This window comes from Capsulimonas sp. (assembly GCF_039929585.1).
Lineage (GTDB): Bacteria > Armatimonadota > Armatimonadia > Armatimonadales > Capsulimonadaceae > Capsulimonas.
Window position 1 is genome coordinate 1 of the sequence record NZ_JBDSQY010000248.1, and the last position, 55,613, is coordinate 55,613.

Sequence of the window (55,613 nt, forward strand, 5' to 3'; positions counted from 1 at the left end):
GACCGCCAAGAACGTCAGCCAAGCTGGTTCCGAAGGTCTCCTCACGCTGGTTGGCGCGGTAGTTCTTGTATTCCTTGTAGTCATCTTCCACGTCGCCGCCGTAGTTCGAGTCGCCTCGGGACCGGCCGCCGCCACCGCCGCCTTCACGGCGACGTCGCTCACGGCTCGGATCGGGACCACGATCGGCTCCGCTGCGCGGGGCGTCGTTGCGGCCGCCTTCGGTCGCGCGGCCTTCGCCGCCACGCTCGAAGCGATCACGGCCTTCGCGGCCACGGCCGCCGCCCATGTCGGGCTCGGGAACGTACGGTTCGCGCGGCGTCGCCGATTCCACCATGCGGCGGATCGACAGCGTCATTTTGCGCTCTTCCGGACGCATCTCGATAACCTTGGCCTCGATTTCGTCGCCAGGATTGACGACGTCGCTCGGCTTGGAGACGCGGCGATCGGACAGTTCGCTGTTCGGGATAATGGCTTCAACACCATCTTCCAGGCTGACGAAGGCGCCGAACGGCACCAGGCGGGAAACGGTCGCTTTGATCGTGTCGCCCACATTGTACTTGCCGGCGACTTCCGACCACGGATCGGGAAGGATCTGGCGCAGACCAAGGCTGATGCGGTTCTGATCCAGCCGAAGCTTGAGGATCATAACGTCCAGTTCCTGGCCGTTCTTCACCACTTCGCTCGGATGCTTGATCCGGGACCAGGACATCTCCGAAACGTGCAGCAGGCCGTCGATACCGCCCAGGTCGATGAAGGCGCCGTAGTCGGTGACGCGGCGAACGATACCCTTACGGACATCGCCTTCCTTCAAGGAGTTCAGCGTATCGGTCTTGCGCTGCTCGCGCTCTTCCTCGGTCGCCAGTCGATGGGACAGGACAACCTTGCGGCGGTCGCGATCCACTTCGATGACCTTGAGCGGAATGCTCTGGCCGACGAACTTGTCCAGGTTCTGGTGCTTAAAATCACCGGAGCCGACATGGGAGGCGGGGACGAAGCCCCGGATGCCCAGATCGACCACGAGACCGCCCTTGACGCGCTCGCTGACCATGGCGTGTAGGATCGTGCCATCGTTCATCGCCTCGATGACTTTGTCCCAGGCCTTTTCGAAATCGGCGCGCTTCTTCGAGAGCAGCAGATTGCCGTCCTCGTTGTCACGTCCGATCACGACAACCTTGATCGAGTCGCCGACTTTGACGACATCCTCAATATTATCGTAGGGCTCGCGGGACAGCTCATTCGGGCGCACGATGCCTTCGCTCTTGCTCCCGACATCCACGAGAACGCCATCCTTGTCGATATGGACAACCGTGCCCACAACGACGTCGCCTTCGGAGAGCTCTTTGAACATGCTCTCGAAGTCGGATTGGTTCACGCTTCCAGCGTCGCCGCCAAAAGGAGTGGACGGGGCGCTTGCGGGGGCCGTGGGTGCGGCTTTCGCCGCTGGGACGGACGGCGGGGTCCCTCCGACTCCAGCCGCAGGCGCGGTGGTCTGCGCGGTGGCCTCGGGATTCGCGTCCGTCGCCACTGGGGTGGCCTGTTCGCTCGTCACAACATCTTCAGATACGGCCGACATAGTTTCGTAGTGCTCCTCAGCAGTGGGATCTTCAGATCCCAGAATTCGATAATTCAAGTACAGTTTTTGTTCTAGGAGAGTTTAATGTTCAATATTCCGGATCGGCGTTCTCCCAAACGTCTAACCCTGGCACACCGGGCAGAAGACGGTTCCCCGTCCCGCTACCCGAAGGCGCTCCAGTATCGCTCCGCAATGGTCGCACGGCTGTCCGCCTCGATCATAGACTTGCGGCGTATAACGGCCCGCGTTGCCATCGGCGTCCACGTAATTGTCGCTCAGCGTGCCTCCGTCTCCGGTGGCCGCCTCCAGCACCGCACGTATTTGTGCGCGCAAGCGCTCGACATCCCCATCGCTCAGCGAACCTGCTACACGCGTCGGCCGAATTCCGGAACGAAACAGCGACTCATCCGCGTATATATTACCAACACCCGCCACCACGCTCTGGTCGAGCAGCGCAGCTTTGATCGTCGTGCGCGCTTTTCTACGAAGCGCATCCGCGAAGGCAGGCACAGTAAAACTTTCCGACAACGGCTCCACGCCCATGGCCGCAAGGCCGGGATGCGATGCGAGTTCCTCCGAATTCATGAACCGGATCTCACCCCAGGTCCACATATCGTGAAAACGCATCTCGTCGGAACCGTCGATCTCCAGAGCCACCGCCAGATACTTATCGACCGGCGTATTCACCGGGACAACAACAATCTGGCCGCGCATCTTGAGATGCAACAGTAAATAGTACCCAGAATCTAACGAAAAAATCAAGTATTTGCCGCGACGACCGATGGATTCAATCTTGGAGCCATGGATTCGGGCGAGAAACTCGTCCGGATCGTCCACACTCCCCTTCACCATCTTCGAAACCAGGACACGGCCGCCCGTGATGGTTCGTCCCGTCAAACGGCGCTCCAGCCCTCGCCTCAGCGTCTCAACTTCCGGCAGTTCCGGCACTCAACTTGCCTTTCCAACATTCAGGGTCGCCCTGTTAGTTCACCCACGACCTTCACGTTTCCTCCTCCATTTGCGTCAAACGCAAATTAAAAGAGAATTACGCTTCGAAGGACGTCCCCGCCCTCCATCGCATGGAAGGCTTCGTTCACCTGATCCAGCGTGGTTGTCGCGGTCACCATTTCGTCCAGCTTCAATTGCCCTTGCAGATACAGCTGGGCGAGTAATGGAAAATCATTGGACGGCAATGCATCGCCGCAGTGGCAGACCTTGATCGTCGCCTTGTTCCAGTAAACGCCGGTGTCCATGTTTCCAAAATTTAAATTGACGTGCTGCTCGTCCTCGGGGAGGCCAATATGCACGGCCGTTCCCGCATACGCCAGCGACGCAATCGCCTGCTCGATTGTCTTCGGGATGCCCACGGCTTCATAGGCGAAATCCACACCGACGCCGTCCGCGATCTCGCGCACCCGCGCCACCGGATCACCCTCGGACGCATTCACCACATCTGTCGCGCCGAAATCCTTCGCCCACTCCAATTTGCGCTCGGACAGATCGACTGCGATAATTCTTTTTGCATGCGCCAGCTTCGCGCCCTGGATCACAGAGATTCCCACGCCGCCGCATCCAAAGACCGCGACATTTGCTCCCGCGAAGACCGGCGCGGTATTCAGCGCCGCCCCTACTCCCGTAATAACTCCGCAAGCGATCAGACACGCCTTGTCGAGCGGCATTTCCGCCGGCATCTTGATCGCCGCTTTTGCATGAACAATCGTATGGGTGGAAAAGGTTCCGCAACGCAGCACCTGCGCAAGCAGCGCGCCGTCCCGCTTGCGGCGAATGCGCTGCTTGGGACGCAGCGCGACCCAGCAGCGGCGCGGATCGCCCCGCAGACACGCCGGACATTGCTCGCACGGCGCACGGTACGCAATCACCACCGGATCGCCGGGCTTCAGATTCGTCACGCCCTCGCCGACCGCTTCAATGATCCCCGCGCCTTCATGTCCGAGCAAAATCGGAAACGCCATCCCCATGCCATTCATATTCTTGACATGCAGGTCCGTGTGGCAAACGCCCGATGCGACCATCTTGACCAGCACTTCGCCCGGTCCGGGATCTTCCAGCGTGATGTCTTCCAGCTCCACATCGCGTCCCGCCTCGTTCAGCACTGCGGCGCGTCCTTCATAGGGCATCGTGTTCGTCTCCCGCCAAAAAGTATGTTCGTGTCATTATAGTCTTGAATAGGTGATCCGTCAACCGCCCCTCATAGCACCCGTGTCCTCTTCGCCAGGGCCTTACGCGTTTGCAGTGCGGGGATGTTATTGCGGATCAAGCTTTGCTCCAGCAAGTGAAAGAACGCCTCGCGGTCCGGGCCGCGCACCACCGCGCGCTCGTGCGCTTCGCTGAGCGCGACCGGGTACCCCTGCCCTTTCGCCGATTGGTCGAAACAAAGCACATGCACGCGGTCGAGCATTTCGGGGTTTTCGGCGACCCAGGCGGGGATTTCGACACGCGCGATCTCACCACCGGTGTTGAGATAAAAGAACGAAATCTTTTGCGCTTCGGGATATTGCTTGAGCGTGGGCGAAGCGCTGCCGAATACGGGCGAGCGATCACCGGGCTGACTGAGCAGAACCGAGAAGAGCTGGGCGTCAGTCACGCCGACCAGTTCCCGGCATAGGGCTTCCAGGCCGTGGGCGCAGCCGTCGCCGCAGAGGGTCAGGCGAAGGGCGCCGACCAAGTCACGATGAGCGGGGCGGCTGACATAACCAGCGACGGGAGTTTTGCATGTCTGCGCGGCTTCGAGCATCTGGCAGAACTCGGCGATCACCCGTTCCTGCTCTTTATCCGATTCGCCCTGGGAGACATAAACAATGAGAGGGTCGTCGACGAGGGCGATTGCATGACGCTCGTGGTTCTCGGCAATCAGCGCAGCGAGGGCCGCGCTTTCAGCCAGCAGACGGCGATTGGCGATCATCTTTTCCGACAGAGGGATCGTTTCACCGCGATCGTCCTTGGGATAGATGTCCTCATCCTTGTAAAACAATGTCGCCTGCGACGACAGCCGGGGACGATCTCGTCCGCCATAATGCAGCACGATCTCGCCGACATTGATTAGATAACACTGGGCGATGGCGTGCCGGTCGAGCGGGATCTGAGAGCCATCAGTCGCGATGGCGGTGTAAGTCGTGGGAGCGATGTAGGGAAGCGGATGCGCGGCGGCGGGCGATTCGTGGCCGCAGGCGGCCACGAGCCAGGAGGCTTTTTCGCTGGGCGTTTCGATCTTCGTCTTTGCAGCGGACCATTCTTCGCCGTCCAGGCGCGCCTGGCGCAACGCGGTCGCCATTTGCGTCGCGACTTTCTGATAGCGCCGCTGCGCCTCGCCGCCGACCGCGCTGATATCCGCAAGCACTTGATGGAGGTCGAGCATAAGCAATTATAGCACAGCCGGCTAGCGCGCCGAATAGAACGCCGCCCAATCGGCGAGATACACCGCGCCCCACAATCGCTCCAGCGCCGTTTCGCCGTCGAGGGAGATTTGATGGCACGGGCCGCTCATCTCGCGCGCCGCGACTTCGGCCTGACGCGTCAGCGTCGGCGTTTCTTCCCCTTCGTGCAGTACGATCCCGGTAAAGTCAGCGCCGCCCGCAATGTGCGCGGCCGGTCCGGCGTTCAGATAGCCGAGAGGGCTGGGCAGCTCATCGTAAAGCGCGAACCGTTCGGCGACCGTGCGAAAACGCGAGCGCCAGGCGCGAGCCGCCGCCGCCCCGATTTCACCGTTGCCGAAGACAACAGGAGTTGTGTCCTCCAGCGCGGCCGACAGCTGGCGCGCGGGGTTGGAATCGGCGGATTGCTCCGGAGCAAAGGCGCGGCGCTGGCGTCGCAGCAATCCCAGCGTTTGGTTGGCCTGCGTCTCACCATCCATTAGCCGCAGGTCCACCGGCATGAAGACGCTGCTGAACCCGCCCCACAGCGCGAAGAACAGCGCGGCAAGCTCAATAGTGGGCGCGAGCGCTTCCTCGGGCAGGCGGACCTGCGGAAACTCCTGAGCATCCGCCATCTCGATCAAACGCCCGCCGCCGGCGATCACCGCAATCGATGCGCCGCGCTCAGCCGCGTCCGAAAGAACCTGCACCGGCTCCTCCGCATCACCGCTGGCCGACAGGACAACCACCAGTGTATCTCGCCCAGCGTACGCCGGAAGCGTCGGCTCCGAACACACAAGCACAGGCGCGGCCAGCACATCACGCACGGAGGCCGCAAAGAGCTCGGCCGCCAGCGCGGCTTCTCCCACCCCGGCGATTACGACGGAGCGAATGCCGGAACGTCCCACGAACGCCGAGCCGCGCTGCGATTTCTGAAAAACATCGGATGCGACATCCGGAATGCGCTGAAGGTCATCAAAGAGAGAATTTCCGGCCATTATTTCCTCACGGCAATCCATTGACCACGAGATTGCCGGCGATTGAACGCCCAAAGGGCGCCCGGCCTAGAAGTGCACGATGTCCACCTACGTGGACTCCAGAAAACAAACGCTTGCGATCACGTTCTCTGGAGTGCCCGGAGGGTGGGCGCCCTTTGGGCATCGTGCACTTCTAGGCGCGGTTTTAACCGCCGGCAATCTTATTTCGCTACTGCCCGAAGCGCCGGCTTCACGATTGCATCAATCGCCACGGCCTGCTCCAGCAGCCCACGCAGATCTTTCAAATGCAGCATCGTCGCCGCGTCGGAAAGCGCGTGTTCGGGATCGGGATGCGCCTCAATGAACAGGCCGTCCACGCCCGCCGCCACCGCCGCGCGCAGCAGATGCGGGATGAACTCGCGCTGGCCGCCGCTGATCGTCCCCAGGCCGCCAGGCTGCTGTACGGAGTGCGTCGCGTCAAAGATCACCGGGTATCCCAGCCCGCGCATTATGGGCAGAGACTTCATATCCACCACCAGAGTATTGTAGCCGAAGCTCGCCCCACGCTCGGTCAGCAGAAGGTTGGAGTCACCCGCCCCAACGACTTTGTCCACAATGTTCTTCATATCCCAGGGCGCCAAAAACTGGCCCTTTTTGACATTGACGACCCGTCCCGTCGCGGCGGCGGCCAGCAGCAGATCGGTCTGGCGGCACAAGAAGGCCGGGATTTGCAGGACATCGACGACTTCCGCCACCGGCGCGGCCTGCCACGATTCATGGATATCCGTCAGCACCGGAACGCCGAACTCGGCCTTGATCGCCGCCAGCACTTCCAGGCCCGCTTCCAAACCCTTACCACGAAACGACGCGCCCGACGAACGGTTCGCCTTGTCGAAGCTCGCCTTGAAGATATAAGACAGGCCAAGATCGCGGCAGACCGCGCTCGCCTCCGCCGCCACCTCGCGGCAGAGATCGAGACTTTCAATGATGCACGGTCCGACGATCACGGCAAGCGGGTTCCCATCGCCGATCCGATAATTCTGGAGATTGACTTCGTTCATACACTTCCTTCAGCAGCGCGGCAAAAAATATGGCAGAAGATGCATTATGCATCCCCTGCCATATTCCATAGCGAAGCGCGAAGCTCCTTCTTTGCCGGTAAGCGAAAGCTGAAATTAGTACTGATATGTCTCGTAAATTAAATTAGTCGTGCTAAGGAGATCGACATACACCTTATTGTTAAACACAGACGACGATACTGGCACATTGTTAAAAGTGTAGCCACTACCAGGAACCTCCGTATACCCTGTCCAAGGAACGTTGTTGCTTCCACCAATTACAATTGCCCCAGTAGAGCTGTAGTAAATATGCCCATCTGTACCGACTAGGAACAGTTGGATCGCACCATTGTAAACGGTAGCAGAGACAGCAGCATGTGTAACCGCAGCTGGAGGAACTGCTCCATATCCTGACCATGTTGTTCCGTTAAAGACTGTAAGATAGGGCTGACCATTTGTTCCTACAAGGAAAAGATACAGAGCATTGGCGGTAGTAACAGTTGTGACATTTGTATTTGTAAGGCCATTATCAGGAACTGCGCTGTAAGTCGTCCAACTCACGCCATTGAATTTTGTGAGATAAACATGTCCATCAGTCCCAATAAGAAATAGATACAGCTGATTGCCATACACTACTGAAGACGTTGAAATCAAATAAGGTGTCAATCCGTTATTCGGAACAGAGACGTAAATGGACCATGACACGCCGTTATAAGTCGTATACGAAATGTGTCCAGCTGTATCTGTAATGAATAGATACAGCTTGTTGCTATAAACAACCGGATTTATAGCAGCGTAGGTAACTGCATTATTGGGTACAGAAAGTCCAACACTTCGAACAGTCCCATTATATGTCGAATATCGAATATTGCTATTTGAGTTCACAGCAAAGGTATATTGGACGTTGTTGTATACCACCTGACTGCTAATCAACGGCGTAATCGCTGTATCATAGTTAACGTAACTACCTGTCCATGTGGCATGAGCTTTTAACCCGGTCATTGCCAGAACGCTGATTGTGCATGCAGCGAGAGCGACGGACTTTGCGAAAAACGATGTTTTTCTCAGTTTAGACATTGTGACCACCCTTAAATATAGTTCGATTTAAGAGTGTAGCATATAATGAGGCGCATTTAATGTTAAGAAGGTATTAAATTTTACTTTTTTTCTGTATTCAGATCCAATATTTTATTGTACTAATAATATGTTAACACCAGCATTTATTGATGTAGCAAACGGTAAACCACATAGATTGACAACAATAGCGGGCGGAGCAGAGCTCCGCCCGCTATTATTTCGATACCGCCGTCTATTTTCCCTTCACGTTCACACCAGCGGATGGCGCCAGGTGGTAAGACTTCAGAGTAAAGGAAAGATGCTCGGTGCCAACTCCAGGAAGCTGACGCGTTAGGTTTTCCTTAACGAAAGATCCTAATTGCGGAGCCCACCATGCCGTTCCATCAATAGTAATTCCCTGCGTCACATAGTGAGCCGAAACAGAACACTTGAATGTTGAGAACTTGCCGGCTCCAGTATTAACATCTTCCTTACCGACGACCGCCATCGCAAAATGCTCATGATTAAGGATAACTTCCGTCCATTCATCCGGCACGGCAGGCGGGACAGGCGGGTCGCCTGGGCCAGCCGGCGTACCTTTAATAAATACGCCACGCGCGCCGTAGCTATTGTCCGAAGCAAACCCGGTGGAGTCGTCAAAATTCACGGGAAGAATTTGCTGCGAGCCGCTGAATGATCCCTCAAATTTATTGAATGGATCCGCATACTCCTCATTCCCATCAATGTCGCGGGTATCACTTTTTTGAAAGATCCCGTTACCGCCGTTAACGATGTGCGAGACGTTGGTTTCGTTCTCACCGAAGCCGCCATAATAGCTCAGGGACATGCTTTCGGTCAAACTTATGCCGACACCTCCGTCATAAACGCCAATGGAGCGCGTGTAGTTGCCGTCCTTTAAGCGGATTGTGCTGCCGGCAGTTTGGACAATGTCCGCTGTCACGGAGTAATTCCAAGAATCCCCGGGCATAAAGTTACGCAGTGCGTTTGTAGCGGGCGTCGCCGTCCCGCCGTTGTCGCCGCCTCCGCCTCCGCCGCCGCACCCGGCGAGGCCGGTAATGGCGGCTGCTGCCGCAATGAGAGAGAGAGTTCTGGTCATGGTATCACTAGCGCGCAATGATTTCCTCCTGGCGAAACGATGCTCGATTATTATTCGTTGGAATGGCGTGGTCGCCGTGACTTGGGAAACTTCATACCGGATTGGCGACCGACATGAAGTCGGCTCGAAAAGCTGGATAATTGTGTCGACAATGGAAGGTCTGCAACAAGCAAGCACAATCCAAGTCTAAATGCCTACTTATTATAACATAGGTTTTATGAAGGCAAGCGAAGTAAGCGGGCAAACATTCGTAATATTTACAGGCTATCTTTGGAAAGTGCGTTTTCGACGCATTCTAGAACTTTCGCAGGGGATATTTGAGTCATGCATCGCATGAAATCCTCACCTTTGAGCGGGCAGGAGGACTTGTAGCAGGGCGAGCAGGGAACAGTGTCATCGTAGAGAAGAACATTACGCCCGAACAGTGGCGCATTGTCTTTTGGGCGCGTGCTTCCATAGATGCCGATCATCGGAGTATCAAGCGCCGAGGCAATATGCAAAATGCTTGTGTCGCCCGTGACAACCACGGCGGCGCGATCCACCAAAGCAGCAGTTTGCCTTACATTCGGCAAAGCGCCCGCCGCCACAAGAGGATGAGCGACTTTGGCGCTGTCCGCGACACTCTGCGCGAGCGCCCGCTCGCCGGGACTGCCAGTGACAACGATGTTGAACCGATCCGCCATTGCATCCGCGACTTTGGCAAAATGAGCCGCCGGCCAACACTTGCTGTCCTGGCTAGTACCAGGATGCAAGAGTAAAACGGGCTTGCTGGGATCGTAGCCATCGCTTGCGCTCAAGAAGTCGTCGGCAGACTTATGGTCTTCGGGCGTAATTCCGACAACCATTTGCTTCTCGAAAGGAGCGGAAATGCCGAGAGCCGCAGCCGCCAGCAAATAGTGCTCGGTGTTATGCAGCCACGGGTCACCGGTCCGAGGAATGGTTTTCGTGTAAACTCGTCCAATCAATCCCTCCCGTCGGCGCGGAAAAAGGCCGATACGGATCGGGGCCGCATTAAACCACAGCGACCACCACTTCTCCGCAGTCAAGTTGATGGAGATGTCGTACTTTGCGGCGTTCAAACGGCGCCGGAGCTGCGTGGAAACCTTCAAATATGGGATAATCTGACCATAACGGTAGTATCGGCGCCACGACGCGGAATCGAAGGCAATCACTTCATCGATAAACGGCGTGCCTTGTAACAATTCGGCGTACTGGCGCTCCACAAGCCAGGTGATATGGCAGCCGGGATACTCACGGCGCAGCGCGCGCAGGATCGGCGTGGCCATGAGGATATCCCCCAAAGCCCACATCTTCGTAATCAGAATTCGCTTCATGTCCGCCCGACGCCCTCGACCGGAACAGATGAAAGGAGCTTTTCGGAAGCGCTCAGCACTTCTTGTACTGTTAGCAGCTTCATGCACAGCATATGATTTTCACCCTCGTTGCCGCAGAACTTCTGGTCGCATGGACCACACGGAACGGGATGGCTCAAGACAATGCCCCTGCTGTTCTGAGGCGCATACCATTGGGGCCCGGTGGAGCCGAAGAGCGCAATGTTCGGCGTTCCCACGGCGGCGGCCACATGCATCGGGCCGGTATCGCCGCTTACGAGAAGGCTGGCGCGGGCAATCAGCGCCGCGACTTCACGAAACGTCATCACACCCGCCGCTGGGATGGGCGGATGCTTCATTTGCGCGGCGATCGCCGCGATCCCTTCTGCTTCGCGCTTACTGCCGATCATCACGATGGGAAGCCCATGACGCTCCGCAAGAGTATCGCATAGGGCGATGTGCCGCTCGGCGGGCCAGCACTTCGAGGGCCAGGTCGTCATGGGAACATCCACAACAAAAGGCTGCCCTTCTTTAACCCCATGCCGCTCTAAAAACGCAGTGACCGCCCCTGCGTCTTCCGCCGTGAATCCCATCGTCATTTGCTTGTCGTCGGAAGGCGGGAGGCCAAGCGCTTTCAAGGTCAGAAAGTACTGATCGATTCGATGGTCGGGCAGTTCGGGAAAGGCGTAGGCGTACGTGTACAGCTTCGTCCGCTTGCTCGTTGGCTTGTCTTTATTGTAGCGGCGAAACGTGTCGAAGACGCCGATGGTGATCGGCGCGTTCAACCCTTTCAGCATCAGCGGCCACTCCTCTGGTTGAAGTGAGATGAAGATGTCACAATTCAGCTTACGGAAGGCGCGCAAGCCGTGAAAGGCGCGCCAGAGCCACTTTACATAATTCGCCTTTCGCAATGGACGCTTCCAGTAATGGCCGTCCCAGCGAATAAATTCATCGATATAAGGGCTTGCGTCGATCGCCTGGACTTCGGAATGTTCGGCAATCCAAGAGATAAAGGCGTTAGGATATGCACGGCGCAACGCCGCCAGCAGCGGTGTACCCATCAGGATATCGCCAAACGCTCCAGCGCGCATGATCACGATTCGATGAGACGCCTGCTCACGCGTGACGGAACAGCGCTGTGTGAGAGTGTTGACGGGAGTGAGCGGCGGAAGAAATTGCGGAGCCTGATGGATCATAACGCACGGCCCTTTAAGACATGACAGCAGCCGTAAGAGACGATGAATGTGGAGACTATCTTTGACACGGTTCTATTTTCGGAGAGACATTCGGTCTCGAACTGAACAATACAGCGCATGACCAATCGCCATATGGACATCTTCCACAAGCTGCATGCTGTTGGAATGGACAATAATATTACGCCGCGCCCGCTGTGCGAGCTGACCGCCTCCATATCCGCTCAGACCGACCGTATCCGCGCCGATCTCATTCGCGGCGTCCACGGCGGCTAGGATATTGGGGGAATTGCCACTGCCGCTGATCGCGACCAGCAGATCGCCTGGCCGCAGCCAGCAGCGGGCCTGACCGGCGAATACATTCGCGTAACTCGTATCATTGCTCCAGGCTGTGAGCAGAGGCGTCGAATCTGTCAATGCCAAGCATTCCCATGGCCGCCCGCCGAGCAGGTAGCCGTTCTTCTGAAAATCGGCCACCAAATGGCTCGCCGTGGCGGCGGAGCCGCCATTGCCGCACAGCACGAGCCGAGCAGACCGGCTGTAGTTTTCCCAAAACAGATCGCCGACCAGCGCGACGTCCGCCTCGTTCACCTCGCCAAGCAGTGTCTGCAGCTGCGCAAAATATTGCTTGTAAGAAATCGAGCTGTCCTCCACATCTTGCATTGGCGTTACGACGCTAGCGCCTTTTGGTACGCGCCGGAGCCGCGCGCCTTGTCGAATTCGCGCTGGTAAAGCTCTTCGATCTTATCGGTCATGACGCTCAAAGAAAACTTTTCCACGACCCGCGCATATCCCGCCTGACCCATCGACTTGCGCAGGAAGGCGTCGCCCGCAAGGCGACCGATCGCCTCGGCAAGGGCCGGAGCGTCGGAGGGAGGCGCCAGAAGTCCGGTCTCTCCATCCACAATCATCTCGGGCGTGCCGCCGGCGATCGTGCCGACGACTGGTTTGGAGAGCGCCATTCCCTGCTGCACCACAGCCGAACATGGCTCGTTCCAGGTCGACGGCACCGTCACAACATCCATCGCCGAAATGGCGTTGTTCACATCGTCACGAAAACCGGCGAAAATAAACTTGTCGGCGACACCCATCTCGGCCGCGAGATCCTTGATCTTTTGTTCATCCGGACCGCTGCCGATGATGACATAGCGGAGAGGATACTTATCGCCTAAAATCTTCGCGGCTTCCAACAGGACCGTGTGGCCCTTCTCCGGCGCGATCCGGCCAACGATCCCAACGGCGACATGATTATCCGGGATTCCCAGCTCTTTGCGTACGGTTTTAGCGTCCACAGTCGTCTTGGCGAAGGCTTCCACATTGGTGCCATGGTGGATCGTCTCCACACGGTCCGGCGCCACGCCGCATTTGATCAGCGTATTGCGTACGGAATTGGACACGGTGACCATCCGCGTGAATAAGACTTTGCTGTAGAGCATCGTTCCGAAACGGCTCTTAAAAGGGTACGGCATGTGGCGGGAGAGTATCCGAACCGGAACGCCTTCTTTCAATGCGGCGAAGCCGGGGACGACCATATCCAGGCTCCAATGCACGTGGACAATGTCGATCTTATGGTCGCGGATGATCTGGCGAAGGCGGCCGTAATCGCGCCAATCCAGCTGACGCTCGACGGTGGCGGACGCCGTTTTGAGGCCCATCTGCTTCGCACGCTCCTCGACCCATTTGCCGGGCCGGCACGCGATGGTGACATCGTAGCCGCGCTGGCGTAATTGGTCCGAAAGATTCAAAATATGAAGCTCGGTCCCGCCCCAGCTGGCAAAGCTCGACGCCACTTGTAACACAGAAAGACTCATATCGACTTGTTTTCCCCACCCGTCTTTTCCGCGCCGTACGCCTCGCAGACCTTCGAGATGATATTGGTAGTAGAGCGTCCCGCGATCAGGGACAGGATGCGAACCTCGCCGCCGTAGCCGCAAACGACCGGGGTCTCGGGCAGATCCTCCAAACGATAATCCCCGCCCTTGACATAGAGAGCAGGCTTCACAAGTTCAATCACCGGCACGGGCGTGCGCGAGCCAAACGGGACGACATAGTCCACGACGGCCAGCGCCGCCAGCATTTCCATCCGTTCGTCTTCCGAGACAATTGGACGAAGATCACCTTTGAAGCCGCGCACGGAGGCGTCGGTGTTCACGGCGACGATCAGCGCATCGCCCAGCGCGCGGGCTTCCGCCAGATAGCGCGCATGGCCGACATGCAGGATATCGAATACTCCGTTGGTGAAGACGATCTTCTCACCCGCCGCCTGCCTCGCCGCGACGATGGGCGCCAGCTGCTCAGCAGTCAAACATTTTTCACGATACCATGGGAAGACGCCGTCCACGATTTCTCCTCACGCTCCACGCGAGCCGTTCCGTCACGGCGGCGATCACGTTTTCGACGCTCAAATTCTGCATGCACATCACGTCGCCACGCGCACAGGTCCGGTCACGGCACGGAACGCAGCTCAGCGTGCGGTCGATCAGCACGGTCGCGTCCTCGCCGACCGGCCCAGTGCGATCCGGGTCCGCCGCGCCGCTCAGCACCACCATTGGGGCGCCGACCGCCGAACCGATATGCATCGGTCCCGTGTCACAGGTCAAAAATGTATTGGCGCGCTCCAGGAGCGCGCCCAGTTCTTTTACCGTCAGTTTACCGGCCAGATCGACGATACGCGCATCGGCGCCCGCCACGGCGGCGGCGAGGCTGACTTCATCCAGTCCATCCATCACCGTCAAAAAGCTGCGCGGCGCTCCGGTCACCATCACCAGGCAATTAGGCATAGCGGCGAAGTGCGCGGCAAGCGCCTGAAAACGATCGAGCGGCCAGCGGTTGATCGGACGAGACGCGGCCGGATTGATCACCAGCAGCTGTGCATCCTCCCGCCATCCCAGCGCGCGCAGCTTCACGGATAAGCTCTCACGCGCAGCATCTGGTACGACGAAGTCCATATGACGGTCCGGGACTTCGGCAATGCCCAGAGCGCGCAGTTCTTTTGTAAAATCGTCGATCGCATGGGCCACACGGCCCGTGCTTGGGTCCACGCCCATCTGCTTGCTGAAGGTCACACGAGTCTTGGCCCCCGTCGCCCATGCCATCAAAAACGACTTGGCGCTCGGGTGCAAATTGACTACGAGGTCGTACTTCTCGCGCGACAATCGCCATAAAAACGGCGCAAAATGATCCAGGCGGGAGTCCACGCCGCGTTTGTCGAAAACCAGTACGCGCCGGACCAAGGGATTGCCCGTCAGTGATTCCGACATACCGCCGCCCACCACGAAATCGATCTCGATGCCGGGAAAGGCATCGGCGAGCGCGCGGATGCAGGGGGTCGCGAGCAGGATATCCCCCATCCCGCCAAATCGGATAATGAGCGCTCTTCGAAATTGCATGGGGCTACCCATTATACCAAATGTAACGCTTACTTCGCAAGCGACGACGCTTCCAGCAGACTGCGCGCGGCGGCCACGACGGGCTCCACGGCGATCCCATCCATCTTGCCGTTGGTGGATTCGATGACGCTGCGGCGCTCGCCATAGTTGCCCCATTTGCGCGGGTTGGTCGGGCCGAACAGCGCCACGGTCGGCACGCCAAGCGCCACCGCTGAATGCATCACCGCCGTGTCGTTACCGATAAAGAGGCCTAATTGCTCGATCAGCGCAAGCGATCCGCGCAGATCGCATTTCCCAACAAAGGAAACCGTACGGCGCCGCGTCTCCTCCGTACAACCCGCAAGCATGGCGTCGGCCGACGCCTGCTCGTCCGGACCGCCGACCAGCACAACGCGCGCATTCGGATCCGACGACGCCAGAGTGTTGGCGACCGACGCGAAGTTCGCCGGGCTCCAGCGCTTGCCGGGAAGACTGGCGCCGGGCTGAACGCCGATCAAGCGCAGGCCAGCCCATCCCCACCCCAGCGCATCCGCCAGGCGCTTTTCGGCTTCGGCGCGCTCGTCGGGATTGATCCACAGCTCCAGTTCGGAGTTGATCTCCGTTTCCGGCGCCACGGAGCGCAGTACATCGAAGTAGCAGGCGATCTCGCTCTTCTCGCGGTCGTATGGCACACGCTGGCTGAGCAGAGGGCCGCGGCCCTCGCAGTCGAACCCCGCGCGGCCGCGGGAGCCGGCGAACCAGGTCAGCAGCGCCGAATGAAACGATCGGTTCAAAATCAAGCACAGGTCAAAATGGCCCCGATGGACACGTTTGACAAAACGCCAGAAGGCGCGCTGTCCGTGATCCCGCTTATTTGGATCGAACTCGATAATCTCGTCGAGATACGGGTTGTTCTTCAAAAGCATGCGGGCGTTGCGGCCGGTGAGCAATACGATGCGGGCGTCCGGCCAGCGGCGGCGCGCGGCGCGAAAAACGGGGATCGCCAGCAGCGTGTCGCCAATGAAACGAAACTTCGTGACGATCAAGATATGCTTCGGCGGCCCGTCCAGGATCGGTTTGGCCGGAGGATTGCTCGTTCGGGATGCAAGACCGGCGTGAGGACGCGCCGCGAGCGGCAGCGAACGCATGGGATTGTCTCGGCGCAGCAGCGAGCGAACGGCCAGCGCGGCCTCGTCCGGAGTAATCGCGCGCATGCAGTCAAAGCGCCCTTCGCATGTAGGATGATTGCCGCAGGGAGCGCAGTGCAGCGCCTTATAAATCGATTGGGACGCTTCGTCATACGGCCCGGTAATCTTCGGATCGGTGGAGCCAAACAAAGCGACGACCGGCGCGCCGACAGCGGTGGCGAGGTGCATCGGCCCCGAGTCGGCGCTGAGCAGCACGCGACTGCGGCGCAGAAGCGCGGCGAGCTGAGGGATCGTCGTACGTGAGATCAAATTGACCGGTTTCGCCGACCGGACCTGGCCCAGCACATCAGCCGTCAGCGCCTCGTCTTCCGGCCCGGCGCCGATCAGCACCAATTGATGGTCCGCCAGCTGATCCAGGACGGCGGCGAAGTTCTCCGCCATCCATCGCTTTTGCGGACGGGTCGCGCCGACATTCACCGCCACCAGATCACGGCTCAGATCGATGCCCATATCCGAGAGCAGCTGATCCGTTTCGATCACGGCCTGCGGATCAACCGTCACCGTGAGCCCGCGGCGAGTGGGCCGCGCTTCGTTGGGAACATGGACGGTGTCGAGCATGGCGTCCGCCATATGAACGGCGTTGGTGTGACGGAGATCGGTCAGAAACCGGTTCATGCCACGATTGGCCTGACCAACACGCACTGGCGTCCCGGCGAGAAACGCCGTGACCGCATAAGCGGGCAGCGGCGGCAGGATCACGACATCGGTATATTTGCCCCGTCGCAGGGTCTGGAAAAGCTGCTTGCATCGCCCCCAGCTATCGCGCGCCGTGCGGGGAATGATGCGGTCGATATCGGGGTTGCCCGCCAAGACGCCGGCCGCCGCCCCAGAACCGACGATCGTGTCGATCTGGGCGTCCGGATATGCCCGCCGCATCGCCGCCATCGCTGGCGTCGTGAGCAGTGCATCCCCGAGATAGTTCATGTTAACGACCAGGATCTTACGCATAATTTAAAACTAAACCGGCTTGGCGGCTGTTGCCAGTTCGCGCTCCACCGCCTCAAGCGCCATGTCAGGTGTGATCGCGCGCATACAGTCGACGCGGCCATCGCAGGTCGGTTTTCGATAGCAAGGCGAGCAGGACAGATGCATATTCAAGACAATATTTCGGTCGCCATACGGTCCCGTGCGGTCCGGGTTTGTTGCTCCAAATAATGCGACGGTGGGCGTTCCCACCGCGACGCCCATATGCATCGGCCCGGTATCGGCGGTCACCAGGACATCGCAGGCTTCCAAAACCGCCGCCAGCTCGCGCAGCGACGTGGTTCGACCGGAGACGTCCACGATCGGCTCAGCGGCGTGCATTTTGATCTTGACCTGACCAACCACCTCAGCATCTTTGGCGTCACCAACGAAGACAATGCTGCGTCCCTGTTCGATCAGGGTCTCCGCAAGATCCACCCAGTGCTCGATCGGCCACTTCTTATATTCCCAGGAAGCGCCGACATTGAGCGCGATGCGCGGGCGACTGAGTGAGCGGACATCCGCCAGAACATCCGAAGCAATCCCGTCTGTCAGATAATGCTGCGCTGGGAACCCGCCTGACAGGGGGGGGGCGCCGAACAGTGATGAGAAACCATAGAGGATATCGACGGCATGGCGGTCGCCGTGCTCCCCACCCAGCTTGGCTGGAACAATCGGATGCGTCATGAAAAACGCGTTGCCTTCACGATTGCGATCGATCCCGATGCGGATCGGCGCGCCGGACAGCCAGGTCAGCAGACCACTGAGTCCCAGGCCCTGCATGTCCAGAGCGCAATCGTAAGGCCGGGCGTGCAGATCCCGGCGGATGGAAAACAGGTCGCTCATTGTTGGCTTGTTCGGAACGACGTGCAGGGCGTCAACGATGGGGTTTCCTTCCAGAACGCTCGCGCAGCGCTTGCGGACGACCCAGCCGATTGAAAGTTCCGGACGCGCCTTCTTAATCGCCTCCACCGCAGGCAGAGCATGGATAATGTCGCCGATACTGCTCGTCTTCACGATCAGCAGGCGTTTGACCCCGTCCAGTGGCGGCTTCTGAATATTAACCGGCGATGGGACTTGAGGGAGTGTCATGTTGCCTTGTTCGCGCCGCATATTCCTCGGCCAGATGCGTCGGCGGCGGAACCTTCCATCGGTCGTGCATCCATAGCCACTGTTCCGGATGCTTGCGGATCACGTCCTCGATCACCGCCGTCAGATCCGCCATAATCCGAATGGAGTCGCGCTCCGTATCCCCCGTGGACGTGATGTCGATTTCGGGCCGAAGCTCCATCCGATATGTTCCATCCGGCTCGCGAATGCAAAACATCGGCAGGATCGGCGCTCCGGTTTTGAGGGCGATCACAGCCGGTCCGGCCACGGTGCCAGCGAGGCGGCCAAAGAATGGGACAAAGACATCCTCGGACTTTTGATCCGGCAGGATCGCGATGATGCCGCCCTTGCGCAGCCGCTGGAGCAGCGCTTTGGGCGAGGCGCCGCGCGGGTGGACGACGTATCCCCCATTTTCGCGCAGCTTGTCCGTAATCTCGTTGAACGCCGGATCGTCGCTCTGGCGGGCGACCACGGCGAACTCGTAGCCCTCCAGCGCCGCGCGACGCGCGAGCAGTTCCCAGTTGCCGAAGTGCGCCGTCACCAGGATCATGCCCTTGCCCCGAGACAGCAGCTCTTCGATATAGGCGTAGGAATCGGCCTTCACGAATTTGCGCAATTGCTCGGGCGTCAGCGTCGGCGCCTTCAAAAACTCGACCAATGTGGTCCGTGCGAAGTGCTGAAATACTTTTTTGATCAGCGCATGCCGCTCTCGCTCATTCATCTGATCACCGTAGGCGGCTTTCAAATTCCGGTCGGCGACATTGCGATAACGCGCGGACATTTTGTATCCGAGAGACCCCATCGCCGTCGCCCACACCAGCGCTGGCTTCCAGGGGACAAGACGCAGTCCCCAGAGAAGCGTGCGAAAGGTATTCCGAACGAAGGCTTGCCAATACCGCTTTTTCATGCGCTTATCTGTACGTTCGGCGCGGCGCGAAACACGCGGCGCTCAATTTCTTCCATAAAACGCGCTTCTTCTTCGACCGCCATCGCGATCCGAAGCGCATAAGCCGGCGTGGAGTTCGCCGAGGTTACGGCGCTCCACTTCACGGCGTCTTTTTCCGTCATAACGATCGCTGCGGCGCCAGAGCTCGAAAGCTCGGCTTCGACGACGCGCACATCTTCCGCGGTAAACGGATGGTGATCGTCATGAACCAAAAATGCGGCGATCTCGACGCCCGCTGCAAGCAGCGTCTGACGAAACGACTCTGGCTGCGCGATTGCCGAAACTGCGACGACTTCGACGCCTCTCAAGGTTTCCAGCGGCCGAGTTTCCGAGCTGTCGCCCCCAACACGAACCCAGGACGACGGCGCGTGCGAAGCGAAAAACAACGGCGCGCTTGGGTTCAAACGTACGGCTTCAGCAACTAAAATCTGACGAGCATCAGAATTGATACGATCCGCGCGCGTCGCGACGATCATTCCAGCCCTCGAAAGATGGCGCTTGGGTTCTCGCAATAGTCCGCGCGGCAAGGGATATCCATTGTCAAACGGGCATTTCGCATCCAGAAGAACGATATCTAGATCGCGCTCCAACTGCCAGAACTGAAAACCGTCGTCCAAGACTAACGCATCTAACGCCCAGCAGCGCAGAGCCTCACGTCCTGACAGACGCCGATCTTTCCCCACTAACACAGGAGCAGTCGGGCACATCGCCGCAAGCAGAGTTGGCTCGTCGCCCGCCTGCGCGGCGCTGAGTAAAACCTGACCGTCGCCGTCCGAAACGTGGCGCACTGAATGCGATTCGCCGCCATGTCCGCGGCTTAGAATAGCAATGCGCTTTCCTGCAACAGTTAAGCGATCCGCAAGATAGGCCGTCATCGGTGTCTTGCCGGTTCCACCGACCGTTAAGTTGCCGATGCTGATCACGGGAACCGGAAGACGCGCGCGTTTTCTAATACCAAAACGCTCCGCGCCGAGGTACAGTTCCAAGCCGCCATCGTAGAGCGTCGCCAGGCCGGCGAGCGCGCCACGCGCCGCACTGGGTCCGGCGCCGGTGGACGGGTTCTCGGCGGCGATCGCCCTCAGCAAATACTGCTCCAATCCCGAACTCATCGCCGCGCGGCTCCCGCCGACTGCGCGGTAGGAACTTTCCGCCCGACCATCCGCTCCGCTTCGGCTTCCAGGGCGTCGATACGCTCCCCCATGACCTGCGTCCAGTGCTGCTGCTCTTCCTCGCTCTTAGCGTCCGACGGAATGTAGATCGGATCGCCGTAGAGCATAACAGCCTTCGAAAACGGCATTGGGATCATATACTGATCCCATGTGTTCAGCAATTTGCACGATGATGCGCCGATGCCCACCGGGATAATGGGACAGCCCGACTTCATCGCCAGATAGACGGTGCCGGTGTGGGCGCTGCGGCTGGGGCCTCGCGGACCATCCGGCGTATGCGCCAGCACTCCCCCGCCCTTCAGGGCCTTGATTAGCTTCAAGGTCGCTTCGACAGCGCCCCGCGCCGAAGACGATCCGCGCACGATGTTGAACCCAAAGCGCTTGAAGATCCAATACTGGTACTCCCCATCGCGCGAGGTCGAGATCATCGCCCAGTAGCTGCGGCGGTGGAACCGTGTGATCGGCAGCAGGGTCCGGCCATGCCAGGTGGCCAGAATGACTCCTTTTCCGGTTTCACTCCGAATCTTCTCCACTTGATCCTCCCGCACAGCGCGCAGATGGACAGTTCGTGACACCGTCCAGGCAAGCACGGCGATGATCAGGGAAAAAAAGCGTTGTTTCATAGGGGCGCGCTAGCGACCGGCGTCTCGGCTTCCCACCGATACTGCGTTTCGTACAGCTGTGAATAAATGCCGCCGGGAATCCGCAGCAATTCCGCATGCGCTCCCGATTCGGCAATCCGGCCGTTTTGCATGACGAGAATGCGATCGGCGTTGACAATCGTAGAGAGCCGATGCGCGATCACAAGCGTTGTGCGCCCCTGCATGAGCTCATCCAGCGCCTGCTGCACAAGTGTTTCAGACTTGTTGTCCAGCGCCGAGGTCGCTTCGTCCAGAATCAAAATGCGTGGGTTCTTGATCAGCGCCCGAGCAATGGCCACACGCTGCCGCTGGCCGCCAGAAAGTTGTTTTCCACGTTCGCCGACAATCGTATTGTACCCGTCCGGCAAAACATTCGGGTTCGAGATAAAGTCATGGGCGTTCGCAGCCCGCGCCGCCTGCTCCACCATTTCATCCGTAGCGTCGGGGGTCCCGTAAGCGATATTGTCGCGGATCGTCCCGCCAAACAGCATCGTCTCCTGCGGCACGATGGCGATATGCTTGCGCAGCGAGCCAATCGTCACGGAGCGCAAATCATGTCCGTCCACCATCACCGAGCCACCGTCAGGATCGTAGAATCGGGGAATGAGATCGGCGATCGTGCTCTTGCCCGAACCGGTCTGACCGACCACCGCGACGACTTCGCCGGGCTTCATCGTAAAGCTAATATCGCTGAGGACAGGCGTCCCAGGCACGTAAGCGAAGTCCACATTTCGGAACTCAATGAGTCCCTGGACTTCAGGCAATGTCAGGGCGTCTTCAGCGTTGCGGATATCTGGTTCGACATCGAGCACATTATCCATAATACGCTCGCTTGCCGCTCGGATTTGCTCCCAGGTAACCTTCGCTCCGCTCAAGCCGTTCAGGCCAACCGCCACCTGATTGAGCAGCCCAATAAAATACACCAAATGCTTGAAAGACAGCTGCTGGCTAACGACCAAGTTACCGCCGACCCAAAGCGCAAATGCAATTCCAATCGCGCCGATCACATCGACGCTCGGCTTGAGATTTGCCTGGCGACGCATACTCTCCATAAACAGCTCTTTGGCGTTATGGTTCTCTCGATCGAAGCGAGCGATCTCATGCTGCTCTGCGGAAAATGATTGGATCACACGGATACCGCTCAGCGTCTCTTCCATGATTGTATTGACGTCAGAGAGTTTATCCTGCGTGCGCGTGGTAATCTGCTTGATCTGCTTGGTAAGCCAGTTGATGATGGCCGCCATCAAGGGAATGACGATCATGGCCGCCAGAGAAAGCTTGGGGGAGATCCAGATGCAAATGGCGATGCCGCCAATCACTTGAAACGGCGCCGGCGCCAAATCCTTCAAGCCAGCGATAGCGTTTTGCAAAAGCGGCACATCGTTGTTGATAGTTGACATCAGCGCACCGGTCCGCTGCTTATTGAAGAAGCGAAGCGAGAGGCTCTGCAAGTGGGCGTAGATCGCGCTGCGCAAACGCAGCCCGAGCCGCTGCCCGGCTTCGGCGAAATAAACCATTTCCCCGTAGACAAAGAACCAGCGGACAATATACACGCCGACAATGGCAAGGCTGTAAATATTGAGTTTCGAGGCGTTGCCGGCTTTGAGCGCATCGAAGAGATCCGCCATGATCTTCGCGCTCAGCAGCCCCGTCCCACCCAAACCAATCGCCGAGATCATCGCGACAAACAGCAACCACTTATCGCAAAACAAATAGACGCCGAGGAGCCGGCGCACACGCCGAGAAAGATCAGCGTCCCGAGATTTATCCATGTTTTAACACCAGTAGCCGACAAACAGTCAATGCAATAACGAACACTACGGCAAACAGGGCCGAAAGATGTTCCCGATTATTGATCGCTTGCGCCCAGGTGTATACGCCGTCGCCGCGCGTGCGCGGGCTGAGGGCCGGGATAATGCGGGGAACACGTCCAAGATAGTCTAAGTACGGCTGACCAAACTTAACCTTCAGGAAGCTTTCTTCAAAACGAATGGCGGCCAAATGGAAGAGAAAAAATAACGCCGTCATGGCGATCACTCCACCCCACCCCAGCCCCGAAACCAGGCCGTAGCCAATTGCAAGCAGCAGCGAACCGAAGTAAAGGGGGTTGCGGACATAGCCGTAGGGACCGCCGGTGGCGATCACAGCGTCCTTGGAGATATAGCCGGCCGCCCAGAATCGAACGACTTCCCCTAAGAATACTAGAACAATCCCAGCAATGAAGGCGGCGTCGAGATGCATGCCGGGGCGAACCAGGACAACGGCGGCCATCAGCAGAAGCGGAATGAGCCAGGTGAACATCGTGCGGCGACGCACGAGAAAAGGAGGCCGGCCGACGGGCGGCGTGTTTGTCGGATTTTCAGAACTTGTCATGCGGGTCAAAAAGTTAAAGCGTCCCTAACGACGCGGATGGGTTTCAATGAGATCGAGAAGCAGTTTCGCACTGCGATCGACCCCGCCGGGCTCGCCCAAGACGCGATGCACCAGCTCGGTCACACGGTTTTTCATCGACATCAAGCGCTCCGGCTGGAGCAGAATGCCGACAGCGAGTTCAGAGATCTTCTCCGGGGTGGCGTCGTCCTGCAGCAGTTCCGGAAACAGCGCTTCCTCCGCCATGATATTTGGCATACCGATATGCGTCACTCTCAGGCTGGGCTTGCGCAGGCGATACTCCATCGCCATCAGGCTGGAGACACGGTAAACGATGATCATCGGCTTGTGCAGGATCGCGGCTTCCAGCGTCGATGTGCCGGACTTTGTAATCACCAGATCGCTGCGGCTCATGACATCGTAGGTCAGGTCTTCGGTAATCACCAGCGGGGCCTGGTTCGGGATCGTCCGCTCTCGTAGCGGATGCGCTTCCTCTTCAGAGGGCGCGGGAAGCGTCAGCCCCTCCGTCGTCGCCATCTGGGGAGAAGGCGTGGGAAGCGTCGAATGCGCGATTTGCGCCAGCTTGTCGCCCGCCTGATGCATGAATAGCTGCAAACGCGCGGCGCGGCCGCCTTGCCGCTGCTCACGACGGATCATTTCTTCCACATAGGCGCGCGGCGCGGACGGAGCGAGAGCGAGCACGAACTGCACGCCAGGGATGCGGCGGGAGATCTCCCCAGCCGCGCCAATCAGCGGCGGAAGAATATGGGTCAGCTCGAAGACCCGGCTTCCCGGCAGCAGCGCGACGATCGGCCGTACAGGGTCCAGACCAAAGCGCTCGTAAAACTCCTGATCGGTCATCTGCGGCTTGACGAGATCGAGCAGCGGATGACCAACAAAATGCGCGTCCGCGCCGCCGCTGTTCAGATAGTCCGCCGACCATGGGAACGGAGTGACGATCCGGTCCGTCGCTTCCGCCAACTTGTTTAGCGGACGCTTCGGCGATATGGGGCGCGTGTTCTTGCGCCACGATCCGGGCGGAAAATAGTAAAAGACGGGACAGACGCCACGTTTTTTGACCCATCGGCCGATCTCAACGTTGAATCCGCCGGAATCGATCAGCACCAGAGCGTCGGGCGGATTGGCCTGAAGCGCGCGCTTGATGTTCGCACGCACGCTCAGCAAATAAGGGATATTGAGCAGCGTTGCGGCGATGCCGATACTGCTCCACGGCTCGCTGTTGTAATGCAGCTTGACGCCGGCGGCGACCATCAGCTTGCCGCCAATGCCCCACGCTTCGACGCGGCGCGGCGCGGTTTGGCTCCTGAGCGCTTCCAGCAGCGCTGCGCCCTGCCGGTCGCCGGAAGATTCTCCGGCGACAATGGCGATTGTGATCGGTCGCTCAGACATACGGATGGGCGCTCCTAAAGGCAGCCGCCTCCGTTAGCTTCTCGCGGCGTCGTTTTGACGGCCGTTCGATCCGAAGCGGATATTTCGGATAAAGGAAAGCAGATAATCGCGCTCCGGGCTTTCATCGATGTCGGTCTCGATCGTTTCCAGTGCCTGCGACATGTTCATGCTCGAACGATACAGCGTTTTGTACGCCTGCTTCAGATCCGCACGCGTGTGCGCCGAAACTCCAGAGCGGCGCAGGCCGATGACGTTCAGGTCTAAAATTTTGCAGGGACGGCCATCGGCCATCATAAACGGCGGGATGTCCTGCACGACCTTGGAATAGCCGCCGATCATCGCCAGCTTTCCGATGCGAACAAACTGGTGAATGCCGACGATGCCGCCGAGGACCACGCGGTCTTCCACCTCCACATGACCGGCGATGCCCACCATGTTCGCCATGGTGATGCCGCTGCCGATAATGCAGTTATGGCCGATATGGCAGTACGCCATGATCTGGTTGCCGTCGCCGATCCGTGTTTCATTGCCCGCGCCGGCGGCGCGGTGGATAGTAACGTGTTCGCGAATGACGTTGTTGTCGCCGATGATCAAGAAGCTTTTCTCGCCCTTGAACTTTCGGTCTTGCGGGATGCCGCCAAGGACCGCGCCCGAGAAGATCTCGCAGCCGGCGCCCACGGTGACGTACGGCTCGATCACGACGTGCGCGCGCAGTTGCGATCCGTCGCCGATCGAAACCTCAGCGCCGATCACACAATAAGCGCCGATCTGAACGTCTTTCCCGATATGCGCAGTCGGGTCAATTACCGCAGTGGGATGTATCATCGTTTCTGTCAGACTTTCTCCAGCTTCGCGTCCGTTCCAGCGAAGCCTGCTCCAAACTCGCCGCTTTCCTTAGGGCGCCTCAGAGCGCCTTGGGGACTGCCGCAAAAATTTACTCCGGCTTTGACAGGACGAACATGATCTCCGCTTCCGCGACGACTTGGTCCTCAACCCGGGCGGTGCAATGCACTTTGCCTGTGTTGCCACGCGCCCGTATCAGGACGACCTCGATGTTCAGTGTGTCGCCGGGGACGATCGGGCGGCGGAACTTGGCGTTATCGATCGTTCCTAAAAACGCCAGCTTCCCGCGGTGCTCCTCGACAGCGAGGATCATGATTCCGCCGATCTGGGCCATCGCTTCAATCACTAAAACGCCGGGCATAATCGGGCGCTGAGGGAAATGCCCCTGAAAGAACTCTTCATTCACCGTAACGTTCTTGATTCCGACGGCGCGTTTGCCGGGATCCAGCTCAAGGACCCGGTCCACAAGAAGAAATGGATAGCGGTGGGGCAAAATTTCTTTAATCGCCGCGATATCGAGCATCTTCAAATCAATCTCCTAACAGCAGTACTCACAAAACGAAGCGGATCGGTCCGCCAATCTTCGAAATTTTGACCAGTGTTTACAGTTTGCTGAGCAGCAGCGCCAGCCCGGTGTTCAGCTGGTGGCCCGGTTTCACAGCGACTATGTGCATGTGCAGCGGGCGGCCCGTCAGCGCCAGATCGCCGATCAAATCCAGCAGCTTGTGACGCGCCAGCTCGTTCTCAAAGCGCGGCGGCGTCACGTATTCGGTTTCTCCCAGCACCAGCGCATTGTCATACGACGCACCCAGACCCAATCCTCGCGCATGCAGCTGCTCGATCTCGGACAAAAAACCATACGTCCGCGCCGGCGCGATCTGGGATGCATAATCGTCCGTCATCGCATCGAATGTCGCGATCTGATGTCCAAGATACGGATGGTTCGGATACGAAAGCGCCACGGTCGCCTGAAAGTGCGGCGCGGGCAAAGCCACCGCCGATGAACCGGCGGCGCCGGTCAGCAGCAGCGGCTCGCGCAGAACCAGCGGCTCCACAGCGGTTGCGCTGGGATGCGCGGCGATGCCCGCCGCCTGGATCAGTGTGATAAAGGGCGCCGCGCTGCCATCGGCAATCGGCAGTTCCGGTCCGGAAACCTCGATCCGGACGTCGTCCACCCTCAGCGCCGCCAGCGCCGAAAGCAAATGCTCAACCGTGGAAAGCGTACGCCCGCCCGCATGGATCTGCGTTTGCCGAGACGTATCTCCGAGGTTCTCCGTGCGCGCGGGAATTTCCTGCCCGGATTCGGCGTCGACAAACAAAAGTCCCCTGCCCGCTTCGGCGGGCAGGAGACGCAGCCACGCATCCCTGCCGGAGTGAAGCGCGAGTCCTTGAAAACGTTCCGAAGGGTTTTGGAGAGTTTGGCGAAGGCGAGGTAGACCCAGGGTCACTGGTTCTTCCCCTGTTCCAATTCCGCGAGGCGGCGCTCAAGGTCCTTGATCTGCTGGAATATATCCGGCAGTTTCATTTGCAAAGCCTTGGCGCGAAGCTCAGCCTGATGGGGCCGTCCATAGGGACCGGAGACGAACGATCCCTTGGGCAGATCGCTAATAACCGCTGTCTGCGCGCAGACGATGGTCCCGTCGCCGATCGTGACATGGTCCTTGATTCCGACCTGTCCTGCGAGGATCACGCCGTCGCCGATATCGACGCTGCCGGAGATACCCACCTGCGCAACGATCACGCAGTTGCGGCCTACGGAGACGTTATGGCCGATATGCACCTGGTTGTCGATTTTGGTGCCGGAGCCGATGCGCGTCGAGCCCGTGCGGGCGCGGTCGATCGTGACATTGGCGCCGATCTCGACATCGTTCTCGATAATGACGCGGCCGATCTGCGGGATCTTATAGTGCCGATTCTCGATGAACATATAGCCGAAGCCGTCGGTGCCGAGCACGCTGCCGCTGTGGATCACGACGCTGTCGCCGATCTCCGTGTTGTTGTGCAGCACGACGTGGGGATAGATCACACAGTTCTCGCCGATCACGACATCGTCGCCGATGTAGGCGAACGGGTAGATCACGCTGTTTGCGCCGATCTTGACGTTGTCGCCCACATGCGCCATCGAGTGGATGGAGACATTCTCGCCCGTCGTCAAACTCTCGCCCAGGATCGCGGTCGGATGGATGCCCTTGTAAACCTTGGGTTCCGGCGCGAAGATGCGCAAAACCTGCGCAAAGGCGAAGCGCGGATTTTTGACCCGGATGAGCGGCTTGTCGGAAGATTGACCCGACGCCGGAGCGATCACGGCGGACGCCTGCGAGCGGCCGGCGCTGCTCAGCAGCTTCTCGTTCTCCGCGTAGGTGATGTCGCCGTCGCGCGCGTCTTCAATGCTGGAGATGCCCAGGATAGGAATGTTAGCGTCCCCTTCCACAGATCCTTGAATCAGCTCCGCAAGCTGTCCTACCGTTGTTTGCATGTCAGTTCCTTTTACTTCCCGCGGTCATGCTCGAATCGAGTGTCTGCGATGTAGTATCGCTCGTGGACGATGTGATCTCGCTTTTCCACACGCCGGCTTTCAAAGCCGTGGCGACCTCGGCTGTCAGATCCTTCGCTCCCGGCCCGGGTTTTCCAAACATAATCGACAAATTTTTCTCCGTCGCGACATCCAGTGCGGCGATCCGCGCATCCGCTCGCAGGTAACTTCGCCAGCGGTCCCGCTGCTTGGCGATACGTTCCTCACCGCCAGCCAGGCTCCGCGCGTTCCAGCCCTGGGCGAGCGCCGCCTCTGAGACGGTCTGCGCCGCCAGGGTTCCCACCAGAGGCGCGCTCGTTGTTTCCGCGGCGCCGATCTCCGCAAGCAATCCCTCACGCTCGGTTCGCAGTCGCTTCGCCTCACGATCCGCCTGGCGAGCATCCTCGGCTTTCAGCGAAGTCTCCAGCGCGGCGTACTTCTGTGTGACGTAACTCGCTCGCTCCTCGACCGCCCCTGCGATTTCGTTCGCGCGACGCAGTCTGGCGGCGGCGATTGACGCCGTCAATTTCGTGTCCGCCGCGTTATAAAGCGCTTCTTTGTCTACAAGCTCCTGCTTCGCCTGAAGCAGCTCCGGCGCAGGCGGCGTCGAAAGCTTCCAATGATCGATCGTATTTCGCAGCGCTCGAATCTGAAGCATCAAGTTCAGCTTGTCCTGCGTCTGCTCGGCGATGATCCGGTCATAATCCACCGCGAACCGTTTCTCGATATCGGCTAAAGCAGTTTGATACTGCTGCTCCGCCTCCACCCGCCAGACACGGCGCTCCCGGGTCAGCTGAAGGCTGCGCTCTTCCGCGCTGCGCGTCCGCAGCAGAGACATCTGCCGAACGCCCAGCGCCTCCAGTCGGGCCCGTTCCGCATCAAGCCCCACATCGGGACGACGCGGCGCGGAAATCTCAATCGCCGGCAAGGTGTCCAGCGAGACATCTCCCAGCACATTTTTCTCAGCCGTGGCCCCTTTGCGCACTTCGGCGATCGCCTCGTCGAACTGACCGATATTACGCCAGCCCGGATGCATCGGTGTGAGCCGATCCAAATCCACGACGCCCGAGCGCATCACGACCGCAGGCGGCGGCTTGCGCGCGCAGCCGGCGGCGGCGGCTAAGGCGGCGATGCAGACGATCGCTCCCAGGCGTCGGCTCTTCATGCTACTTGTTGAGCCGCTTGAGCACTTCATCCGAAATATCATTTGCGGTATAAACCGCAACTGCCGAATCAAAGACTACGGACAAGTTCTTATCCTTCGCCACGGCGGCGATCGCCTGCTTCACGCTGTCGGTAAACTGCCCGTTGATCTTATCCGCTTCAGTCTTGAACTGCTCGCTGTAAGATTCGCTGATCTGCTGTAAGATCTGCTGGCCCTGTTTACGCTGATTCGTCAGCGCGCTCATACGCGCTTTCTCGTCCGCTGTCGCATTCGCCTTCTGCTGCAGCGCCGTCAGCTCTGCGGCGTCCTTGTTCGACTGCTCCTGAAGCGCCGTGATCCGGGCCTTGTCGGCGTCGGTGGGAGCCGTCTTCGAAAGAAGCGCCTGAAGCTCCTGCTGCTGCTGCAAGTTCAGCATGTCGCTCCCGGATTGGGTCTTGAGCTGGTTAGACAGACGAACATTGATGTCCTGAATGCTGCGCTCCAGGTCCGCGCGCTTGGTGTATCCAGCCTGGATCTTCTGCAAGTCCACGCTGCCGAACGCGGGCGCATCCGCCGCGTAAGCGGCGCGCGAGCCGCCCAAAACCGAGCCGCCGGCCAGCGTCAGCGCAACCGCCGCACAGGTCATCATTTGCCGAAATCGATATGTCGATGAAGTCATCATAAGGTATCCATTCACAGTAGTCACTGCGGAGGGCGCTGGTCTTTTAGACGACGAGCCGCCCCCGCGGGTTCCGATTAAAACGATTGTCCGATACTAAACTGCGTCTTACCACCCTCGCGGCCGACAGCGTAGTCGACGCGGATCGGGCCGATCGGGGTCACCAGGCGAACGCCGAAGCCGAAGTTGGACGACAGCGACATCGTGTCGTGCTGCTTCAAGCTAGAGTCCTGGTAAATGCTTCCCCAGGCGTCGCCGATATCCGCCAGCAGAACGCCCTGCAAGTTATTATCCTTGCCGATCGGGATGCGAAGCTCGGACTGGAACAGAGCGAGCTTGCTGCCCCAATACCGGTCCGTCTGATAGCCGCGCAGCGAATCGGCGCCGCCCAGGAAGTACTGTTCGAAGAACGGCACATTCTTGTTCGTAGCCCCCAGCAGCAGGCGCACGGCGATGACGCGCTTCGGTTCGCGGAAGTCACCGGGCTTGCGCGGCCCCTGAAGACTGATATACTGGCGAAGATCGACCCCCAGCTTGGTAAACGCATGGCGGCCGGGCTGAAGCGGGCCGGGCGCATTGTTCACCGTCGTCGTGTTGGCGACGCCAAGTTCGAGCGATATGGCGCGCAAGCCTCCGCCGGCCGGCGAAATATCATTGTCACGCGTATTGCTGGTAGCGTTGAGGCCTAAGGCGCTTACGTTGCCGACCTGGCGGATGAACAGGTCCTCGGGCGGCAGTTCAACATCGTTGGCGCGTACCTGCTCCGTGCGTCCCGAGATGCCGACATTGAACGTGTCGCTCAAAGGGCGTCCCAAATTCAGCATGGCGCCGCGTCGCTTCTCAATGTAAGTGTTGTTGCTGCCCGACGTGCCGTTGAACGTATCCGAAGCAAAACGGTAGATCGCACGGTCGTAGATATTGGCGTTTAGCGACGTATGGTGCTTGTCCAGATACGGCTCGAAGAAGCCAAGCTCCAGATCGCTCTGGCTGCTGCTGCCGCCGACTTCCCATGTCAGGCTGACGCGCTCGCCAAGGCCTCGAAAGTTGTTCTCGGCAAGCTCGGCGCGGCCGACCAGCTTCGCACGGTCGGAATAACCGACGCCCACGGAGACCTGTCCGCTGCGCTTTTCTACAACCGGGATCGAGATGATGACCTTGCCGACATCGGTCGGGATCTCTTCAAATGGGCCGACCTGATCGAACAATCCGAGGTTATAGACCTTGGTCAGTTCTTTCTGCAGGCGCCGCTCATCCAGAACATCGCCGGCCTTGCTGCGCATTTCGCGCGTAATCACCACGGGCTTCGTCTTTTTGTTGCCCTTGATCTGGATCGCTTCGATGTGCGCTTCGATCAGCGGGATAGTTAACGTGCCCGAGTTCGGGTCGATATTGATATCCGAACTAACATCGAAAATGTAACCCTGCGACCGGACATACCCTGTCTGACGGTCGAACAAGTGTGACAGATCACGCACGAGCACCGTGGTGTTCAGAACCTGTCCTTCCTTGATCTCCATCAGGGACTTCAGCTTATCGGCGGGAATCGTCGGTTCGCCGGTGGGCGTATTCGCCGTAAAGCTGATCTTCTTGATGACCGGATTTTCGACGACGGTGTAGATCACCTGCACGCCATTGTCCGGCGTCTGAACGGCGTTCAGGCCGATGTCGCCGTTGAAGTAGCCCATGTTCTTGACCGCTTCGCGATCCTTTTCGGCGCCATCCTGCGTATACTGATCGCCGACCTTCTGGGAGAGAACGGCTTGGATGGCGTCGGTCGAGATCGTTTGGTTTCCCTTGATCACAACTTCGGTAATCTTGCCCTTCAAGGCGGGAGCGGTGGGCGTAGGCGGCGCCGCGGCTTCGCCGGAATCGGGAAGCGTGATCGCTGGCGCAGCGGGTGCGGGATCGGCGGCCTGAGCCATCGCAAGATGCGAGGCGCCGAAGCCATCGGCCAGCATGGAGACGGTAATCGCGAGCATGCACGCGGACTTTGCGGCGTTCGCTCGATGTTTATTCCAGATTGTCAAACAACAATGCTCCCTTGTGTCGGCTCGAAGCGCGAGATTTTCAAGTCTTCTGTTATGATTTTTTTGAAGCCCAGCGCTGCAAGTATCCTCGCATTGACTGGGGCCTCACAATTATGTCTTGTAGTACGGCTCGACACGCTGGCGAACCATGCCGCGCGCCCGGTTGAGGCGCGTCTTCACAGCTTCCATCGTCAGCCCGGTCACGTCGGCAATCTCGTTATACGACATGCCTTCCATTTCACGCAGCACGAGCACCACTTTGTACTCGGAGGCGAGACTGTCCACGGCGCGCTGGACAAGAGCCCGCAGCTCTTTCTGCTCCAGCACCCGCGAGGGCGAGAAGCTCCAGTCAGCGATTTCGCGGGTTTCCGAAACCATATCGTCCCCGTCTCCGGAGACGCCGGCATCCAGCGACGGCCCTTCGGCCTGCCGCGCGCGGTCCCTCTGCTTAAAACGGTTCTTACAATGATTGTGCGCGATTCGATAGAGCCAGGTATACACCTGAGCGTCGCCTCGAAACTGCTCGCGCGCCTTGTACGCCGAAACGAATGTTTCCTGCGTGAGGTCCGCAGCCTCATCGTAATCGCCGATCCACTGATAGATTACGTTAAACAGCGGTTTATTATACCGCTCAACCAGCGCATCAAAATCGTGGAGCAGTTCATTTTGTGCTCTCTTCGTTTCCAATGCTTCCGCTGCGCCGCGCAGACCTTCTTCCGGGCCGGAGACTTGCTGGACATCCCCATCGGCCTTAGTTTTCCAGCGAGCGCGCGGCGCCTGCGCCATAACTTCAATCCTTAGGACAAAAAGCGGTAAAAAAAGTTTCGTTTATTTTGGCCCCGCCGGGACCAAGGGGTTCAAGTCGCAGGATCGCGCGGACGTTAGAACCCGAATACGCCCTCCAACGCCAATGTATTATTCTTCTGGTCATCCGTCGAAACGCTCAGCTGCAGCCGGTTCGTCAGCGAATACCCCAGCTTCAGCGTATATTGGGGCGCCGCGATCAGCGAATTTACCGAGCTGGTCTCTCGCGAGCCGAAGCTATGCGAATAAGTCAGCTCCAGGCGGTGTCCAAGATCTTTGGTCAGCGTGACGAAACTTTGAGTATCCGGCGAATAGTCTACCACAACACTCGACAGTCCGAATGCGGTCGCCAGTTGATCTTCCAAAGGCTCCAGTAACATGGGAACGCCAATCGACGCCAGCGCCTGCCCTACTTGCTGTTTGATCGCCGTCTCCGCGCTGTTGGAACCAGCCATCAGGCCCATGAATGCGCCCTGGGACCCAAGGGCGGCGAGCATCTGTGACCGGGAGAGCCCGCCGGGCTTAGAATCGAGTTCGATCGTCAGATGGTCCGGATCGTCCAGCAGACCGTAGATATGCGCCGTGATCGTATAGCGCTGCGGCCGATCGTAGTTGGCGTTGTTCGACTGATTATTGCTGTTGACCGCACCGGAGAAACCGCCCGTCGCATACGATTGGTTCGCGGCGAGCATGGACGGCGAAATGGACACGGCCGCCTGCGCGTAAAGATCCACGCGTTTTTCCAGCACCTTTTCGCCGCTGCCGGTGGCGTCAGTGGCCGGATAACGCAAATCCACGATTCCGACCGGCTTGATGAACTTCAGGCGGGTCGACGGAGGCAGGATAAACTGCCCCTTATAAACATTCAAATGTGCGGCCAGCTTGGGCGCCGCCAAAGAGCCAGCGAGCGACAGGTCGCCGTTGGAGTCGGCGCGCAGCAGGCCTGTCCGCGCGGAAAACGTCTTGCCCGGTTTTTCCAGCTGCACATGAATATCGAAACGTGGATCGAAGGCGGGCGCCCCGGACCCAGGCCCGGCGGGCGGCGCGGTCGACGGAATACCGATCGTCGCGCTGCTCACCAGCATCGGCGCCCCCGCCGGCGTCGCCAGCAGCGGGCTCTTCAAAGGGCCGGTAATTGATAGCTCGCCTGTCAGTTTACCCTGCGCGGCGCCATTGTAGTTCTTAACCAGATAAGTCTTGCGGCTGCTTTCGTCGATCTGCAGGCCGTCAAGATGCAGCAGCAAATCCAGTACGGTCTCGGCGCCGTAAGTGGCGCCGCCCGAAATTTGAAAGCCCCCGCCTTTGCTCGACTTGCCACTCATCGAGTAAATCGAGGCGGATTTGTCATTAAAACCAATCACGCCGTTGAGATCCGTCAGAGAGGTATCCGCGCCGGAAACGCCCAGGCTCGCTTTGGCGATGGTGACCTTGCCCTGAATGGCGCGGTCGGAGGCGCCGGGAGCGATATCCACGGTCGCGGTCACGGCGCCGCTCGTCCTGGCCGGATCGATGCTCGGCGACGCCGCCGCCAGCGCCGAAAGATCCATCAGCTTCAATTCGGCGTGCAGCGGCTCCGTCGTCGGCAGGCTCGCGATCGCCGGGTCCAGGCGATCCCATCGGAACGGCACGCTTCCAGACAGGGTCACCAGAGGCTTTCCATCTTTGTACGCCGTCAGATCCCCGATGGTGAGCACCTTGGCGCCGCCCGGCTGCGCGCTCGCGACCGTAATTGTGCTGCTCCGGATGCTATCCAGCGTATAAACACTCTGATCCGCCGACTCCGTTCCCGAAACCACGGCGGGCTTGACGCGCGCCTGAAGCCCAGGGTTTGTCAAACTGATGGAGGCCGTCAGATCCGGCGATTTAGTCTGGCCACTGGCGCTCACGTACAAACTGCTGACTTCACCGCCCAGCGACCGAGTCTTCGGCAGGAAGGTGTTGAAGATTGACAGCGGAACGTAGGACGCTTCGAGAGTGGCGTCGATGGCGCCGTCAAGATCTGCGGTCCCGCTCGCCGTGAGCAGCGATTTCTCATTGGAGATTCGCAGGCTGTCCAGTGTCACCACGCGGTTGGCGTATTCTGCGCTTGCGGTCAAGTCGCTCAGCGCGACGCCGGCGACACTGATCTCCTTGCCGATCAAGTCGAGATGCGAACGCCCTTTTTCTCCGGGTTCATAGCCAAACTTAGCGTTCAGCGAGTTGACAGAGTTTGTCCCAAGCTGGGCGCTGTCAAGCTGGAGTTCGCCGTGCGCGGCCAGCGCGTTCAATGGGCCATTCAGAGAGAATGACGGCAGAGACAGGCGAGCGGCGAGCGGGCGTGGCAGCGCGTCGATCTTCGCCAGCAGCGACTGTCCACCAGGCGTATCTCCATATTTGCTGTTGCGCACCGTTTCCACCAGATGCGCCACGGTCTCCGGAGAATCGGCGGGAATGTGTGCGGTGAGAGCTAAACTAGGACGCCGCTTCGGAGCCTGCGCGGTCGGAAGCATCACACGAAACGCATCCACGATATATCGGATGTGGTCGGTCGCGCCGTCCGGACGCACGGTCTGGAAATCAAACTCCCAGGGGTCTCCCGTGCTCTTCACCAAGCCGTTCTGATAAGACCCAAAGCCCGTAAACAGCGCCAGCTTTTGTCCGTCGACGCTCAGGTCGCGGCCGACAAGGCCGAATGTGACGGCGGGCGATTTGACGGTTCCGCCGACCGAGCCCGAAAAATCGATATCCCCCAGCACATTGGCGATCGGATTGGTATAGCGATGGAACCGGGAGAGAGAGACATTCGTGCCGGCGAAGATCCCGTTGACCTTTCCTGTCGCCGAATTGTACTGAGCATCCCCGGTGACTGTCGCCGAGCCGGACCGCACAACGGCTTTGTCCAGATGGATCGTCTTGTTCGCATAAGCGATATTCGCCTGTGCGTGGTCGATCCGGTACGCGTTGACCGAGCCGTGATCGATCGCCACAGACCCGGTCACCTGCGGCGTCTTCAAGCGGCCGGAGATTTGAAATTTACCCGATGCAACACCGGTGACGGTCGGCAAAGCGTTCGCGACCACGGTGGCGGCCTTGGATTTGCGCAGCAGTTTGTCCGCCTTCTGCTGCGCCTTAGGATCGACCAGCGCCATGAAGTCCGGAATATTGCCTTCGGCGAGGCTCGCACGCAGATCCAGCACGGGATTGCCCGAGGCGATCTTCGTGATCGTTCCGTCGATATACGCCCGCGCCGGGTAACGGCGCACATAGATGTCCTGAAGACGCATGCCGTTCGGGCTGGCGGCAATCCGCCCGGTCACGGCGTCCAGATTGATATTATCGATATGCGCGTGAAACAGGTGCAGGTCGCCCTCGGCGCGCGGCGCCGACACAGTTCCCGTCAGCCGTCCCTGGAAGAACGCCAGGCCGTCGATATCTTGTTTTGTGTAGGGCTTCAGCAGCGGTCCCAACTGGAGCGAAGCGGCGTTGATGGAAAGATCTAGCACGGGGTCTTTGCCCGTCAGCAGGATCTTTCCGCTCGCGGTGCCGGCGCCGTGCGCGTCAGCGATCAGAACGCGATTGAGCGTCAGCCCCTGGCCGTCCACATAGGTCAGCCGTCCCTTGAATGACTGTAGTAGAGTTTGCTGCAAGCGCGCATGCGCGACCGTGACATTGGAGACGATCGTGAGTGGCCGTCCGGCGTTGCCGCCGACGAACGCGATGTCGGCAAAACCACCGATTGACGTCTTCGTGGGCTGCCCCGTACGCAGCTGCGAAAGATCCAGTCCCTGCCCGCGTCCAGCAAAGCTCATCAGCGGCTTTTTGTTCGTCAAATCCGCCGAACCGCGCAGTGAGACCGTTCCCTGCCCCACCCGCCCGGTGAGCAGCGGCACGGAAACGATCTTGTTCGCATAGACGCCGTGCGCGCGAACATCCCGCAGAATATTGCCCTGGATCGCCATGGAAGGGACGACGATGTCTCCGACGATGGCCGGAGCCATGATCGGTCCAGTAATTCGCGCAACAACCGATACGGGAGACGCCGAAACGCCTTTGGGCATTCGAAGCTGGGGAATCACGGAGGACAGCGCCGCCACGGACAGACCGCGCGATCCGACCGTCAGGGTGACCTGTGGATGCTTGAAATCGAGGATCACTCCCTGGCCGTAAAACGGCTGGCCGGCGACCGAAGCTACCCCATTCAACGAAAGACCCGATTGCGTGAAACTCGCCTGGCCAGTGATGTCTCGGACGGGGCCGTGCAGCACGCGGGCGTCTTTCTGATACACCACGCCACCGCGCACGCTGACGTTTCCGGCGATATCCAGAGGCGCTGTCTTGCTCGGCGAAAATAGCAGCAGATGGGCATCCGCGCGTCCGGCGGCGATGTGCGCCTGCGGCAGAGCGCGGGCGTAGGCGGCCCAGTAAGCAGCGTCAAAGTTTTGACCGTCCAGCACCAGACGGAAATTGTGCGCCGTCTTGCGAGACGCCGCTCCGTGCAGCACGAGACTGTTGAACAGGTTCTGATTTCCCTGCCCGGCCACATTGAAGTACGCTGTCTGCTCGGATCGAAGATCGACCACTGCCTCCACGCCCAGTAAATTGGTGAGAGCCATGGTCTGGCGACCCATTTTCGGCGCCGAATAATCCCGAAAACTGAGCGCGCCGCCGTGGATGATCACACGGCCCGCGAACGGCTTACCGGTCTTTTTGGTTTTCGTTTCCAGGATATCGGAGAAGTTGAACCGTTTGTTGGGAAACTGTTCGACAAGCAGGCGGGGACGCTCCAAAATGACGTCGCCGACGGCGTGCGCGGCGTTGCCGCTGTCAAAAACCAGAGCGCGCCAGTCGTAATAAACCGTCAAGCGCGGCGCGATCAGCGCCGCTTCCCCATTGCGCTCCGCGAACGTCGCGCCCGTGGAAACCGACACATTCTCAACCGTCAGCACGCCCGGCGTCGAATACGCCACCCGGCCGATGCGGACTTCGTGCTTGATCTGTCGTGAGATTTCGGCGGCGAGAATCGGAGGAAGATCGGCGCTGAGCAGGAGCCAGACGCCATGCAGGGACACGGCGGCGGCGACCGCGACCGCTGTCACCGGACCGATCAGCAGCAGGCGATTCGCCCAGCGGATGGGACGGGGAAGTATGGGCCCGCGCGGGAGACGCGCGGGCGATGGTGGTTTACGAAGTCTCATGCCTCCGTTGGCCTCCCAAAGGGGGCCAAACGAAAGACGCTTCGCACCTGCGGGGCGTTACGCAGCGTCCCGGCTCGCCGCGCGCATCGCCAGGAACTTATCGCTGAACTCCTTGGCGTTGTAGGAAGACCGGATAAAGGGGCCGCTGGCGACAAACAGGAAGCCCATTTGCTCACCAATCTCTTTGTATTCCGCGAAGCGGTCCGGATGTACATACTCGACCACATCGAGATAATTCTTCCCTGGCTTGAGATACTGCCCAATGGTGACCGCGTCCACGTCATGCGCCTTCAGGTCCTCCATCAGCGCCACGACTTCTTCCTTGGTTTCACCAAATCCGACCATGAACCCGGATTTGGTGTAAATCTCGGGATCCGCCTGCTTCACATACTGTAAGAGCTGGAGCGAGCGGCTGTAGCGCGCCTGAGGGCGCACCTTTCGGTAAAGACGCGGGATGGTTTCAATATTGTGATTGAAAATATGGGGTTTTGCATCTACGACGGTTTGAATGTTCGTTTTGTTCCCCAAAAAGTCGGGAGTCAGCACTTCAATGATCGTATCCGGCAGCAGTTCGCGCAGCCAGTGAATGGTTTGGGCGAAGTGGTGCGAGCCGCCGTCGGGCAGCTCGTCGCGGTTGACGCTGGTCACGACCGTATGCTTCAGACCAAGCGCGGCGGCGCTCTCGGCAAGGCGCTTCGGCTCCTGGGGATCCAGGGCGGCGCCCTTGCCCGTCTTGACGGCGCAGAACCGGCAAGAGCGCGTGCAAGTGTCGCCCATGATCATAAAGGTCGCGGTGCGCTTGGACCAGCACTCGCCCAGGTTCGGACAGCGCGCTTCCTCACAGACAGTCACCAGCTTGGAGGAGCGCATCAAGTCGGTCACTTCTCCGATATCTCGCCGTTTCGGCAGCTTGATCGTCAGCCATTCCGGGATACGGCGATTGGCGACGACCGGCGTTTCGGCAAGACCGAGGGAGACTTTGGGGAGAAGATCGACTTGTATGAGATCAGCCATAATTCCTACACTTTCCAGCCCTCATTATAGCCGCCCGCCACCCAAAAAGTCAAGTTTGGCGCCCCTATGCTTCCGACGGTCATCTGCCAATAATACTTAGTGAGTGTCATCAGGAGGACTAATATGCGTCTTGTCACGCGTTCCGATTTCGACGGTTTGATCTGCGCCGTCTTACTTAAGCAGGTCGAGGATGTAGACTCGATTAAATTTGTGCATCCGAAGGACTTGCAGGACGGAGCGTTCGAGGTGTCCGGCCAGGATATTCTCGCGAATGTCCCCTTCATGCCCGGCTGCGGCCTCTGGTTCGACCATCACGCCACCGAGATCGAGCGGGTCGTCGGCAAGCAGCAGTTCGTCGGCGAATGCCGGATTGCCCCCAGCGCCGCGCGCGTGATCTACGATTACTACGGCGGCGCCGCGCGTTTCCCCGGCATTGAAGTGATGATGTTCGAAGTGGACAAGGCGGACTCCGCGCAGTTCTGCCGCGACGAGATCCTCAACCCCAAAGGCTGGGCTCTCCTCTCGTTCCTCATGGACGCACGCACGGGTCTGGGCCGCTTCAAAGATTATCGCATCAGCAACTACCAATTGATGTACGATCTGATCGATGCGTGTATGACGATGACGATTGAAGAAATCTTAGAAATGCCCGACGTTCAGGAGCGAGTTGTGCGCTATTTCGAGCAGGACAAACTCTTCCGCGAGATGCTGGTGGAGCGCACACGGACCGTCGGCGATACGATCGTGACGGACCTGCGCGACGTCGATCCGATCTTCTGCGGCAATCGCTTCTTAGTGTATGCGATGTGGCCCGAGCAGAATGTCTCTATTTGGATCGTCAACGGCTTCCGCAACCAGAACTGCGTGTTCGCCTGCGGCCACAGCATCGTCAATCGTTCCTCGCGCGCTAACGTCGGCGCCGTGATGCGCGCCCACGGCGGCGGCGGCCATGCGCCCGCCGGCACCTGCCAGGTGGCGCACGAGGATTTCGACGCGACGCTCAAGCATATCGTTGCGGAATTTAATGCGGAGAGCGTCCAGGTGCTTTCCATCGCGGCGTAAGCTCCCGCCGCGCCACGGCTCCTAACGCGGCGCACAATCGACAGCCGAAGGCGCGGCAAAGTTTGACTTTGCCGCGCCTTCGGCTGTCGCACATCATAGGGCGTCAATGCCCATCCCCACCCCTTCGATTTCATCCGACGCCCTATGACATGAGAAACCCCAGCGAAACGCCCTGTGAAGAGCGCATCGCTGGGGAACGGAGATCAATCGGATGAAGTGCAGAACGGCGACGAGTTCAGACTTTCGTCTCGGTGGGCTGCGTGATCCAATCGCCCGTCGTCGGACGGAACAGCGTTGGGTCCGCTTTGCCGTCGCCATTGCTGTCCACCGGGATCGGCGCGTCATGAGAGCCGCCAAGCACGACCGTCGTCGGCTTTCCGCCAAGCGCTTCCTGCGTCCACTGGCCAGTGGACGGATTCCACACGGCAAGATCCGCCTTGCCATCTCCATCATAATCCGCAGGGATCGGTTTATCCGCGCCGGCGATTCCTAACGCCACAACTACCGTCTCACCCGACGGACGGCGCAGAAACCATTGGCCGCTTTTCGGCCGATATACGGCGATTGACGCGCCGCCGCCGAAATACTTCGCGGGGACCGGAACGTCTCCATCTATGCCGAAGGTCACCTTGACCGGCTCTCCGCCCGTGGAGCGATAGATCAGCCACTGGCCAGTTTTGTGCTGGAAAACAGCGGGATCGGCTTTGCCGTCGCCGTCATAATCCGCTGGAACCGCAATGTCGCCGTCCGAGCCCAGCACTCCCGTGCGCGCCATTCCGGTTCGCGAGGATCGGATGATCCACTGACCGCCTTTGGAATGAAATACCGCAAGATCTGTCTTGCCGTCCCCATCGTAATCCGCCGGTACGGGGCGATCGCCGGCCGCGCCCAACATGATGGGAGCCGAAGCGGCTCCAGAGGCGGTCTGAATCAGCCACTGCCCCGTAGATGGCCGAAATACCGTTAAGTCGAGTTTGCCGTCGCCGTTATAGTCGCCCGGCTCCGCGACGTCCCCCGCATGGCCGAAATGAACTCGATGGCCGTGCGAGTTGGAAATGCGAAAGCCCCACTCTGCGGCCGAGTATTGGAAGTAGGCAAAGTCCGTCTTACCGTCGCCGTCAAAGTCGCCGGCGAGCGGTAGGCTCTCAGGCTTGCCAAAGGAGACGATTTGCGCGCCATTGGGAAGAAGGGCGTACCACTTGCGCTCACCCGGACTGTACACCGCGAAGTCGATCTTGCCGTCGCCGTCATAATCCCCGGGAACAGGACGGTCGGCGCCAGCATGGCCAAATAGGACAACGCGTACGCTTCCGTCCGCATTCTTCACAAACCATTGCGCGGTCGTTGGCCGGTAGGTCGCGATATCCGCCTTACCATCACCATCATAATCGCCAGGAACGGGAATGTCGAGGTTCGGCGCGCCTAGCGTCGCCATACGTGTTTCCCCATTGGCCAGCAGAATCGACCATAGACCAGTGGAAGGACGGTAAAGCGCCAGATCCGTCTTGCCGTCGCCATCATAGTCCGCCGGAATCGGGCGATCGAGATTCGCTGCTCCAAATGTGACCGTGCGCGAACCGCCTCCAGACAGGGAGATCATCCACAGCGCCGTCGAGGGACGATACACGGCAAGGTCCGTTTTGCCGTCCCCATCATAATCGCCGGGGACGGGCTTGTCCAAGTTCGGAGCGCCGAGCGTCACAACGCGCGCCCCTTCCTTGGAGCAGCGCAGAAACCACTGCCCGGTCGTCGGCCGATAAACCGCAACGTCGGTTTTCCCGTCGCCGTCATAATCACCAAGCGCGGGAACGTCGAGGTTCGGCGTCCCAAAGACAATGGTATTGAGGGAGGGCTCGGCATGCGCCGGCGCCGCGCCTAGCGCAGCTCCGGACAGCAGTAAAGTCGCAGCGGCGCGAACGGATTTGTTCTTGGAAATCTTCAAGTGGCACACTCCTGCGGATGCAGCGCCGACGACCTCGCCGGTCATACTTGTGTTATCGGAGTGTACTCAAAGAAAGCTTGCTGACATATATATTAGGTTCACGGAAAAAGGCGCGACAGAGATGATCTCCGTCGCGCCTTCGAACCGATCGACGTAGCGCTGACTTGGATAAAGAGACGCGGAGAATTAAAATCGCCTTGCTGAATGTCCGATAACCAATAACCTGTCGATCGATTTGTGTTTAGGGAGTCAGGACCAACTTTAAAGATGCTTTCCCGAAAGTTCGGCTCTCCACCAATCATAAACGGGCTGAGCGTAGTCATTATGTCGATCAGCGAAATCTTGAGGTAACCCAGGCATTGTCAGTCCAGGGATGAGACGCCCTAATGTTGTGATTGCATTGAAGGCGACTATGTTATCCGGATCCTGAAGCGCAATGATCAGATAAGGAATGCTCGTTTTGTCTGCTAATTTTACCAATTGCGCGCTCACCGCCTTGCGCGTTGATTGGTAAGGACTGAAGAGGAGCTTATTCAGATCGACGATAGTGCTTGGCAGTTGGGCAGACGGACCAATATCATCCTTTGCGAGATGCTTACCCGAGAGTTCATCACTCCACCATTGGTAAACGGGTTTTTCAGCTTCCTCTCGATGGTTATAAAAATAGGAGCCATCCTGATACACGATCCCTAAAGCGGGAATTGACTGGTGCAGCAGCGCCCAAGCGCTCGTCTCAATAATTTGTTGCGGATCGGGATCACGCATTGCTAGAAGCAGATATGGAATACTTGATTGGTTCACGAGGCGATCCAGCGAAAAGATAACCTGCACGCGCGTGAAATAGACAGGGCTGAATAACGCCTCATTGAGGTAAGGGATGGCCTCAGGTATGGTGAAGGTCGATAACCCCATGATTGCTCCCGTTGCTTCCTGGTTCTTTTGCAGCTCGTTCTCAAGACGAACGATTCTCGGGATTACGCTCACCTGCTGATTGCTCGCCAAGCCATAGAGAATTGCGCCACGCACCCTAGGGTCCGAATCATTCATATAAGGAGCCAACGCTGCGGGGAGCATTTCATCTTGATCCATCTGAATAATAGCGGCGTCAGCCTTACGCCACTTAGGATCGCTCAAGGACATAGCGACCAGCCGAATGGCGCGTGTGGACGCTGCGGTTTCCGCCGGCGCATCCGTCGCTGTCGCCGTTGAAGCCAGAGGAATTATGGGAATGGTGTTATCGCTCGGCTCAAGGCTGCCCTTCGTATGGCGAAGCACAAGGAGTACGAGGTCGCCCGGCCCAGGAGGTGAGGGGAGGTCGTTATAAGATCCCGACCGCATCTCCGGCAAGTGAACGATCAAGTCCGCAGGGGATTTCCCCATCAGGACTTGATGAATGTGAACCGAGTAAGTTCCGGCGTCTTGCAGCACGCTGAGCTTTCGAGCAAGAATCTTGGAATCAGGAGTAAAATGAACGATTACGCCAGTAATAACCAAATCAGCCGTAGAGACGGCGCTGGTGACAGAGCGTGGATAAGCTCGAAATTCCGCATCGGCGCGCGGACAAACTACTCCCGCCCCAATGGCGATCATCACTAGAAACAACCACTTCATCGTGTCCCACCTTCATTCATTTGCTGCTGCAATTTGCCGGAACCTATGGGCCAATTTACCCACAGAAAAGCCATAGAGCCAGAAAAAAAATATCCCCGATTCCACAGCGGGTTAGACCATAAAAACGCAGGCGTGTCGAAAAATAATCGACATGCCTGCGTTTCTCTGTTCTTAACCCTCGGCGGGGCCAAGGGCATCCTACTTCTTAGCCCCGCGAAGCGGCTCGCCGGAGAAGGTGTGCGCGAAACGGGGGACTCAGTCTCAGTGCTTCTTAATCGTCGTGGTCGTGGTAGTCGTTGTCGTCTTCTTGACGACGGCTTCCGTCGGCGCGGAAGTAATTAAGACAGTATGGGTGCTGGGCTGCCAGTCGACGGTCGCGCCAAGGGCCTCGCTGGCGAAGCGCAGTGGGACGTAGGTCGTCTTGCCGATGACGCGGGGCGCAACGGTCAGGGTGCGCTGAGTGCCGTCAACGAGCGCCTGATCGGAGCCGATGCGAATTCGGAACTGGTGGCCGGGACGCGCGCCCGTGACGACTTGCGAGGCCGGCTCCCACTGGATCTGGCCGCCCAGCTGCTCGAAGACGCCGCGAAGCGGCACGAAAACGCTGCCGCCCTCGGCGATGATCGGGCCTGCTCCTGCGAACGCCACACGCTGCTGATTGACGGTGACCGTCACTGCGGGAGTAGACGTCGTCTTCTGCGTCACCACCGTCGTCGTATCCGCGTGCGCCGCCGTCGCCAGCAAACCCGCCGCCGCGATCCATAACTTCGTTTTCATTCCCTGCTCCTTTTGTCGATAACCAATGTGATTGGCGCGTTCTTCCATGAACGCAAGTTCTGGCGTTAATATACCACTCAAGCCGCCCAAACGAAACGTCCGCCTGCTCGGTTGTTTTTTAATTAGTCAGGCGAAACACAAAACAGCTCCAGGAAACCAAAAGTCTCCTGGAGCTGTGATTTGTCACGAAGGGCTGAGTATGGCTTGACGCCGCGTCCAAATCTACGCCGTAAACGAATAGGTCCCAGATCCAACGGAGTACACCGCTGCGGCGTCCTCCTGGCGCACCAATGTGACGCCCCTCGACTTTTCGGCGGACAAGCCGCCTTCGGTGACCTTGGCGGAGTCGGATGTTGGGATCCAGACGGTCGCGGTGGAGTTGGCGGGAACGGTGACGTCGAGATGGAATTTGCCGTTCTGGTGGGTCCAGCTTGTGGTGATCTTTCCGTGCGGCCCGAGGTGGCTGCCCTTGGCCCAGGTGATGCCACCGACGACTTGCGGACGGACGAGGATGTGCGCGAAGCCGGGGGATTCTGGGTCCAGGCCGATGCCGGCGAGGCCCTGGAAGAACCAGTTGCTGACATCGCCGAACATGATGTGGTTGTGCGAGTCGCTCTCGGTCCACTGCTCCCACAAGGTCGTAGCGCCCTGCGTGATCCACCAGGCCCAGCTGGGCTGCTCCTTGCGGGCGACGACGTGATGGACTAAGTCGGCGCGCCCGCCGTCATTCAGAACGCGTAGGATGTATTTGGCTCCTAAGATGCCACAGTCGACATGGCCCTGCCGTTCGATGTCGGCTACCAGAGCGGCGAAGACATCGTCCCGATTGTCGGGAGCGGTCAGGCCGAAGAACAGCGGCATGGCCTGCGCGGTCTGCTCGCCGCTCGCGTACATCTTTTTGTCCGCGTGATACCATTTCGCGTTGAAGCCGGCCTTGACTCGATCGGCCAGCGCGCCGTACTTCTGCGCGTCGGCGTCCCGACCGAGCACCACAGCGGCGTCCCTCAGAATACACGAATCGTGATACATATATACGGTCGAGCTGAGTTCGCTGGGGGTCTGCGTTTTCCAGGGCAGCCAGTCGCCCAGACTGCCGAATGGGATGACGTCGCTTTCGAGACGGCCCGCGAGGTAGTCGACATAGCGTGCAATGTGATCGTAATGGCGCGACAAAATACGCTTGTCGCCGCCATATCGATAGAGATCCCAGGCGATGATAGGATAAGCGCTGTCCCAGGCGGGATGACAGCCGCCGCTTCCCCACCCGCCCGACGGAATGATATTGCCGACCTGACCGTTCGCAACTTGATTGTCCGCGACATCGTCAAGCCACTTGGTGTAGAACGACGCCGATTGGAAGTTCATGAGGCCAGCTTCCGCGGCGAGGTGGGCGTCGCCGGTCCAGCCGTTCTTCTCGCGCTGCGGGCAGTCGGTGGGGATGCTTTGGGCGTTGCTGAGATAGGACCAGCGTGTGGCGCTCTGGATCTTGTTCAGCATCTCATCGGAGCATGAGAACTCGCCGGCGCTCGCGACTGCCGTATGGGCGAACCGTCCCGTGAAGTTTTGCTTCTCAGGCTTGCCGGGGAACCCCGTCACCTCCGCGTACCGGAAGCCGCTGTAGGAGAAGCGCTGCTCCCAGACTTCGTCCGCGCCGCCCTTGCAGATGTAAGTATCCGTTTGGAAGAGCTGCTTCGGCGTGGTCTTGTTCATGTAATAGTCGATGTTCGACGTATCCAGCGAACCGTCTTTGTGGACCAATTCGCCGTAGCGCATCGTGATTGACGTTCCGGCGGGCGCATTGGCGATATGCAGCCGGACGTGCCCGGAGAAGTTCTGACCGAAATCGACGACATAAACACCGGCGGACGGCTCGGTGATCTCGACAGCCGCCAGGTCCTGCGTGACGGCGACCGGCGGGCAGCGGCGAGCCGCCAGCTTGCCAGCGGTCGCCTCCATCAGCATGGCCGGCGCCCATGCCGCCCCCGCCGCGAAGCCTGGGCGGTTCCAGCCGGGCATGTCCAGCCGCGCATCGTAAATCTCGCCGCTATAGATGCCGTCGCGCACGATCGGCCCGGTCGAACTCTTCCAGGAGCCGTCACTGACAATGGTCTTGTGCGAGCCGTTCACATAGTCTACTTCCAGCACGAGACGCAGCCGCTGCGGGCCGCGCCACGACGCATGCTCGAAGCCCCAGGTCGCCAGATCGTGGACATCGTACCATCCCTTGCCGAGCACCGCGCCCAGCGCATTGTCGCCCAGAGCCACCAGCGCCGTCACATCGTAGGTCGTGTAGAGCACGCGCTTGTCGAACGCTGTATACGCCGTGTCGCGCTCGGACGCGCCGCCCAGGCGCTTCCCGTTCAAGTAGATATCGGCATAGCCGAGACCGCAGGCGTAAAGCCGGGCGCGCTTGACGGGATCTTTGGACGTAAACTCACGGCGCAGATAAGGCGCGGGATCGGAGGACGCCGTCGGTTCAGCGGGCGGCGCGGGGACGCCCCAGGGACTGGCGCCCATCGCGGCGACCACCTGGGCGTCCGGCCAGGCGCCGTCGTTGAAGGCGACGGTATCCCAACCGGCGACTTCGTGATTGAACGCCTTCCAGCCCGCGCCGGAATCGACAATGACGGGATCGCCCTGATCCAGCATCACCACAAGGCGGCACGCGAGGCCGGCGCCGTCCTTCACATTCTCACCGACAATCGCCAGCACATTCGGACCGGCGACAATATGGGAGGTCACATCCTGGGATTTCGTCGTGCGCCAATCGTCCTCGCCGCCGCCTTTCACCACATGCTTTCCGTTCAGACGCACATCATACGCATCATCAACGGTGAAGAGCAGACGCGCGGAAACGCACTTGCGCCCGGCCGGGATATTAAATGCGCGGCGGAACCAGCGCGAGCCGTTCGGAGCGTGCGCGGTGGGATCGACGCCCGGCTCGGCAAACCAGATCCACGAGACGCCTTGCAGCGTCGCGCCGCCCGACTTGGGGCGATCCGCCTGACGCCCGATCCAGGCGCTCGACTTCCAGTCTTTCTCTTCCAGCAGTCCCATTTCCCAGTGCGCGGGCTTGCTCCAGGGGGTCGCGCCGCCAGCAGCGTCAAAGCTGCGCACCCGCCAGAAGCATTGCTGCCGGGACATCAACGGCTTGCCTTGATACTCAATATGATTGGTCGCGGATGAAGAAACTTTGCCGCTCTCCCACAGATCCACATGCCCCGAGGACAAATGCTCGGGCGTGCTCGCGACCGCAATCTCATAAGCGCTCTGCCGCCATCCTCGGGCGCTGGATTGGACGTTCCAGCTTAGACGCGGCGTGCGTTCGTCAATGCCCAAAGGATCGGTCAGATATTCGCACCGTGGGTCCTGAATCGTGGCGGCGCTCGCTCGAGACGGCTTACCCGGTTTGACGGGCGCTGCCGCAGCGCCCTCCATAGCGCCTCCAGCGATTCCTCCGGCGACAATACCTGCGGCGAGACCCATGAGTTCTCGTCGCGATAATTTATAATCAGTCATGTGATTGCTTTTCCAGTTAGGGACACCGATTGAAGATTGTGGTGTGAATTCGTGGCGATGGGACTTAAATTGGTCATGCAATACTAATTTTCCTTCTCAAAGCATAAATTCCCGAAGAATTTTCAGGGCGTCTCCTGAAGAGGTAAAATGATGAGATGGAAGTCATCGTGATCGGAGCGGGAATGGGTGGTCTCTCCTCAGGAATTCAGCTCGCGGCGCGCGGCGCGAGTGTCAAGCTGCTGGAAAAAAACGAGCGAATTGGCGGCAAACTGAACACATGGACTTCCGATGGATTTCAGTTTGACACCGGCCCTCACGTCCTGACAATGCTCTGGGCGATCGACGAAATCTTCGCTGCCGCCGGCCGCAAACTGGCGAATGCCGTCGATCTTACCCCTCTTGATACCATCTGTCGCTACCATTTCCCAGACGGCGCGACTCTGGACGCTCCCGCAGACCGAGACGCCGCAATTCGGGCCATCGCTAAGTTCGCGCCTGGCGAAGAATACGGCTTCGTCCAATTCCTCGACTACGCGCATCGCGTGTCCGACGCCACCACCGATCCCTTCCTGCGCAATGACTTCGGCGCCAGTGTCCATGGCGTTCCGACACGCGAGCAATGGGGACAACTCCGTGAGTTCTTAGCACTCAAACCCTGGCGCACGCTGCGCGATGTCGTGCGCGAACACTTCACCGACGCGCGCCTGCGGCAAGTCTTCGAGCTGTACGCGCTCTACAGCGGCTCTCACCCCGCTCGGAGTTCTGGGATTTTCGCCACCGTCGCCGACGTGCAATGGCGGCAAGTGACATATTATGTCCAGGGCGGCCTTTACAAGCTTGCCGAAGCCCTTGTCGATCTTGCGGAAGAGGTTGGCGTTTCCCTCCAGACGAACAGCGCCGTCCGTGAGATCATCGTCAAAAATGGCCGGGCGCGAGGCGTCGTCATGGACAACGGCGAGCGACGATACGCCGACGCCGTGATTTGTAATGAAGACACACTCGCCGCCTACAAAGATCTGCTCAAGCCCGAGCTACGTCCGCACTATCCCGACCGTAAGATCGACGCCATTGAGCCAAGCACCTCGGCGTTTCTCCTGCTGCTTGGCGTCCGGGGCGAATACCCGCAGCTCGCGCACCACAATTCGTTTCTTTCGAACAACTTAGAAGGCGAGTTCGAAAGCATCTTCGATCAGCATCTCCCCGCCGACGATCCCACAATCGGCGTCGCCTGCCAGAGCATCACTGATCCAACGAAAGCGCCGCCCGGCTGCTCCAATCTTTTTGTGATGACGAATCCACCCGCCCTCGGTCCCGAGTTTGACTGGAGCATGCAAGCCTCCCAATACCGAGAGATCGTTCTGAGCAAATTGGAGGCGATGGGCCTCACAGGATTGCGAGACCGGATCATGGTCGAGCAGATGTGGACCCCATTGGACTTGCAAAGCCGATACAATGCCCGGCGCGGCGCGGTCTACGGCCTCAGCTCCAATGGCTGGCGCAACGCCTTTCTGCGCCCTCCGAACGTCTGTCCCGATGTCCGAGGGCTATACTTTGTCGGCGGCGGTACGCACCCCGGCGGCGGCCTTCCCCTCTGTGCGCTTTCGGGAACAAATGTCGCTCGCCAGCTAGAATCTGATTTTCGAAAGGAATTCCTACCCTAAGAGGTACAATTCTTTATCAAAAGATAGCGCGAATCTCGATAGAGTTCTGAGGATAACTCCCATGATCTGCCACGAATGCAAAGCAAAAAACCCGGACTCCCACAAGTTTTGCGGCGTCTGCGGCAAAGAAATGAAAGCTCCCCCACCGGATGTTCTGGTGGAGAGCGACCCCGGCGCCTTCTACTGCACCAAGCACAAAAAGACCATCACCCGCCTGCGCTGCAGTCGCTGCGCCACCCCCATCTGCCCCCGCTGCATGGTCCAGGGAACCGCCGGCGCCCGCTGCAAAGCCTGCTCGCGCCACAAAGTCCCGATTCGTGTGACAGGGGTACTGCACAGCGTCGGCCAGACCGTCGAAGGCGGCCTGCAAGGCCGAGGGCGCAACGTCTGGTACATGGCCCTCTGGTATCTGATCATGGCGCTGTTTCGGCGGTAGTCTTGGGGCAACAAGCGCCCCTCATTGAAATACGGGGCTGAGAGTCATTGCGGGGTTCTTGCCGGGTAATTCATTGCCCCGCTTCTTCTTAATCACCCCACCTTGCGTCTTTCCTCCTGAAAGCCAGCGTCTCTGCGGCGGGCGACGTGCGCCACAGCTCTATCAAGCGCGGCGCTTCTGGAGTTGGTAAAGACAGTATGGTGATCGCCTTCGTTCACCAATCTCTCGCCGAATGCGCGACTCTCGCGAAGCCGCCGGCGGTTTCGGGGTAAAGATAAAAACCAAAGGCGACGTGCTCTCCGCACGTCGCCTTTGGATTATTGCCCTATACCGTCGCGGATTGACGTTTACGCGCACGTAGCACTAAAGCGCACAGCCCTATTCCCCCAAGCCACAATACCGCCATCGGCGCAGGCTCCGGTGTGCTGGTTACTGTGTGAATATCCGTGAGATGGCCCGAAATAGATCCGCTGGAGCCATCGGCATTTTGTCCGCTGAATCCAAAGTACGTCGATTGCCAGTAGGAGATGTCGTTGAGTCCGGGCCCGCTGATCACGGGATAAATGGACGACAGGGCGCCGAGAGTCGATGGGTCGGAAGTAAAAACATCGAGGTTGCTATATCCTTCCGTAATTCCATCGCCCGATGTTCCTTGTGTCCCAGCGCCAATGCTGTCAATGCCGAAGACGGAAGGATCTGTTTGCTCACCATTGAGAATGTTATATGCAAAGGGGTCCGAAAAGTCCTGAATGACGGTGTAACCGCCAAACGTCTCGACTGCAGTGACATCGCCAGGCCGATACCAGGGTAGCGAAACATATGAAGCGTGATACGGATCTTGTAAGTAATTAAAAGCATGATCGCTGAGTGTAAAGACTGCGGTAAATGTATCCCCGACTTTTACGTTGGAAAATCCATTCGCCGTATCAATAAGACCGGTGAATGTGAATGCTTGTTCGGCGTACGCGGCGGTAATTGGTGCAAACCCCAGGGTGGCGACAGCAAGGGCTGTGCATTGTAACTTTGTGATCTTCATCATTTTCTCCGTTGATTGTCACCGCGCCATAATTTGGATAACTCTAGGCTACAGTGCTCAATGTCAATAGACCAAGTTACGATCAAAATGTTGCAGATATCATAACTGGATTCTTTAGTTTTCATATTTATATAAGCCTTTACAACAGCAACGGAAACTCTTCATTTCAGACTAGCAAACGCGACTTGCGCCTTTCTTCCCTTTTATGCTATAATCACCGGGCGGAAAATTTCAATCCACACTCGCCGGGACGGAGGCGCGCGTGACTGCTTTGCAGAACGCGCCTACCGGATGAACGGCGGGGAAGTAACCAACGAGGGAGTACGATATTGTCAGTTTTGCAAATGAAGGACCTGCTTGAAGCAGGCGTCCACTTCGGTCACCAGACACGACGCTGGAACCCGAAGATGAAGCGGTACATTTACGGCGGACGCAACGGCATCTATATCATCGACCTGCACCAGACCCTGAAGCTGTTCGATGACGCCTATGCGTTCGTTCAGGAACTCGCGACCAACAACGGCAAGCTGCTGTTTGTCGGCACCAAGAAGCAGGCTCAGGAAGCCGTCGCCGAAGCCGCGCGACGCTCCCGCTCCTACTACGTCAACTCCCGCTGGCTGGGCGGCATGCTCACCAACTACCGCACCATCCTGACGCGCATCGCTCGCCTTCGTGAGCTGGAGCGTCTGGAAGCCGACGGCACGCTGGATTCGCTGCCGAAGAAGGAAGCCTTCGAGCGCCGCGAAGAGCGCGATCGGCTGGAGCGGTATCTGGGCGGCATCAAGGATATGCCCGGACTGCCCGATGCGATCTTTATCGTGGACCTCAAGAAGGAGCGCATCGCCGTTCAGGAAGCCCGCAAGCTGGGCATCCCGATCATCGCGATCGTCGACACCAACTGCGATCCCGACGAAGTCGATTATGTCATTCCCGGCAACGATGACGCGATCCGCGCCATCAAGCTGATCTCCAACAAGATCGCCGATGCGATCATCGAGATCAAGCAGGGCGAGTGGCAGGAAGCCAGCGCCACGGATGTCGAAGGCGAAGCCGGCAAGTCTGGCGACGAAGTCGATGCCGCCGCTGTCGCCGCACAGTGGGAAGAGCTTGAGCGCAAGGTCGCTGGAACCGACGCTCCTGGCATCGAAGTCACGGGCGACGCTGACGCTGTCGTTCCCACGGCGACCGCGATCGCCGAGGGCGAGGCCGCTGCCCCGTCCGCCTAGTCCAAAACACTGAGGCGGACGGAGTCTTCGGCTCCGTCCGCCTATTGTTTGTTAACCATAGCTTTTCAGCGACCGCGCTGAAAGCAAAAAATTTGATATCGAAGAGGATTTGAAGATGGCCGAAATCACTGCGGCGATGGTAAAAGAACTTCGCGAAAAGACCGACACTCCCATGATGAAGGCGAAAGAAGCCCTCGTCGAAGCAAACGGCGACATGGAAGCCGCTATTCTTTGGCTGCGCGAGAAGAACGGCAAGATGCAAGTCAAGCCAGATCGTGTTAGCGCGGAAGGCGTCGTGGAAGCGTTCCTAAACGAAACGGCAACCCTGGGCACGATCATTGAGCTGAATTCAGAAACGGACTTTGTTGCCCGCAACGAGATGTTCGGTGGCCTTGCGAAGACCCTCGCGGCGCACGCTAGCGAACACGCAACCATTGGAACTGTGGACGAGCTTCTGGACGCTATCCACTCCGGAACCGGCGCCCCGGTCCGCGCGCAGCTTCAAGAGACGTTCGCCAAACTGCGCGAGAACATCATCTTCAAACGCTTCTCAGTCTATGAGAGCACGGAAGGCACTGTAGACGCCTACATCCATATGGGCGGCAAGATTGGCGTTCTGATTGAGCTAACCGGCCAGGGTCCTGAGATCCAGGCGCTCGCCCGCGAAATCGCGATGCACATCTCGTTCACGAACCCGCAGTTCTTGACCACGGCTGAGATTCCTGCCGCCAAGGTAGACGCAGAGCGCGAAATAGTTCGCACTCGCACGATGGCGGAACCGAAGAATGCGAACAAGCCGGCGGAGATCCTGGAAAAGATCATCGAAGGCGGCCTGAGCAACTTCTTCAAAGAGACTGTTCTGCTGGAGCAGGCTTATATTCGTGAGCAGAAGCAGACGATCGCGCAGCTGATCAAGGGTAAGACCGAGATCAAGCGCTTCGTCCGCTACGAAATCGGCGAGGCGAGCGCGTAACCTATGTCTACGTCGAACCATCAACCCGGTGAGCGTTTTCCCCGGGTTCTCTTGAAACTCTCCGGCGAAGCTTTCGCCGGAGACGGTTCGCACGGCGTGATCGACTACACCGCCGTCGCCACGATCGCGAGTGAAGTGGCCGCCCTGCATAAGGCCGGCACCGAGATCGCCATTGTAGTCGGCGGCGGCAATGTCATGCGCGGCACGCTCGCCGAAAAGGCGGGCATGGAGCGCGTGACGGCCGATTACATCGGGACGCTCGGCACGGTGGTGAATGCCCTCGCCCTTCAGGATTCCCTGGAGCAGCAAGGCGTGGACACCCGCGTGCAGACAGCCCTCCCGATCCAGGCTGTTGCGGAGCCCTATATCCGGCGACGCGCGCTGCGCCATCTGGAAAAGGGCCGAGTCGTGATCCTGGCCGGCGGCACCGGCAACCCGTACTTCACCACGGACACCGCCAGCGCCCTGCGCGCCAGCGAAGTCCGCGCGAACGCCATGCTGATGGCGAAGAACGGCACCGACGGCGTCTACGACAAAGACCCGCGCCAGCACACCGACGCCGTGAAGTTCGACCGGATTACCTACACCGAAGCAATCGACCGTCGCCTTAAGGTCATGGACCTGACCGCGCTCACATTCTGCATGGAAAACAACATGCCGATCGTCGTATTCGATATCAACGTGCCGGGCAACATTCAGCGTGTCGGCGCCGGCGAACCGATTGGAACCATTGTGACGCGGGATGCGTAGTAAAGTATTAGTCTCCGGGCAACCACTTTGATACGCACCCACATTTCCGCAGGAGTATATTCCCAATGAGCCTCGCTGACTTAGCTAAGGAAGCCGAGCAGAAGATGAAAAAGACGGTGGAGTCGACGCAAAGCGACTTCTCCACCATCCGAACCGGGCGTGCAAACCCGACTCTTCTCGACGGTATTTTGGCCGATTATTACGGCTCTCCCACGCCGCTCAACCAGCTCGCGACGATCAGCGTTCCGGAATCGCGCCAGCTGGTGATCACGCCCTACGACCGCGGCGCCGTCGCCGCCATCGAAAAGGCGATCAAGAGTTCCGACATCAACATCAACCCCGTCAATGACGGCTCCAGCCTGCGCCTCTCCATTCCGCCGCTGACGGAAGAGCGCCGCAAGGAGTTCGTCAAGGTCCTCAACAAGAAGACCGAGGAAGGACGTGTCTCGATCCGGAACATCCGGCGCGACGTCAACGACCAGTCCAAGGCAATGGTAAAGAAGAACGAGGCGTCTGAGGACGAGGCGAAGCGTTTCCAGGATCAGGTGCAAAAACTGACCGACAAATACGTCGCCGAAGTCGATCATATCGCCAAGCTCAAAGAAGCCGAACTGCTGGAAGTCTGAGATCTATGGGATCGCAGAACACGCAGAACGGCTCCATCGCCGATCATTCCAAGCCCGTCACAGCCGAATCCCGCGAGACCCAGCGTCTCCGGGAGCGGCTGGACCCCGCACGCATGCCCGAGCACGTTGCCGTCATTATGGACGGCAACGGGCGCTGGGCGCGCAAGCACCATCTTCCCTCCCGCCTGCTCGGGCACCGGGAAGGCTACAAGACGACCAAGAAGATCGTCCGCGCCGCCTCCGACCTCGGCGTGAAATATCTCACCCTTTACGTTTTTTCCAACGAGAACTGGCGACGCCCCAAGCATGAGACCGACGGCCTCATGACCTTGATCGAGCACGCCACACGCACGGAGCTGCTGGAGCTGCACGAAAACGGCATCCGCATGCGCTTCCTCGGACGCCGCGCGGAGCTCACGCCCTCGCTGCGCAAAGAGATCGAGCGCGCCGAAGCCCTGACCGAAAATAATCCCGGCCTCGTGCTGAACCTCGCGCTGAATTACGGCGGCCGCGCCGAGATCGTAGACGCCGTCCGAAAGCTGGCCGAAGCGGCCGTGCGCGGCGAGATCGATCCGGCGAAGATCAGCGAAGAAGATGTCTCCGCTCATCTCTACGCGCCCGAAATGCCAGATCCCGATCTGCTGATTCGAACTGCCGGTGAGCTGCGTGTGTCCAACTTCCTGCTCTGGGAGATCGCGTACTCTGAGATGTGGGTCACCCCCACCCTCTGGCCAGACTTTAGCGCCGAGCATTTGGTGCAGGCGATCGAAGATTATCAGATGCGCGTGCGAAAGTTCGGCGCGGTGGTGAATCCGTAGAAGGATACGCACGACGCGCGATAGCCCGGCCCAAAAACGTCGGCGAGATTAAGAATGGCCGGCGAATGAATTCGCGCCTGCAAGTACAGTCACCCGCCTTCGCGGGTTCAGAAACGTG

General features: G+C 59.1%; 45 protein-coding genes. 8 read left to right on the forward strand and 37 right to left on the reverse strand.

Going from position 1 to position 55,613, the window contains the following annotated elements:
• The 32 genes from rpsA to lipA all read right to left on the reverse strand — a co-directional run.
• On the reverse strand, nt 1-1,573 hold a 1,573-nt coding region (gene rpsA / locus ABIZ35_RS18800), incomplete at its 3' end, for a 30S ribosomal protein S1 (RefSeq protein ID WP_348221456.1).
• 120 nt (nt 1,574-1,693) lie between these two features.
• Nucleotides 1,694-2,521 carry a bifunctional DNA-formamidopyrimidine glycosylase/DNA-(apurinic or apyrimidinic site) lyase gene (mutM, locus tag ABIZ35_RS18805; protein WP_348221457.1) on the reverse strand — a complete coding sequence of 276 codons (828 nt, stop codon included), beginning with the start codon at nt 2,519-2,521 and terminating at the stop codon, nt 1,694-1,696.
• 86 nt (nt 2,522-2,607) lie between these two features.
• Nucleotides 2,608-3,711 (reverse strand): Zn-dependent alcohol dehydrogenase, encoded by a 1,104-nt coding sequence (locus tag ABIZ35_RS18810; protein WP_348221458.1) that lies wholly within the window; start codon nt 3,709-3,711, stop codon nt 2,608-2,610.
• A gap of 71 nt (nt 3,712-3,782) precedes the next feature.
• Nucleotides 3,783-4,949: a DNA double-strand break repair nuclease NurA gene (locus ABIZ35_RS18815; RefSeq protein WP_348221498.1), complete on the reverse strand. Its 1,167-nt coding sequence runs from the start codon at nt 4,947-4,949 to the stop codon at nt 3,783-3,785.
• A gap of 21 nt (nt 4,950-4,970) precedes the next feature.
• Nucleotides 4,971-5,942: an SIS domain-containing protein gene (locus ABIZ35_RS18820; protein ID WP_348221459.1), complete on the reverse strand. Its 972-nt coding sequence runs from the start codon at nt 5,940-5,942 to the stop codon at nt 4,971-4,973.
• Nucleotides 5,943-6,142: 200 nt separating this feature from the next.
• A complete protein-coding gene (kdsA, locus tag ABIZ35_RS18825; RefSeq protein WP_348221460.1) occupies nt 6,143-6,982 on the reverse strand; it encodes a 3-deoxy-8-phosphooctulonate synthase in 840 nt (279 codons plus the stop codon).
• Nucleotides 6,983-7,096: 114 nt separating this feature from the next.
• Nucleotides 7,097-8,056: a hypothetical protein gene (locus tag ABIZ35_RS18830; protein ID WP_348221461.1), complete on the reverse strand. Its 960-nt coding sequence runs from the start codon at nt 8,054-8,056 to the stop codon at nt 7,097-7,099.
• A 232-nt stretch (nt 8,057-8,288) separates the two neighbouring features.
• A complete protein-coding gene (locus tag ABIZ35_RS18835; RefSeq protein ID WP_348221462.1) occupies nt 8,289-9,170 on the reverse strand; it encodes a hypothetical protein in 882 nt (293 codons plus the stop codon).
• Nucleotides 9,171-9,409: 239 nt separating this feature from the next.
• Nucleotides 9,410-10,486 carry a glycosyltransferase family 9 protein gene (locus ABIZ35_RS18840; RefSeq protein ID WP_348221463.1) on the reverse strand — a complete coding sequence of 359 codons (1,077 nt, stop codon included), beginning with the start codon at nt 10,484-10,486 and terminating at the stop codon, nt 9,410-9,412.
• Nucleotides 10,483-11,679, reverse strand: coding sequence for a glycosyltransferase family 9 protein (locus tag ABIZ35_RS18845; protein ID WP_348221464.1), 1,197 nt, complete (start codon nt 11,677-11,679; stop codon nt 10,483-10,485). The genes ABIZ35_RS18840 and ABIZ35_RS18845 overlap by 4 nt, the downstream gene beginning before the upstream one ends.
• A gap of 72 nt (nt 11,680-11,751) precedes the next feature.
• Nucleotides 11,752-12,339: an SIS domain-containing protein gene (locus ABIZ35_RS18850; RefSeq protein ID WP_348221465.1), complete on the reverse strand. Its 588-nt coding sequence runs from the start codon at nt 12,337-12,339 to the stop codon at nt 11,752-11,754.
• Nucleotides 12,340-12,344: 5 nt separating this feature from the next.
• On the reverse strand, nt 12,345-13,487 hold the full coding sequence (locus ABIZ35_RS18855) for a glycosyltransferase family 4 protein (RefSeq protein ID WP_348221466.1): 1,143 nt from the start codon (nt 13,485-13,487) through the stop codon (nt 12,345-12,347).
• On the reverse strand, nt 13,484-14,017 hold the full coding sequence (rfaE2, locus tag ABIZ35_RS18860) for a D-glycero-beta-D-manno-heptose 1-phosphate adenylyltransferase (RefSeq protein WP_348221467.1): 534 nt from the start codon (nt 14,015-14,017) through the stop codon (nt 13,484-13,486). Before rfaE2 ends, ABIZ35_RS18855 begins: the two co-directional genes overlap by 4 nt.
• Nucleotides 13,989-15,065, reverse strand: a complete 1,077-nt coding sequence (locus ABIZ35_RS18865) for a glycosyltransferase family 9 protein (RefSeq protein ID WP_348221468.1) — start codon at nt 15,063-15,065, stop codon at nt 13,989-13,991. Before ABIZ35_RS18865 ends, rfaE2 begins: the two co-directional genes overlap by 29 nt.
• 29 nt (nt 15,066-15,094) lie before the next feature.
• A complete protein-coding gene (locus ABIZ35_RS18870) occupies nt 15,095-17,176 on the reverse strand; it encodes a glycosyltransferase family 9 protein (protein WP_348221469.1) in 2,082 nt (693 codons plus the stop codon).
• 33 nt (nt 17,177-17,209) lie between these two features.
• On the reverse strand, nt 17,210-18,307 hold the full coding sequence (locus tag ABIZ35_RS18875) for a glycosyltransferase family 9 protein (protein WP_348221470.1): 1,098 nt from the start codon (nt 18,305-18,307) through the stop codon (nt 17,210-17,212).
• Nucleotides 18,276-19,232, reverse strand: coding sequence for a lysophospholipid acyltransferase family protein (locus ABIZ35_RS18880; RefSeq protein ID WP_348221471.1), 957 nt, complete (start codon nt 19,230-19,232; stop codon nt 18,276-18,278). Before ABIZ35_RS18880 ends, ABIZ35_RS18875 begins: the two co-directional genes overlap by 32 nt.
• Nucleotides 19,229-20,380, reverse strand: a complete 1,152-nt coding sequence (lpxK, locus tag ABIZ35_RS18885) for a tetraacyldisaccharide 4'-kinase (RefSeq protein WP_348221472.1) — start codon at nt 20,378-20,380, stop codon at nt 19,229-19,231. Before lpxK ends, ABIZ35_RS18880 begins: the two co-directional genes overlap by 4 nt.
• Nucleotides 20,377-21,063, reverse strand: coding sequence for a lysophospholipid acyltransferase family protein (locus tag ABIZ35_RS18890; RefSeq protein ID WP_348221473.1), 687 nt, complete (start codon nt 21,061-21,063; stop codon nt 20,377-20,379). Before ABIZ35_RS18890 ends, lpxK begins: the two co-directional genes overlap by 4 nt.
• Nucleotides 21,060-22,853 carry an ABC transporter ATP-binding protein gene (locus ABIZ35_RS18895; RefSeq protein WP_348221474.1) on the reverse strand — a complete coding sequence of 598 codons (1,794 nt, stop codon included), beginning with the start codon at nt 22,851-22,853 and terminating at the stop codon, nt 21,060-21,062. The genes ABIZ35_RS18890 and ABIZ35_RS18895 overlap by 4 nt, the downstream gene beginning before the upstream one ends.
• Nucleotides 22,846-23,454 (reverse strand): isoprenylcysteine carboxylmethyltransferase family protein, encoded by a 609-nt coding sequence (locus ABIZ35_RS18900; RefSeq protein WP_348221499.1) that lies wholly within the window; start codon nt 23,452-23,454, stop codon nt 22,846-22,848. The genes ABIZ35_RS18895 and ABIZ35_RS18900 overlap by 8 nt, the downstream gene beginning before the upstream one ends.
• Nucleotides 23,455-23,478: 24 nt before the next feature.
• Nucleotides 23,479-24,861 carry a hypothetical protein gene (locus ABIZ35_RS18905; RefSeq protein ID WP_348221475.1) on the reverse strand — a complete coding sequence of 461 codons (1,383 nt, stop codon included), beginning with the start codon at nt 24,859-24,861 and terminating at the stop codon, nt 23,479-23,481.
• A 33-nt stretch (nt 24,862-24,894) separates the two neighbouring features.
• Entirely contained in the window at nt 24,895-25,686 is a 792-nt protein-coding gene (gene lpxA / locus ABIZ35_RS18910) for an acyl-ACP--UDP-N-acetylglucosamine O-acyltransferase (RefSeq protein ID WP_348221476.1), read from the reverse strand.
• 109 nt (nt 25,687-25,795) lie between these two features.
• The gene (gene fabZ, locus ABIZ35_RS18915; protein WP_348221500.1) at nt 25,796-26,227 is read right to left on the reverse strand and encodes a 3-hydroxyacyl-ACP dehydratase FabZ; all 432 of its coding nucleotides are present in this window, start codon (nt 26,225-26,227) and stop codon (nt 25,796-25,798) included.
• A gap of 79 nt (nt 26,228-26,306) precedes the next feature.
• A complete protein-coding gene (gene lpxC / locus ABIZ35_RS18920; protein WP_348221477.1) occupies nt 26,307-27,152 on the reverse strand; it encodes a UDP-3-O-acyl-N-acetylglucosamine deacetylase in 846 nt (281 codons plus the stop codon).
• A complete protein-coding gene (gene lpxD / locus ABIZ35_RS18925; RefSeq protein WP_348221478.1) occupies nt 27,149-28,180 on the reverse strand; it encodes a UDP-3-O-(3-hydroxymyristoyl)glucosamine N-acyltransferase in 1,032 nt (343 codons plus the stop codon). Before lpxD ends, lpxC begins: the two co-directional genes overlap by 4 nt.
• A gap of 1 nt (nt 28,181) precedes the next feature.
• A complete protein-coding gene (locus ABIZ35_RS18930) occupies nt 28,182-29,381 on the reverse strand; it encodes a hypothetical protein (RefSeq protein WP_348221479.1) in 1,200 nt (399 codons plus the stop codon).
• A 1-nt stretch (nt 29,382) separates the two neighbouring features.
• Nucleotides 29,383-30,042, reverse strand: a complete 660-nt coding sequence (locus ABIZ35_RS18935) for an OmpH family outer membrane protein (RefSeq protein WP_348221480.1) — start codon at nt 30,040-30,042, stop codon at nt 29,383-29,385.
• A 74-nt stretch (nt 30,043-30,116) separates the two neighbouring features.
• Nucleotides 30,117-32,066 carry a BamA/TamA family outer membrane protein gene (locus ABIZ35_RS18940; protein ID WP_348221481.1) on the reverse strand — a complete coding sequence of 650 codons (1,950 nt, stop codon included), beginning with the start codon at nt 32,064-32,066 and terminating at the stop codon, nt 30,117-30,119.
• 111 nt (nt 32,067-32,177) lie between these two features.
• Nucleotides 32,178-32,852 carry a sigma-70 family RNA polymerase sigma factor gene (locus ABIZ35_RS18945; RefSeq protein WP_348221482.1) on the reverse strand — a complete coding sequence of 225 codons (675 nt, stop codon included), beginning with the start codon at nt 32,850-32,852 and terminating at the stop codon, nt 32,178-32,180.
• A 95-nt stretch (nt 32,853-32,947) separates the two neighbouring features.
• Nucleotides 32,948-38,044 carry a translocation/assembly module TamB domain-containing protein gene (locus ABIZ35_RS18950; RefSeq protein WP_348221483.1) on the reverse strand — a complete coding sequence of 1,699 codons (5,097 nt, stop codon included), beginning with the start codon at nt 38,042-38,044 and terminating at the stop codon, nt 32,948-32,950.
• 57 nt (nt 38,045-38,101) lie between these two features.
• Nucleotides 38,102-39,058 carry a lipoyl synthase gene (gene lipA, locus ABIZ35_RS18955; protein ID WP_348221484.1) on the reverse strand — a complete coding sequence of 319 codons (957 nt, stop codon included), beginning with the start codon at nt 39,056-39,058 and terminating at the stop codon, nt 38,102-38,104.
• Between the two features lie 123 nt (nt 39,059-39,181).
• Between lipA and ABIZ35_RS18960 the strand changes: the two genes are divergently transcribed.
• Nucleotides 39,182-40,120 (forward strand): exopolyphosphatase, encoded by a 939-nt coding sequence (locus ABIZ35_RS18960; RefSeq protein ID WP_348221485.1) that lies wholly within the window; start codon nt 39,182-39,184, stop codon nt 40,118-40,120.
• 235 nt (nt 40,121-40,355) lie between these two features.
• Here the strand turns inward: ABIZ35_RS18960 and ABIZ35_RS18965 are convergent, their stop codons facing one another.
• The 4 genes from ABIZ35_RS18965 to ABIZ35_RS18980 form a co-directional block, all read right to left on the reverse strand.
• Nucleotides 40,356-42,062, reverse strand: a complete 1,707-nt coding sequence (locus ABIZ35_RS18965; RefSeq protein ID WP_348221486.1) for a VCBS repeat-containing protein — start codon at nt 42,060-42,062, stop codon at nt 40,356-40,358.
• 261 nt (nt 42,063-42,323) lie between these two features.
• Nucleotides 42,324-43,673 carry a hypothetical protein gene (locus tag ABIZ35_RS18970; RefSeq protein ID WP_348221487.1) on the reverse strand — a complete coding sequence of 450 codons (1,350 nt, stop codon included), beginning with the start codon at nt 43,671-43,673 and terminating at the stop codon, nt 42,324-42,326.
• A gap of 261 nt (nt 43,674-43,934) precedes the next feature.
• A complete protein-coding gene (locus ABIZ35_RS18975) occupies nt 43,935-44,450 on the reverse strand; it encodes a copper amine oxidase N-terminal domain-containing protein (protein WP_348221488.1) in 516 nt (171 codons plus the stop codon).
• 222 nt (nt 44,451-44,672) lie between these two features.
• The gene (locus tag ABIZ35_RS18980) at nt 44,673-47,969 is read right to left on the reverse strand and encodes a family 78 glycoside hydrolase catalytic domain (protein WP_348221489.1); all 3,297 of its coding nucleotides are present in this window, start codon (nt 47,967-47,969) and stop codon (nt 44,673-44,675) included.
• Between the two features lie 155 nt (nt 47,970-48,124).
• On the opposite strand from ABIZ35_RS18980, the gene crtI reads away from it, so the two are divergent.
• Nucleotides 48,125-49,630, forward strand: coding sequence for a phytoene desaturase family protein (gene crtI, locus ABIZ35_RS18985; protein ID WP_348221490.1), 1,506 nt, complete (start codon nt 48,125-48,127; stop codon nt 49,628-49,630).
• Between the two features lie 61 nt (nt 49,631-49,691).
• Nucleotides 49,692-50,066, forward strand: a complete 375-nt coding sequence (locus ABIZ35_RS18990) for a hypothetical protein (RefSeq protein ID WP_348221491.1) — start codon at nt 49,692-49,694, stop codon at nt 50,064-50,066.
• Between the two features lie 325 nt (nt 50,067-50,391).
• Here ABIZ35_RS18990 and ABIZ35_RS18995 read toward each other — a convergent pair whose 3' ends face one another.
• Nucleotides 50,392-51,105: a hypothetical protein gene (locus ABIZ35_RS18995; RefSeq protein WP_348221492.1), complete on the reverse strand. Its 714-nt coding sequence runs from the start codon at nt 51,103-51,105 to the stop codon at nt 50,392-50,394.
• 326 nt (nt 51,106-51,431) lie between these two features.
• Between ABIZ35_RS18995 and rpsB the strand changes: the two genes are divergently transcribed.
• The 5 genes from rpsB to ABIZ35_RS19020 all read left to right on the forward strand — a co-directional run bounded on the left by rpsB (nt 51,432) and on the right by ABIZ35_RS19020 (nt 55,495).
• Entirely contained in the window at nt 51,432-52,328 is an 897-nt protein-coding gene (rpsB, locus tag ABIZ35_RS19000; RefSeq protein ID WP_348221493.1) for a 30S ribosomal protein S2, read from the forward strand.
• A gap of 115 nt (nt 52,329-52,443) precedes the next feature.
• Nucleotides 52,444-53,301: a translation elongation factor Ts gene (gene tsf, locus ABIZ35_RS19005; RefSeq protein ID WP_348221494.1), complete on the forward strand. Its 858-nt coding sequence runs from the start codon at nt 52,444-52,446 to the stop codon at nt 53,299-53,301.
• Between the two features lie 3 nt (nt 53,302-53,304).
• Complete coding sequence (gene pyrH / locus ABIZ35_RS19010) at nt 53,305-54,051, forward strand: UMP kinase (RefSeq protein WP_348221495.1); 747 nt, start codon at nt 53,305-53,307, stop codon at nt 54,049-54,051.
• A gap of 65 nt (nt 54,052-54,116) precedes the next feature.
• The gene (gene frr, locus ABIZ35_RS19015; RefSeq protein WP_348221496.1) at nt 54,117-54,677 is read left to right on the forward strand and encodes a ribosome recycling factor; all 561 of its coding nucleotides are present in this window, start codon (nt 54,117-54,119) and stop codon (nt 54,675-54,677) included.
• A gap of 5 nt (nt 54,678-54,682) precedes the next feature.
• Nucleotides 54,683-55,495: an isoprenyl transferase gene (locus ABIZ35_RS19020; protein ID WP_348221497.1), complete on the forward strand. Its 813-nt coding sequence runs from the start codon at nt 54,683-54,685 to the stop codon at nt 55,493-55,495.
• Nucleotides 55,496-55,613: the final 118 nt, after the last annotated feature.

Coding starts and splice junctions, on each gene's coding strand:
- ABIZ35_RS18810 (WP_348221458.1), bottom strand. CDS start 3,711: ATGCCCTATGAAGGACGCGCCGCAGTGCTGAACGAGGCGGGACGCGAT.
- ABIZ35_RS18815 (WP_348221498.1), bottom strand. CDS start 4,949: ATGCTCGACCTCCATCAAGTGCTTGCGGATATCAGCGCGGTCGGCGGC.
- ABIZ35_RS18820 (WP_348221459.1), bottom strand. CDS start 5,942: ATGGCCGGAAATTCTCTCTTTGATGACCTTCAGCGCATTCCGGATGTC.
- kdsA (WP_348221460.1), bottom strand. CDS start 6,982: ATGAACGAAGTCAATCTCCAGAATTATCGGATCGGCGATGGGAACCCG.
- ABIZ35_RS18830 (WP_348221461.1), bottom strand. CDS start 8,056: ATGTCTAAACTGAGAAAAACATCGTTTTTCGCAAAGTCCGTCGCTCTC.
- ABIZ35_RS18840 (WP_348221463.1), bottom strand. CDS start 10,486: ATGAAGCGAATTCTGATTACGAAGATGTGGGCTTTGGGGGATATCCTC.
- ABIZ35_RS18845 (WP_348221464.1), bottom strand. CDS start 11,679: ATGATCCATCAGGCTCCGCAATTTCTTCCGCCGCTCACTCCCGTCAAC.
- ABIZ35_RS18850 (WP_348221465.1), bottom strand. CDS start 12,339: ATGCAAGATGTGGAGGACAGCTCGATTTCTTACAAGCAATATTTTGCG.
- ABIZ35_RS18855 (WP_348221466.1), bottom strand. CDS start 13,487: ATGAGTCTTTCTGTGTTACAAGTGGCGTCGAGCTTTGCCAGCTGGGGC.
- ABIZ35_RS18865 (WP_348221468.1), bottom strand. CDS start 15,065: ATGCAATTTCGAAGAGCGCTCATTATCCGATTTGGCGGGATGGGGGAT.
- ABIZ35_RS18870 (WP_348221469.1), bottom strand. CDS start 17,176: ATGAACTATCTCGGGGATGCACTGCTCACGACGCCAGCGATGGCGGCG.
- ABIZ35_RS18875 (WP_348221470.1), bottom strand. CDS start 18,307: ATGACACTCCCTCAAGTCCCATCGCCGGTTAATATTCAGAAGCCGCCA.
- ABIZ35_RS18880 (WP_348221471.1), bottom strand. CDS start 19,232: ATGAAAAAGCGGTATTGGCAAGCCTTCGTTCGGAATACCTTTCGCACG.
- lpxK (WP_348221472.1), bottom strand. CDS start 20,380: ATGAGTTCGGGATTGGAGCAGTATTTGCTGAGGGCGATCGCCGCCGAG.
- ABIZ35_RS18890 (WP_348221473.1), bottom strand. CDS start 21,063: ATGAAACAACGCTTTTTTTCCCTGATCATCGCCGTGCTTGCCTGGACG.
- ABIZ35_RS18895 (WP_348221474.1), bottom strand. CDS start 22,853: ATGGATAAATCTCGGGACGCTGATCTTTCTCGGCGTGTGCGCCGGCTC.
- ABIZ35_RS18900 (WP_348221499.1), bottom strand. CDS start 23,454: ATGACAAGTTCTGAAAATCCGACAAACACGCCGCCCGTCGGCCGGCCT.
- ABIZ35_RS18905 (WP_348221475.1), bottom strand. CDS start 24,861: ATGTCTGAGCGACCGATCACAATCGCCATTGTCGCCGGAGAATCTTCC.
- lpxA (WP_348221476.1), bottom strand. CDS start 25,686: ATGATACATCCCACTGCGGTAATTGACCCGACTGCGCATATCGGGAAA.
- fabZ (WP_348221500.1), bottom strand. CDS start 26,227: ATGCTCGATATCGCGGCGATTAAAGAAATTTTGCCCCACCGCTATCCA.
- lpxD (WP_348221478.1), bottom strand. CDS start 28,180: ATGCAAACAACGGTAGGACAGCTTGCGGAGCTGATTCAAGGATCTGTG.
- ABIZ35_RS18930 (WP_348221479.1), bottom strand. CDS start 29,381: ATGAAGAGCCGACGCCTGGGAGCGATCGTCTGCATCGCCGCCTTAGCC.
- ABIZ35_RS18935 (WP_348221480.1), bottom strand. CDS start 30,042: ATGATGACTTCATCGACATATCGATTTCGGCAAATGATGACCTGTGCG.
- ABIZ35_RS18945 (WP_348221482.1), bottom strand. CDS start 32,852: ATGGCGCAGGCGCCGCGCGCTCGCTGGAAAACTAAGGCCGATGGGGAT.
- ABIZ35_RS18950 (WP_348221483.1), bottom strand. CDS start 38,044: ATGAGACTTCGTAAACCACCATCGCCCGCGCGTCTCCCGCGCGGGCCC.
- lipA (WP_348221484.1), bottom strand. CDS start 39,058: ATGGCTGATCTCATACAAGTCGATCTTCTCCCCAAAGTCTCCCTCGGT.
- ABIZ35_RS18960 (WP_348221485.1), top strand. CDS start 39,182: ATGCGTCTTGTCACGCGTTCCGATTTCGACGGTTTGATCTGCGCCGTC.
- ABIZ35_RS18970 (WP_348221487.1), bottom strand. CDS start 43,673: ATGAAGTGGTTGTTTCTAGTGATGATCGCCATTGGGGCGGGAGTAGTT.
- ABIZ35_RS18975 (WP_348221488.1), bottom strand. CDS start 44,450: ATGAAAACGAAGTTATGGATCGCGGCGGCGGGTTTGCTGGCGACGGCG.
- ABIZ35_RS18980 (WP_348221489.1), bottom strand. CDS start 47,969: ATGACTGATTATAAATTATCGCGACGAGAACTCATGGGTCTCGCCGCA.
- crtI (WP_348221490.1), top strand. CDS start 48,125: ATGGAAGTCATCGTGATCGGAGCGGGAATGGGTGGTCTCTCCTCAGGA.
- ABIZ35_RS18990 (WP_348221491.1), top strand. CDS start 49,692: ATGATCTGCCACGAATGCAAAGCAAAAAACCCGGACTCCCACAAGTTT.
- ABIZ35_RS18995 (WP_348221492.1), bottom strand. CDS start 51,105: ATGATGAAGATCACAAAGTTACAATGCACAGCCCTTGCTGTCGCCACC.
- tsf (WP_348221494.1), top strand. CDS start 52,444: ATGGCCGAAATCACTGCGGCGATGGTAAAAGAACTTCGCGAAAAGACC.
- pyrH (WP_348221495.1), top strand. CDS start 53,305: ATGTCTACGTCGAACCATCAACCCGGTGAGCGTTTTCCCCGGGTTCTC.
- frr (WP_348221496.1), top strand. CDS start 54,117: ATGAGCCTCGCTGACTTAGCTAAGGAAGCCGAGCAGAAGATGAAAAAG.
- ABIZ35_RS19020 (WP_348221497.1), top strand. CDS start 54,683: ATGGGATCGCAGAACACGCAGAACGGCTCCATCGCCGATCATTCCAAG.